At 69.5% G+C, this 48791-nt stretch carries 51 protein-coding genes, 1 tRNA gene and 2 pseudogenes (1 of these 54 cut by a window edge); 40 read left to right on the top strand and 14 right to left on the bottom strand.

Going from position 1 to position 48791, the window contains the following annotated elements:
- The first annotated feature begins 175 nt into the window (after nucleotides 1-175).
- The gene (locus NGJ44_RS07425; RefSeq protein WP_251863563.1) at nucleotides 176-1213 is read left to right on the top strand and encodes a 2-isopropylmalate synthase; all 1038 of its coding nucleotides are present in this window, start codon (nucleotides 176-178) and stop codon (nucleotides 1211-1213) included.
- Here the strand turns inward: NGJ44_RS07425 and NGJ44_RS07420 are convergent.
- Nucleotides 1161-2051 (bottom strand): LysR family transcriptional regulator, encoded by an 891-nt coding sequence (locus NGJ44_RS07420; RefSeq protein ID WP_251863562.1) that lies wholly within the window; start codon nucleotides 2049-2051, stop codon nucleotides 1161-1163. The genes NGJ44_RS07425 and NGJ44_RS07420 overlap by 53 nt on opposite strands.
- Before the next feature lie 137 nt (nucleotides 2052-2188).
- On the opposite strand from NGJ44_RS07420, the gene NGJ44_RS07415 reads away from it, so the two are divergent.
- Entirely contained in the window at nucleotides 2189-2740 is a 552-nt protein-coding gene (locus NGJ44_RS07415; RefSeq protein ID WP_251863561.1) for a GNAT family N-acetyltransferase, read from the top strand.
- Nucleotides 2737-3930 carry an MFS transporter gene (locus tag NGJ44_RS07410; RefSeq protein ID WP_251863560.1) on the top strand — a complete coding sequence of 398 codons (1194 nt, stop codon included), beginning with the start codon at nucleotides 2737-2739 and terminating at the stop codon, nucleotides 3928-3930. The genes NGJ44_RS07415 and NGJ44_RS07410 overlap by 4 nt, the downstream gene beginning before the upstream one ends.
- Nucleotides 3931-3937: 7 nt before the next feature.
- On the opposite strand, the gene queC is transcribed toward NGJ44_RS07410, so the two are convergent.
- A complete protein-coding gene (gene queC / locus NGJ44_RS07405) occupies nucleotides 3938-4654 on the bottom strand; it encodes a 7-cyano-7-deazaguanine synthase QueC (RefSeq protein ID WP_251863559.1) in 717 nt (238 codons plus the stop codon).
- A gap of 179 nt (nucleotides 4655-4833) precedes the next feature.
- On the opposite strand from queC, the gene ppc reads away from it, so the two are divergent.
- From ppc to NGJ44_RS07385, 4 genes are all read left to right on the top strand, one after another.
- Complete coding sequence (gene ppc, locus NGJ44_RS07400; protein ID WP_251863558.1) at nucleotides 4834-7716, top strand: phosphoenolpyruvate carboxylase; 2883 nt, start codon at nucleotides 4834-4836, stop codon at nucleotides 7714-7716.
- Nucleotides 7717-8009: 293 nt separating this feature from the next.
- Nucleotides 8010-8939 (top strand): 3-hydroxyacyl-CoA dehydrogenase family protein, encoded by a 930-nt coding sequence (locus NGJ44_RS07395; RefSeq protein ID WP_251863557.1) that lies wholly within the window; start codon nucleotides 8010-8012, stop codon nucleotides 8937-8939.
- Between the two features lie 192 nt (nucleotides 8940-9131).
- Entirely contained in the window at nucleotides 9132-10472 is a 1341-nt protein-coding gene (locus tag NGJ44_RS07390) for a short-chain fatty acid transporter (protein WP_053243848.1), read from the top strand.
- Nucleotides 10473-10581: 109 nt separating this feature from the next.
- Nucleotides 10582-11310, top strand: a complete 729-nt coding sequence (locus NGJ44_RS07385; protein WP_251863556.1) for an SDR family NAD(P)-dependent oxidoreductase — start codon at nucleotides 10582-10584, stop codon at nucleotides 11308-11310.
- Between the two features lie 44 nt (nucleotides 11311-11354).
- Here NGJ44_RS07385 and NGJ44_RS07380 read toward each other — a convergent pair whose 3' ends face one another.
- Nucleotides 11355-12134 (bottom strand): IclR family transcriptional regulator, encoded by a 780-nt coding sequence (locus NGJ44_RS07380; RefSeq protein WP_053243849.1) that lies wholly within the window; start codon nucleotides 12132-12134, stop codon nucleotides 11355-11357.
- 195 nt (nucleotides 12135-12329) lie between these two features.
- Here NGJ44_RS07380 and NGJ44_RS07375 point away from each other — a divergent pair, with 195 nt between their 5' ends.
- The 6 genes from NGJ44_RS07375 to NGJ44_RS07350 are packed head-to-tail and all read left to right on the top strand — an operon-like array spanning nucleotide 12330 to nucleotide 16179.
- The gene (locus tag NGJ44_RS07375) at nucleotides 12330-13019 is read left to right on the top strand and encodes a 3-oxoacid CoA-transferase subunit A (protein ID WP_251863555.1); all 690 of its coding nucleotides are present in this window, start codon (nucleotides 12330-12332) and stop codon (nucleotides 13017-13019) included.
- Nucleotides 13016-13660, top strand: coding sequence for a 3-oxoacid CoA-transferase subunit B (locus NGJ44_RS07370; protein ID WP_053243850.1), 645 nt, complete (start codon nucleotides 13016-13018; stop codon nucleotides 13658-13660). The genes NGJ44_RS07375 and NGJ44_RS07370 overlap by 4 nt, the downstream gene beginning before the upstream one ends.
- Before the next feature lie 58 nt (nucleotides 13661-13718).
- Entirely contained in the window at nucleotides 13719-13994 is a 276-nt protein-coding gene (catC, locus tag NGJ44_RS07365; RefSeq protein WP_053243851.1) for a muconolactone Delta-isomerase, read from the top strand.
- A gap of 17 nt (nucleotides 13995-14011) precedes the next feature.
- On the top strand, nucleotides 14012-14308 hold the full coding sequence (locus NGJ44_RS07360) for a YciI family protein (protein ID WP_251863554.1): 297 nt from the start codon (nucleotides 14012-14014) through the stop codon (nucleotides 14306-14308).
- Nucleotides 14309-14354: 46 nt separating this feature from the next.
- Nucleotides 14355-15134, top strand: a complete 780-nt coding sequence (gene pcaD, locus NGJ44_RS07355) for a 3-oxoadipate enol-lactonase (RefSeq protein ID WP_053243853.1) — start codon at nucleotides 14355-14357, stop codon at nucleotides 15132-15134.
- Nucleotides 15135-15138: 4 nt separating this feature from the next.
- Nucleotides 15139-16179: a cyclase family protein gene (locus NGJ44_RS07350; RefSeq protein WP_053243854.1), complete on the top strand. Its 1041-nt coding sequence runs from the start codon at nucleotides 15139-15141 to the stop codon at nucleotides 16177-16179.
- 57 nt (nucleotides 16180-16236) lie between these two features.
- Here NGJ44_RS07350 and NGJ44_RS07345 read toward each other — a convergent pair whose 3' ends face one another.
- Nucleotides 16237-16560 carry a PsiF family protein gene (locus NGJ44_RS07345; RefSeq protein ID WP_251863553.1) on the bottom strand — a complete coding sequence of 108 codons (324 nt, stop codon included), beginning with the start codon at nucleotides 16558-16560 and terminating at the stop codon, nucleotides 16237-16239.
- Nucleotides 16561-16819: 259 nt separating this feature from the next.
- On the opposite strand from NGJ44_RS07345, the gene NGJ44_RS07340 reads away from it, so the two are divergent.
- Together NGJ44_RS07340 and NGJ44_RS07335 are read left to right on the top strand one after the other, a co-directional pair.
- Nucleotides 16820-17158 (top strand): FxLYD domain-containing protein, encoded by a 339-nt coding sequence (locus tag NGJ44_RS07340; RefSeq protein ID WP_251863552.1) that lies wholly within the window; start codon nucleotides 16820-16822, stop codon nucleotides 17156-17158.
- A gap of 184 nt (nucleotides 17159-17342) precedes the next feature.
- Nucleotides 17343-17993 carry a carbonic anhydrase gene (locus NGJ44_RS07335; protein ID WP_053243856.1) on the top strand — a complete coding sequence of 217 codons (651 nt, stop codon included), beginning with the start codon at nucleotides 17343-17345 and terminating at the stop codon, nucleotides 17991-17993.
- Between the two features lie 13 nt (nucleotides 17994-18006).
- Here NGJ44_RS07335 and NGJ44_RS07330 read toward each other — a convergent pair whose 3' ends face one another.
- Nucleotides 18007-18714 carry a GntR family transcriptional regulator gene (locus tag NGJ44_RS07330; RefSeq protein ID WP_235488761.1) on the bottom strand — a complete coding sequence of 236 codons (708 nt, stop codon included), beginning with the start codon at nucleotides 18712-18714 and terminating at the stop codon, nucleotides 18007-18009.
- Nucleotides 18715-18876: 162 nt separating this feature from the next.
- Here NGJ44_RS07330 and NGJ44_RS07325 point away from each other — a divergent pair, with 162 nt between their 5' ends.
- The 11 genes from NGJ44_RS07325 to NGJ44_RS07275 all read left to right on the top strand — a co-directional run bounded on the left by NGJ44_RS07325 (nucleotide 18877) and on the right by NGJ44_RS07275 (nucleotide 28936).
- Nucleotides 18877-19662, top strand: a complete 786-nt coding sequence (locus tag NGJ44_RS07325) for an SDR family NAD(P)-dependent oxidoreductase (protein WP_251863551.1) — start codon at nucleotides 18877-18879, stop codon at nucleotides 19660-19662.
- A gap of 67 nt (nucleotides 19663-19729) precedes the next feature.
- The gene (locus NGJ44_RS07320; RefSeq protein WP_053243857.1) at nucleotides 19730-20935 is read left to right on the top strand and encodes an ABC transporter substrate-binding protein; all 1206 of its coding nucleotides are present in this window, start codon (nucleotides 19730-19732) and stop codon (nucleotides 20933-20935) included.
- Between the two features lie 35 nt (nucleotides 20936-20970).
- Nucleotides 20971-21873, top strand: coding sequence for a branched-chain amino acid ABC transporter permease (locus NGJ44_RS07315; protein ID WP_053243858.1), 903 nt, complete (start codon nucleotides 20971-20973; stop codon nucleotides 21871-21873).
- A complete protein-coding gene (locus NGJ44_RS07310; RefSeq protein WP_053243859.1) occupies nucleotides 21870-22844 on the top strand; it encodes a branched-chain amino acid ABC transporter permease in 975 nt (324 codons plus the stop codon). The genes NGJ44_RS07315 and NGJ44_RS07310 overlap by 4 nt, the downstream gene beginning before the upstream one ends.
- Entirely contained in the window at nucleotides 22841-23665 is an 825-nt protein-coding gene (locus NGJ44_RS07305; protein ID WP_251863550.1) for an ABC transporter ATP-binding protein, read from the top strand. The genes NGJ44_RS07310 and NGJ44_RS07305 overlap by 4 nt, the downstream gene beginning before the upstream one ends.
- On the top strand, nucleotides 23658-24377 hold the full coding sequence (locus NGJ44_RS07300) for an ABC transporter ATP-binding protein (protein WP_251863549.1): 720 nt from the start codon (nucleotides 23658-23660) through the stop codon (nucleotides 24375-24377). Before NGJ44_RS07305 ends, NGJ44_RS07300 begins: the two co-directional genes overlap by 8 nt.
- A 15-nt stretch (nucleotides 24378-24392) precedes the next feature.
- A complete protein-coding gene (locus NGJ44_RS07295) occupies nucleotides 24393-25148 on the top strand; it encodes an SDR family NAD(P)-dependent oxidoreductase (protein WP_251863548.1) in 756 nt (251 codons plus the stop codon).
- Between the two features lie 43 nt (nucleotides 25149-25191).
- Nucleotides 25192-25920 carry an SDR family NAD(P)-dependent oxidoreductase gene (locus NGJ44_RS07290; RefSeq protein ID WP_251863547.1) on the top strand — a complete coding sequence of 243 codons (729 nt, stop codon included), beginning with the start codon at nucleotides 25192-25194 and terminating at the stop codon, nucleotides 25918-25920.
- On the top strand, nucleotides 25917-27650 hold the full coding sequence (locus tag NGJ44_RS07285) for an FAD-dependent oxidoreductase (RefSeq protein WP_353506949.1): 1734 nt from the start codon (nucleotides 25917-25919) through the stop codon (nucleotides 27648-27650). The genes NGJ44_RS07290 and NGJ44_RS07285 overlap by 4 nt, the downstream gene beginning before the upstream one ends.
- Nucleotides 27651-27665: 15 nt before the next feature.
- Nucleotides 27666-28271: a glutathione S-transferase gene (locus tag NGJ44_RS07280; RefSeq protein WP_251863546.1), complete on the top strand. Its 606-nt coding sequence runs from the start codon at nucleotides 27666-27668 to the stop codon at nucleotides 28269-28271.
- Between the two features lie 107 nt (nucleotides 28272-28378).
- Nucleotides 28379-28936 (top strand): hypothetical protein, encoded by a 558-nt coding sequence (locus NGJ44_RS07275; RefSeq protein WP_251863545.1) that lies wholly within the window; start codon nucleotides 28379-28381, stop codon nucleotides 28934-28936.
- Between the two features lie 64 nt (nucleotides 28937-29000).
- Here the strand turns inward: NGJ44_RS07275 and NGJ44_RS07270 are convergent, their stop codons facing one another.
- Nucleotides 29001-30335, bottom strand: coding sequence for a DUF3100 domain-containing protein (locus NGJ44_RS07270; protein WP_053246616.1), 1335 nt, complete (start codon nucleotides 30333-30335; stop codon nucleotides 29001-29003).
- Nucleotides 30336-30596: 261 nt separating this feature from the next.
- Between NGJ44_RS07270 and NGJ44_RS07265 the strand changes: the two genes are divergently transcribed.
- The 4 genes and pseudogenes from NGJ44_RS07265 to NGJ44_RS07250 all read left to right on the top strand — a co-directional run.
- The gene (locus NGJ44_RS07265) at nucleotides 30597-31511 is read left to right on the top strand and encodes a LysR family transcriptional regulator (RefSeq protein WP_251863544.1); all 915 of its coding nucleotides are present in this window, start codon (nucleotides 30597-30599) and stop codon (nucleotides 31509-31511) included.
- 145 nt (nucleotides 31512-31656) lie between these two features.
- Nucleotides 31657-33411 (top strand): nitrite/sulfite reductase, encoded by a 1755-nt coding sequence (locus tag NGJ44_RS07260; RefSeq protein WP_053246614.1) that lies wholly within the window; start codon nucleotides 31657-31659, stop codon nucleotides 33409-33411.
- The gene (locus tag NGJ44_RS07255) at nucleotides 33404-33934 is read left to right on the top strand and encodes a DUF934 domain-containing protein (protein ID WP_053246613.1); all 531 of its coding nucleotides are present in this window, start codon (nucleotides 33404-33406) and stop codon (nucleotides 33932-33934) included. Before NGJ44_RS07260 ends, NGJ44_RS07255 begins: the two co-directional genes overlap by 8 nt.
- Before the next feature lie 240 nt (nucleotides 33935-34174).
- Nucleotides 34175-34395 (top strand): annotated as a pseudogene (locus NGJ44_RS07250) (citryl-CoA lyase); the annotation flags it as partial.
- A gap of 85 nt (nucleotides 34396-34480) precedes the next feature.
- Here the strand turns inward: NGJ44_RS07250 and NGJ44_RS07245 are convergent.
- Nucleotides 34481-35272: a MetQ/NlpA family ABC transporter substrate-binding protein gene (locus tag NGJ44_RS07245; protein WP_251863543.1), complete on the bottom strand. Its 792-nt coding sequence runs from the start codon at nucleotides 35270-35272 to the stop codon at nucleotides 34481-34483.
- A gap of 169 nt (nucleotides 35273-35441) precedes the next feature.
- On the opposite strand from NGJ44_RS07245, the gene NGJ44_RS07240 reads away from it, so the two are divergent.
- Nucleotides 35442-36515, top strand: coding sequence for a DUF6817 domain-containing protein (locus tag NGJ44_RS07240; protein ID WP_251863542.1), 1074 nt, complete (start codon nucleotides 35442-35444; stop codon nucleotides 36513-36515).
- A 43-nt stretch (nucleotides 36516-36558) separates the two neighbouring features.
- On the opposite strand, the gene NGJ44_RS07235 is transcribed toward NGJ44_RS07240, so the two are convergent.
- The 5 genes from NGJ44_RS07235 to hemA all read right to left on the bottom strand — a co-directional run bounded on the left by NGJ44_RS07235 (nucleotide 36559) and on the right by hemA (nucleotide 40851).
- Nucleotides 36559-37122, bottom strand: a complete 564-nt coding sequence (locus NGJ44_RS07235; protein WP_251863541.1) for a UbiX family flavin prenyltransferase — start codon at nucleotides 37120-37122, stop codon at nucleotides 36559-36561.
- 7 nt (nucleotides 37123-37129) lie between these two features.
- The gene (gene grxD / locus NGJ44_RS07230; RefSeq protein WP_251863540.1) at nucleotides 37130-37456 is read right to left on the bottom strand and encodes a Grx4 family monothiol glutaredoxin; all 327 of its coding nucleotides are present in this window, start codon (nucleotides 37454-37456) and stop codon (nucleotides 37130-37132) included.
- A 66-nt stretch (nucleotides 37457-37522) separates the two neighbouring features.
- Nucleotides 37523-38377 carry a peptide chain release factor N(5)-glutamine methyltransferase gene (prmC, locus tag NGJ44_RS07225; protein WP_251863539.1) on the bottom strand — a complete coding sequence of 285 codons (855 nt, stop codon included), beginning with the start codon at nucleotides 38375-38377 and terminating at the stop codon, nucleotides 37523-37525.
- Between the two features lie 26 nt (nucleotides 38378-38403).
- Nucleotides 38404-39486 carry a peptide chain release factor 1 gene (prfA, locus tag NGJ44_RS07220; protein WP_251863538.1) on the bottom strand — a complete coding sequence of 361 codons (1083 nt, stop codon included), beginning with the start codon at nucleotides 39484-39486 and terminating at the stop codon, nucleotides 38404-38406.
- A gap of 90 nt (nucleotides 39487-39576) precedes the next feature.
- The gene (hemA, locus tag NGJ44_RS07215; protein ID WP_053246414.1) at nucleotides 39577-40851 is read right to left on the bottom strand and encodes a glutamyl-tRNA reductase; all 1275 of its coding nucleotides are present in this window, start codon (nucleotides 40849-40851) and stop codon (nucleotides 39577-39579) included.
- A gap of 345 nt (nucleotides 40852-41196) precedes the next feature.
- Here hemA and NGJ44_RS07210 point away from each other — a divergent pair.
- Nucleotides 41197-41272, top strand: a tRNA-Phe gene (locus NGJ44_RS07210).
- Nucleotides 41273-41449: 177 nt separating this feature from the next.
- Here NGJ44_RS07210 and NGJ44_RS07205 read toward each other — a convergent pair.
- Nucleotides 41450-41734, bottom strand: a complete 285-nt coding sequence (locus NGJ44_RS07205) for a helix-turn-helix domain-containing protein (protein ID WP_251863537.1) — start codon at nucleotides 41732-41734, stop codon at nucleotides 41450-41452.
- Between NGJ44_RS07205 and NGJ44_RS07200 the strand changes: the two are divergent.
- From NGJ44_RS07200 to NGJ44_RS07180, 5 genes and pseudogenes are all read left to right on the top strand, one after another.
- Nucleotides 41727-42478, top strand: a pseudogene (locus tag NGJ44_RS07200) (TonB-dependent receptor plug domain-containing protein); the annotation flags it as partial. The gene NGJ44_RS07205 and the pseudogene NGJ44_RS07200 overlap by 8 nt on opposite strands.
- A 165-nt stretch (nucleotides 42479-42643) precedes the next feature.
- Nucleotides 42644-42856: a DUF1059 domain-containing protein gene (locus NGJ44_RS07195; RefSeq protein WP_053246416.1), complete on the top strand. Its 213-nt coding sequence runs from the start codon at nucleotides 42644-42646 to the stop codon at nucleotides 42854-42856.
- Between the two features lie 244 nt (nucleotides 42857-43100).
- Nucleotides 43101-43706 (top strand): hypothetical protein, encoded by a 606-nt coding sequence (locus NGJ44_RS07190; RefSeq protein ID WP_053246411.1) that lies wholly within the window; start codon nucleotides 43101-43103, stop codon nucleotides 43704-43706.
- On the top strand, nucleotides 43703-44290 hold the full coding sequence (locus tag NGJ44_RS07185) for a hypothetical protein (protein ID WP_251863536.1): 588 nt from the start codon (nucleotides 43703-43705) through the stop codon (nucleotides 44288-44290). Before NGJ44_RS07190 ends, NGJ44_RS07185 begins: the two co-directional genes overlap by 4 nt.
- A complete protein-coding gene (locus NGJ44_RS07180; protein ID WP_251863535.1) occupies nucleotides 44287-44997 on the top strand; it encodes a hypothetical protein in 711 nt (236 codons plus the stop codon). Before NGJ44_RS07185 ends, NGJ44_RS07180 begins: the two co-directional genes overlap by 4 nt.
- Nucleotides 44998-45016: 19 nt before the next feature.
- Here the strand turns inward: NGJ44_RS07180 and NGJ44_RS07175 are convergent, their stop codons facing one another.
- Nucleotides 45017-46309 carry a hypothetical protein gene (locus NGJ44_RS07175; protein ID WP_251863534.1) on the bottom strand — a complete coding sequence of 431 codons (1293 nt, stop codon included), beginning with the start codon at nucleotides 46307-46309 and terminating at the stop codon, nucleotides 45017-45019.
- A gap of 248 nt (nucleotides 46310-46557) precedes the next feature.
- Here NGJ44_RS07175 and ykgO point away from each other — a divergent pair, with 248 nt between their 5' ends.
- The 3 genes in view from ykgO to NGJ44_RS07160 are tightly spaced (each overlapping or abutting the next) and all read left to right on the top strand, a layout consistent with a single transcriptional unit that may run on beyond the window.
- Nucleotides 46558-46704 carry a type B 50S ribosomal protein L36 gene (gene ykgO / locus NGJ44_RS07170; RefSeq protein ID WP_251863533.1) on the top strand — a complete coding sequence of 49 codons (147 nt, stop codon included), beginning with the start codon at nucleotides 46558-46560 and terminating at the stop codon, nucleotides 46702-46704.
- Entirely contained in the window at nucleotides 46701-47888 is a 1188-nt protein-coding gene (locus NGJ44_RS07165) for an NAD(P)/FAD-dependent oxidoreductase (RefSeq protein ID WP_251863532.1), read from the top strand. Before ykgO ends, NGJ44_RS07165 begins: the two co-directional genes overlap by 4 nt.
- Nucleotides 47864-48791 carry the 5' portion of an arsenic resistance protein gene (locus NGJ44_RS07160; RefSeq protein ID WP_251863531.1) on the top strand. The gene runs 110 nt beyond the window's last position, so the window shows 928 of its 1038 coding nt (coding positions 1-928); the start codon lies at nucleotides 47864-47866; the stop codon falls past the right edge of the window. The genes NGJ44_RS07165 and NGJ44_RS07160 overlap by 25 nt, the downstream gene beginning before the upstream one ends.

The following is a 48791-nucleotide window of genomic DNA, read 5'->3' as shown; positions in this document are numbered from 1 at the left end:
GGGCATGGCCGCGCCCCGCGCGGCGGGCCGGGCCTGCGGCCCGCGCCGACTAGCGCCCGGCTGCCGGGCCGCGCGCTCCGTGGCCGCCCGGCAGCCCAGGGCCGCATAGCACGCCCTGCCGCCACCTTCCCGACGATTCATCCGCCGGCCCCGCGCCGCGCGGCAGGAGCCTTTCATGCTGCAACATCCCGAACGCAAGTACCGCCCCATCATTCCCTTCGCCCGCGACTACGCCGAACGGCGCTGGCCCGCGCGCCGCCACGACACGGCGCCGGTGTGGATGAGCACCGACATGCGCGACGGCAACCAGGCGCTCATCGAACCCATGGACGCCGCGCGCAAGCTGCGCTGCTTCGAGCAACTGGTGGCCCTGGGCCTGAAGGAAATCGAAGTGGCGTTTCCCTCGGCTTCCGACACGGACTTCAACTTCACCCGCAAGCTGATCGAGGAAGACCGCGTCCCCCAGGACGTGACCATCGAGGTGCTTACCCAGTCGCGGCCCGATCTCATCGCGCGCACCTTCGAGGCGCTGCGCGGCGCGCGGCGCGCCATCGTGCACCTGTACAACCCCATCGCCCCGCAATGGCGGCGCATTGTGTTCGGCATGACCCGGGCCGAGATCAAGGAAATCGCGCTGGCCGGCACGCGCCAGATCCGCGAGCTGGCCGAGGCCGATCCGGGCACGGAATGGATCTACGAATACTCGCCCGAAACCTTCAGCCTGGCCGAGCCCGAATTCGCCCTGGAGGTGTGCGATGCCGTCAGCGCCATCTGGGAGCCCACGCCGCAACGCAAGATGATCGTCAACCTGCCGTCCACGGTGGAGTGCTGCACGGCCAACGTGTATGCGGACCAGATCGAGTGGATGCACCGCCGCCTGGCCCGGCGCGACAGCATCGTGCTCAGCGTGCATCCGCACAATGACCGGGGCACGGCGGTGGCGTCGGCCGAGCTGGCCGTGCTGGCCGGCGCCGAGCGCGTGGAAGGCTGCCTGTTCGGCAACGGCGAGCGCACCGGCAACGTGGACCTGGTGACGCTGGCGCTGAACCTGGAGCGCATGGGCGTGGCCAGCGGGCTGGATTTCTCCGACATGGCCGCCGTGCGCGCCTGCGTGGAAGCGTGCAACCGGCTGCCGGTGGATGTGTTCCACCCCTATGCGTTCACCTGGCCAGCGCCAGCAGCCCTTCCTGCAGGTGGCGCAAGCCGCGGCTGAGAGGTTTGTCGCGCCGCACGACCAGCGCCAGCTCGCGCGCCAGCCTGGGCGCGAGCGGCCGCACGGCCAGGGACTCGCGGCGGCCGGCCCCGCTGACCGCCAAGCGGGGCAGCACGGCGCAGCCCAGCCCGGCCGCCACGATCTCCTTCATGGCCTCGGTACTGCCCAGTTCCATGCTGGGGCGGCAGGCCACGCCGGCCGCCTCGAACCAGCCGTCGACCAGGGTGCGCGTGCGCGCGCCGGGCTCGAACAGCACCAAAGGCCGGCCGGCCAGCGACCGGGGCGTCGCCGGCTCCGGCGCCAGGCCCGCTTCGCCCGCCGGGAAAATGGCGACGAACTCGTCTTCCATGAGCGGCGTGACCTGGAACATGCGGCCCGGCGCGGGCAGGGTCACCAGCCCGATGTCGAGCTGGTTGTTTTCCAGCGCGCGCAGCACGTCGGCCGTATTGCCCGTGCTGGCGACCACGTCCAGCGCGGGAAACCGCCGCCGCAGCGCCGCCAGCGGGGAGGGCAGCAGATAAGCGCAGGCCGTGGCCCCGCAGCCCAGCCGCAGCCGCCCCGACACCTGCGACGCATGCGCGTTCACGGCCTGTTCGGCCCGCGCCAGCGCCGCGTCGATGACGCGGATGTGCGTCAGCAGTTCGGCGCCGGCCGCCGTGGGACCGGCGCGCCGCCCCACCCGTTCGACCAGTTTCAGGCCATAGCGGCGCTCCAACTGCCGCACCTGCAGGCTCACGGCCGGCTGCGTGAGGCCGTTGCGCTCGGCGGCCGCCGAGAAACTGCCCAGTTCGATCACCTGCGCGAAGACGCGCAGATGGTCCAGATTCAAGCCTCGCATGCCGTGCTCCGGCCCGCCCGGCGCGGCGGGCGGAATATCAAAGTTTTCGTTATGAAAATGATAATAAACCAAAGCTTCTTTAATACCCGGAGTTGCGCGACACTTGCTCGTTCCTGTCCCTTTCCCGCGCAGCATCCATGTCCGCCTCCGCCCCCGCTCCCACCGTCCTCATCCGCGACAGCGTCGATGCCGACCTGCCCGCCATCAAGGCCATATACGCCTACCACGTGGAGCACGGCACGGCCTCGTTCGAGCTCGAGCCGCCCTCCATCCAGGAAATGCGCCAGCGCCGCGCCGGCGTGCTGGAAAAAGACATGCCCTATCTGGTGGCGGAAATCGGCGGCGAAGTGGTGGGCTATGCCTACGTCACGCCCTACCGCCCCCGCCCCGCCTACCGCCACACGGTCGAAGACTCGGTCTACGTCAAGGCGGGCCGCGCGGGCCTGGGCATCGGCGGCAAGCTGCTGTCGGCCCTGATCGAACGCTGCACCGCCGCTGGCTGGCGGCAGATGCTGGCCGTGGTGGGCGACAGCCGCAACGCCGCCTCGCTCGCCCTGCACGCGAGCCGGGGCTTCCATCCGGCGGGCACGCTGCGCTCCGTGGGCCACAAGCACGGCCAATGGCGCGACACGGTGCTGATGCAGCGCGCGCTGGGCGAGGGAGACGCCACTCCCCCGCAGCGCCCATGATCTCCCCGCGCGCCGTCGCCTGTCTGGGCCTGGCGCAGCTGATCGGCTGGGGCGTCACCTTCTACCTGATCGGCGCGCTGGGGCCGTCCATGGCGGCGGACCTGGGTTGGGAACCCGCGCTGGTGTATGGCGGCTTCTCGGCCGCGATCGTGGTCATGGCGGCGAGTTCGCCGCTGGCCGGACGGGCAGTGGACCGCTGGGGCGGGCGCCGCGTCATGCCGGCCGGCGCGGCGCTGTCGGCGGCCGGCTGCGCCGCGCTGGCCGCCGCGCACCACCCCGCGCCCTATTTCGCCGCCTGGGCGCTGCTGGGCGTGGGTATGCGGCTGTGCCTGTACGACGCGGCCTTTGCCTCGCTGGCGCGCGCCGTCGGACCGCAGGCGCGCCGGCCCATGGCGCAGATCACGCTGTTCGGCGGACTGGCCTCCACCCTCATGTGGCCAGCGGGCCATGCCCTGGCGGCCTGGCTGGGCTGGCGCGGCGCGGCCCTGGCCTATGCCGGCCTGGCCCTGCTCACGCTGCCGCTGTACCTGGCGCTGCCGCGCCGCCGCTATGCCCAGGCGCCCGCCGCGGGCGGCGACGGGCTGGGGCTGGCGCGCGATCCCGGCGCGCAGCGGGTGGCGGGCGTGCTCTACGCCGCGCTCGCCATGCTGACCACCTTCCTGGCCGCGGGCAACGCCGCGCATCTCATCGCCATTCTGCAAGGGCTGGGGCTGGGCGCGGCGGCGGCGGTGAGCATCGCCGCCCTGTGGGGCGTCGGCCAGTTCGCCGCCCGCCTGGCCGACGTGGCGCTGGGCGGCCGGCTGCATCCGCTCGCGCTGAACCTGGCCGTCTGCGCCGCGCTGCCCGCCTGTTTCGCGCTGGCGCTGACGGCGGACGGACGGCCGGCGGCCGCGGGCGCCTATGCGCTGCTCTATGGGGCCTGCAACGGCCTGCTGACCATCGCGCGCGGCACCCTGCCGCTGGCCCTGTTCGGCTTTCGCGGCTACGGCGCGCGGGCGGGCCGGCTGCTGATTCCCAGTTTCCTGCTGACGGCGGCCGCGCCGGTCGCCTATGCCGAGCTGATCCGCCTGGGCGGAGCCCACGCGGCGCTGCGCGTGTCCGCCGGGCTGGCCGCGGCCATGCTGGCGGCCGCCTGGCTGCTGTGGCGCCGGTTCGCGCCCGCGCACGCCAGCCGCCAGGCGGCGCGGTAGGCGGCGGTCAGCCGCCGGTCTTGCCGGCCTGCCACTTTTCCCAGCCGGCCAGGCGCAGCTTGCAGGCCGGGCACGCGCCGCAGCCGTACCCCCAGGCATGGCGCGCGCCGCGCTCGCCCAGGTAGCAGGTGTGGCTGTCCTCGACCACGATTTCCACCAGCGCCTGGCCGCCCAGCGTCTTGGCCAGCGCCCAGGTCTCGGCCTTGTCTATCCACATCAGCGGGGTTTCGATGGTGACGCGCGCGCCCAGGCCGAGGCCCAGCGCCACCTGCTGCGCCTTGATCGTGTCGTCGCGGCAGTCGGGGTAGCCGGAGAAATCGGTTTCGCACATGCCGCCCACCAGCACGTCGAGCTGGCGGCGGTAGCCCAGCGCGGCGGCCAGGGTCAGGAACAGCAGGTTGCGTCCGGGCACGAAGGTGTTGGGCAGGCCGTTGGCCTGCATCTCGATTTCGCGCTCGCTGGTCATGGCCGTGTCGCCCACCTGGCCCAGCACCTTGAGGTCGAGCAGGTGGTCTTCGCCCAGGCGCGCGGCCCATTGCGGAAAGCGCGCCCGCAGCGAGGCCAGCACCTGCCGGCGCGCATCGAGCTCGATGCGGTGGCGCTGGCCGTAGTCGAAGGCCACGGTTTCCACATGGGCATAGCGCTCCAGCGCCCAGGCCAGGCAGGTGGTGGAGTCCTGGCCGCCCGAGAACAACACGAGCGCGCGGCGTTGATGGTTTTGCATAAAGGGGGGTTACGGAAATGCGAAGGCGGCAAGCGCCGATATCGGCAATGTAACGCAGCGGCGGGCGTTTTCCGCGCGCAAGCCCTGCGTACAATCGTCGGGTCGTTTTTCCGTTTGCCGCACCCGAAGCCAATACCGCACCCCTTCCTGCCATTTCTTTCCCGACGGATTCCCGCCCGATGAAAGCCCTACGCCCGCAGTCCGCTTCCGACGAACCCTTGCGTCACGACATCCGGCTGCTGGGCCGGCTGCTGGGCGAAGTCATCGCGGAATGCGAAGGCAAGCGCGTGTTCGACACCATCGAAACCCTGCGCCGCACCGCCGTGAAGTTCCGCCGCGAGGGCCGGCAGGCCGACGGCAAGCTCCTGGAGAAGCGCGTGCAGCGCCTGCGCGGCAGCGATCCCAATTCCGTGGCGCGCGCCTTCAGCTATTTCCTGCACCTGTCGAATATCGCCGAAGACCGCGACCAGAACCGCAGCCAGCGCGCGCGGGCGCTGGCCGACGACGCGCCGGCGCGCGGCAGCCTGCGCGAAGCCGTCCAGACCCTGGCCGGCCAGGGCGTGAGCCTGGCGCGCGTGCGCCGCCTGCTGGCCGAAGCCTGCGTGATGCCGGTGCTCACCGCCCACCCCACCGAGGTGCAGCGCAAGAGCACGCTGGACGTGCACCGCGAGATCGCCGCCGCGCTGGCGCAGCGCGGCGGGCCGCTCACGCCGTCCGAACTGGCCGAGCTGGACGCCGCCCTGCTGGGCCGGGTGGCCACGCTGTGGCAGACGCGCATGCTGCGCTACACGCGGCTCACCGTGGCAGACGAAATCGAGAACGCGCTCTCGTACTACCGCAGCACGTTCCTGCAGGTCATCCCGCGCCTGTATGCCGACCTCTCGCGCCTGGTCAACCGCGAACAGCCCGCCCGCCCCTTCGCCGCGCCGCCGGCGCCGCTGGAGCCCTTTCTGCGCATGGGAAGCTGGATCGGCGGAGACCGCGACGGCAATCCCAATGTGGACGCCGGCACGCTGGAGCGCGCGCTGCTGCGCCAGGCCACGGTGCTGTTCGAACACTATCTGCAGGAGGTGCATGCCCTGGGCGCGGAGCTGTCCGTCACCACCCTGCTCATCGGCGCCGACCCGGCCCTGCTCGCGCTGGCCGAGGGCAGCGGCGACGACTCGCCCCACCGCAGCGACGAGCCCTACCGCCGCGCGCTGGTCGGCGTGTACGCGAGGCTTGCCGCCACGGCGAAGCGGCTGACCGGACAGGACCTGGCACGGCGCAGCACGGTCGAGGCCCGGCCTTACGACGCGCCCGGCGAGTTCGCCGCCGACCTGGCCGTGATCGCGGCCTCGCTGGCGGCCCACCATGGCGCGCCCATTGCCCGGCTGCGGCTGGCCGGCCTGCAGCAATCGGTGGCGGTGTTCGGCTTTCATCTCGCCACCGTGGACCTGCGCCAGAGCTCCGACGTGCACGAGCGCGCGCTGGCCGAGCTGTTCGCGCGCGCCGGCGCGCAACGCGACGGCGCGCCGCTGGACTACCTGGCGCTGCCCGAGGACGAGCGCGTGGCGCTGCTGCGGGCCGAGCTGGCGCAGGCCCGGCCCCTGGCCTCGCCCTGGATCGCCTACAGCGAGGAAACCACCCGCGAGCTGGCCGTGCTGCGCGCGGCCGCCGAAGGACGCGCCCGCTACGGCAGGCAGGCGGTGCGCCAGACCATTGTTTCGCACACCGAGACGCTGAGCGACCTGCTCGAAGTCATGGTGCTGCAGAAAGAGGCCGGGCTCATCGCGCCGGCCGGCCAGGAGATTCCGCCCGAAGACGGGCTGATGGTGGTGCCGCTCTTCGAAACCATACCCGACCTGCAGCGCGGCCCGGAGATCATGGCCGCCTGGCTGGACCTGCCCGAAATCCGCGAGCGCATCCTGCGCGCCCAGGGCGGCACGCAGGAAGTCATGCTGGGCTATTCCGACAGCAACAAGGACGGCGGCTACCTCACCTCGAACTGGTCGCTGTACCAGGCCGAACGCGCGCTGGTGCCGGTCTTCTCGGCGCGCGGCGTGCGGCTGCGGCTTTTCCACGGCCGCGGCGGATCGGTGGGCCGCGGCGGCGGCTCCAGCTTCGACGCCATCCTGGCCCAGCCGCCGGGCACGGTGGCCGGGCAGATCCGCCTCACGGAACAGGGCGAGGTCATCCAGAGCAAGTACAAGGACGCCGAGGTGGGCCGCTGGCACCTGGAGCTGCTGGTGGCCGCCACGCTGGAATCCAGCCTCGCCCCGCGCGCCGAGGCCGACAGCGCGGAAGACGCCCACATGGCGCGCCACGGCGACGCCATGGCCTATATGTCGGAAGTGGCCCAGCGCACGTACCGCGGGCTGGTCTACGACACGCCGGGCTTCGCCGACTATTTCTTCGCCGCCACGCCCATCAGCGAAATCGCCGGCCTGAACATCGGCTCGCGTCCCGCCTCGCGCAAGAAGGGGCAGCGCATCGAAGACCTGCGCGCCATTCCGTGGGGATTTTCCTGGGCCCAGTGCCGGCTCATGCTCACGGGCTGGTACGGCATGGGCTCGGCCATCGAAGCCTATCTGGAAGAAGGTGCGGCCGGCTCAGGTGCGGCCGGCTCAGGTGCGGCCGGCGTGCCCCGTTCGCGCCGCGCCCGCCTGGACCAGTTGCGCGAAATGGCCCGCGACTGGCCCGGCTTCCGCACCCTGCTCTCCAACATGGAAATGGTGCTGGCCAAGTCCGACCTCGCCATCGCGGCGCGCTATGCGCAGCTGGTGCCGCGCCGCGCCCTGCGCGAGCGCGTCTTCGGCGCCATCAGCGCCGAGCATGCGCGCACGCTGGCGATGCTCAAGCTGCTGACGCGGCGCGAACTGCTGGCCGACAACCCCTCGCTGCAAGCCTCGCTGCGCGAGCGCTTCGCGTATATCGATCCGCTCAATTACCTGCAGATCGAGCTCATCCGCCGCCACCGCGCCACGCTGCGCCGGCCCGACGCCGCGCCCGACGAACGCGTGCAGCGCGCCATCCACCTCACCATCAACGGCATCGCCGCCGGCCTGCGCAACTCGGGCTGAACGCGGCAGGGCGACCCGTTTCCGGCACGGCCGCCGCCCCGGTTCCACCGGGGCTTGGCCCGCCCACCACCGTCCACGCAGCGGACAGGCTTCCGGGCGATTTGTCCACCCCTGGCCACTTTTAGTACTATCCCTGACATAAATTCTATATACGCACAAACGTTCGCATATAGAACAAATAATTTTCTGGCCCCGCGCACAGAAGGCACGCACGGAAGAGACGCCTGCAACAGATGCCCGGTTTCCCGTTCCGCCCGTCGCCGCATGCCGTGGCCTGGCTCTAGCGAACCGTCATGGAAACTCCCCTCAAGAATCTGGCCGTCGTCGGCGCGGGCGCAATGGGCAGCGGCATCGCCGCCCTGTTCGCCTCGAAGGGACTGCAGGTCGTCCTGATCGACCCGGTGGAAGGCGCCCTGCTGCGCGCCCTGGCCGTCATCGAACGGCAGCTCACGGTCTACGCGCCGGACGGCATCCGGCAGGCGCTCGCGCGCATCCGCACCTCGCCCGACCTGCAGGCCGCCGCCGGCAGCGAACTGGTGATCGAAGCGGTGCCCGAGAAGCTGGAGCTCAAGCGCGACATCTTTTCCCGGCTGGACGCCATCTGCGGCCCGCGGACCCTCTTCGCCACCAACACCTCCGGCCTGTCCATCAACGCCATCGCCAGCGCGGTTTCGCGTCGCGACCGCTTCGTGGGCACGCACTTCTTCACGCCGGCCGACGTGATTCCTCTGGTGGAAGTGGTGCGCAACGACGACACCTCGCCCGAAACCGTGGACCGCGTCATGGCGGCGCTGCGTTTCGCCGGCAAGCGCCCGGTGCTGGTGCGCCGGGACATCCCCGGCTTCATCGCCAACCGCATCCAGCACGCCCTGGCGCGCGAGGCGATCTCGCTGCTGGAGAAGGGCGTGGCCAGCGCCGAGGACATCGACGAAGTGGTCAAGTGGAGCCTCGGCATCCGGCTGGCGCTGTCCGGCCCGCTGGAGCAACGCGACATGAACGGCATCGACGTGCACTACGCCATCGCCAGCTACCTCTACAAAGACCTGGAAAACCGCCAGGAGCCCTCGGCGCTGTTGAAGCAGAAGGTCGAAAGCGGCCAGATCGGCGCCAAAAGCGGCCAGGGCTTCTACACCTGGAGCCCCGAGCGCCGCGAGCGGGTGCTGCGCGAGAAAAGCGCGGCGCTGGCCGAACTGGCCGAGTGGCTGCAGCGCAAGGCCGGCTGAACGCGGCCGCGCCCCAGGCACAGACCGCGAGCATTCATTTCCTACAAAGGCGCGGGGCACCGCCACCGCGCCGCCCGGCCAGGCCATCCGGCCCGGCCCCGTCCACGCAAAGAAACCGACCGTCCGCCGCGCGGCCCCGCCGCGCCCGGACCCAGAGAGAAACACGCCTTACCGGAGTTTGTTGGAGGCAACATGAATAGACTGGCTTCATTTTTCACGGAGCTGATGCGCAAGTATCTGCCCGATCCCTTTGTGTTCGCGATCGGGCTGACGCTGCTGACCGTGCTGCTGGCCATGGGCATCGAGGGCCAGAGCCTTTCGGCCATTACCACCGCCTGGGGCAAGGGCTTCTGGAGCCTGCTGGCCTTCACCACGCAGATGGCGGTGATCCTGGCCATGGGCTACGTACTGGCCACCGCGCCGCTTACCGACCGCCTGCTGGACCGCATCGTGAGCCACGTGCACCGTCCGCGCACGGCCATCATCGTGGCCACGCTGGTCGGCGGCATCGGCAGCTACCTGAACTGGGGCTTCGGGCTGGTGATCGGCGGCATCGTCGCCAAGAAGCTCGCGCTCAAGGTCAAAGGCGTGCACTACCCGCTGATCATCGCCGCGGCCTACAGCGGCTTCACCATGTACGGCCTGGGCCTGTCGGCCAGCATCCCGGTGCTGATCGCCACGCCCAATCACCCCACCGCCGCCCAGATGGGCATCGTGCCGCTGACGGAGACGATCTTCTCGGCGCCCATGCTGCTGACCAGTCTGGTCATCATCGTGACGCTGCCGCTGCTCAACGCCTGGCTGCATCCCAGGCAGGGCGAGAAAGTGGTGGAAGTGGACCCCGCCATCGACCGCGACGCGGCCGCCGCCAACGCCGGCGAGGACCTGCTCGAGAAGAACACCATTGCCTCGCGGCTGAACAACAGCCGCATCCTGAGCCTGCTGATCGGCCTGATGGGCGTGGGCTACGTCGTGCTGCACTTCTCCAATGGCGGCGCGCTGGATCTGAACCTCATCAATTTCATCATCCTGTTCCTGGGCATCCTGCTGCTGGGCACGCCGGCCGCCTACGTGGCCAAGCTCACCGAAGGCATCAAGACCATCTCCGGCATCATCCTGCAGTACCCGTTCTACGCCGGCATCATGGCCATCATGGCCGCCTCGGGCCTGGTGACCACCATCTCCAAGGTCTTCGTGGACGTGGCCACGCCCGCCACGCTGCCCTTCTGGGGCCTGGTGAGCTCCTTCGTCATCAACTTCTTCGCGCCCTCGGCCGGCGGCCACTGGGTGATCCAGGGTCCGTTCATGATCGACGCCGCCAAGGAAATCGGCAGCGCCATCAACCAGACCTCCATGGCCGTCATGCTGGGCAACGCCTGGAACGATCTCGTGCAGCCCTTCTGGATCCTGCCCGCGCTGGCGCTTTCCAAGCTGAAGCTGCGCGACGTGATGGGCTATACCGTCATCATGATGCTGTGGGTGGGGCTGATCCACATCACGGCGGTGCTGGCCTGGGGGTATGCCACGCATTGAGGGGCCCGCCCCCGAAGCGCCTTCGGCGGCGCCCTGCCCGGGGGAGGGCGCCGGAAGGCGGAAGGGCCGCGTTCTCTTGGGTGTTTGAATTCTGGGAAAGGAAAGCGACATGAGCAAACCTGCTGCGTATCTGGTGACGGGCGGAAGCGCCGGGATCGGGGCGGCGATTGTGCGGATGCTGCTCGATGCGGGGCATCGGGTGGTGAATATCGACTACAAGCTGCCGGAGAATCCGCCGGAAGGTCTGGTGTCGTACCAGGCGGACCTGACGGACGAGGCGCGCACGAAGGAAGTGGCGCGGGAAGTGACCGGGGCCTACAACATCGTGGGCCTGGTGAACAACGCGGGCGCTACGCGCCCGGGCACGGCCGACACAGCCACGCTGGCCGACCTGGACTACGTGGTCAACCTGCATCTGCGCACGGCGCTGATCCTGGTGCAGGCGGTGCTGCCGGCGATGCGCGAGGCGGGTTTCGGCCGCATCGTGAACATGTCTTCGCGCGCGGCGCTGGGCAAGCCGGACCGCGTGGTCTATTCGGCCACCAAGGCCGGGCTGGTGGGGCTGACGCGCACGCTGGCCATGGAGCTGGGCGGCGACGGCATCACCGTCAACGCCATCGGCCCCGGCCCCATCGCCACCGAGCTGTTCACCAAGAGCAACCCGGCCGGCGCCCCGCAGACCGAGCGCATCATCAAGAGCATCGTGGTCAAGCGCCTGGGCACGCCCGAAGACGTGGCGCGCGCCGCCATGTTCTTCCTGTCGCCCGACAACGGCTTCGTGACCGGCCAGATGCTGTATGTGTGCGGCGGCACGACCCTGGGCGTGGCCCCCATCTGAGGCCCGCGGCCATGACTGCCCGCCCGAACGCCTCCGCGCGCCGCCTAGCGGCGCAGCAGCGCGTGGTTGACCTGGTCGGCCGCGCGGCGCAGCGGCGGCAGAAAGGCCCGCAGCATTTCCTCGCGCGTGTAGCGGTTGGAATGGCCGCTGACGTTCATGGCCGCGATCACGCGGCCGCTGCGGTCGACGATGGGCACGGCCACCGATTGCAGGCCGGGCTCCAGCTCCTGCGCCACGCAGGCGTAGCCGTCGGCCCGCACCTGCGCCAGGATGCGCTTGAGCTGCGCGGCGTCGGTCACGGTGTCGGGCGTCAGCTTTTCGATGGCGCTTTGCGCCAGCACGCGGTCGAGCTCGGCTTCGGGAAGGCCGGCCAGCAGCACGCGGCCCATGGACGTGACCCAGGCCGGCAGGCGGCTGCCCACGGCCAGGTTGATGGTCATGACCTTGTGCGTGGACAGGCGCAGGATGTAGACGATGTCGGCGCCGTCCAGCACGGACACCGAGCACGATTCGCGCGTCTGCTCGGCCACCTCTTCCATGTACGGCAGCGCCAGGTTCCACAGCGGCGTGCCCGACAGGTAGGCGTAGCCCAGCTCCAGGATGCGCGGGGTGAGCGCGAACTTGCGGTCCGCGACCGTGACGTAGCCCAGGTGCGCCAGCGTCAGCAGGATGCGGCGCGCGCCGGCGCGCGTGAGCCCGGCGACGGCCGCCACTTCGGACAGCGTCATCTCGGAGCGGCCGGGGCCGAAGGCGCGTATCACGGACAGGCCGCGCGCGAACGATTGCACGTAGCTGTCGCTGGGTTGCAGGGAAGGCTCGGTCATCCGGAATGTGCGCAAAACAGAGGAAACACGCCCGTCTATCGCGGGCTGGGGACTGCAGGCGGGCAACCGCCAAACCGTGGACGATCGGGGAAGCCGGCGATTGACGCTCCCTGCTCGCCATGAAACGATGTTCTTCAGAAGAACGGAAGTTCTAAAGAAGAACAAATTATGACACGCCACCTATGAGCGAACACCATGATTTCTAAGCTTGTTGCAAGTGCGGCCGCCGCCCTGGCCGACGTGCCCGACGGCGCCACCGTCATGATCGGCGGGTTCGGCACCGCGGGCCAGCCCATGGAGCTGATCGACGCCCTGCTCGAACAGGGCGCCAAGGATCTCACCATTATCAACAACAACGCCGGCAACGGCACCACCGGCCTGGCCGCCCTGCTGGGCGCCAACCGCGTGCGCAAGATCATCTGCTCTTTCCCGCGCCAGGTGGATTCGCAGATTTTCGACGGCCTGTACCGCAGCGGCAAGATCGAGCTCGAACTGGTGCCGCAGGGCAACCTGGCCGAGCGCATCCGCGCCGCCGGCGCCGGCATCGGCGCGTTCTACACGCCCACCGGCTACGGCACGCCGCTGGCCGAGGGCAAAGAAGTGCGCGAAATCAACGGCCGCCACTACGTGCTGGAGTATCCCCTGCACGCCGACTACGCGCTGATCAAGGCGGAGCGCGGCGACCGCTGGGGCAACCTGGTCTACCGCAAGACGGCCCGCAACTTCGGCCCCATCATGGCCAGCGCCGCGCGCGTGGCCGTGGCGCAGGTGCGCGAGGTGGTGGAACTGGGCGAGCTGGATCCCGAAAACGTGGTCACGCCCGGCATTTTCGTGCAACGCGTGGTGCAGATCGGCGCCACCCCGGCCGCCAAGGAGCAGCAATGAGCAACAAACTGACCCGCGACGAAATCGCCGCCCGCGTCGCCCAGGACATTCCCGAAGGCGCCTACGTGAACCTGGGCATCGGCCTGCCCACGCTGGTGGCCAACCACCTGCCGGCCGGCCGCGAAGTCATCCTGCACACCGAGAACGGCATGCTGGGCATGGGCCCCGCCCCCGCCAAGGGGCAGGAAGACTATGACCTCATCAACGCCGGCAAGCAGCCCGTGACCGAACTGCCGGGCTGCTCGTTCTTCCACCACGCCGACTCCTTCGCCATGATGCGCGGCGGCCATCTGGACATCTGCGTGCTGGGCGCCTTCCAGGTTTCGCAGCACGGCGATCTGGCCAACTGGCACACCGGCGCGCCCGACGCCATCCCGGCCGTGGGCGGCGCCATGGACCTGGCCATCGGCGCGAAATCGGTGTTCGTGATGATGGAGCTGCTCACCCGCGACGGCCAGAGCAAGCTGGTCCAGACCTGCTCCTATCCCCTCACCGGCGTGCGCTGCGTCTCGCGCGTGTACACCGACGTGGCGGTGTTCGACATCCGCGCCGACGGCGTCACCGTCATCGACATGTTCGGCGACATGACCGCCGACGAGCTGCTTCGCCTGACCGGCCTGCCGCTCAAATTCTCCAACTGACCGCACCATCCCTCGCCCCGCCCGCCGCGGGGCGCTTCTTTCACAGGAGACGACCCTCATGCTGTTCATGGTCCAAATGCAAGTGAATCTTCCGCCCGACATGCCCGCCGAGCGGGCCGACAAGCTCAAGGCCGACGAAAAGGCCCTGGCGCAGAAACTGCAGCGCGACGGCAAGTGGAAGAACCTCTGGCGCGTGGCCGGCCGCTACGCCAACGTGAGCATCTTCGACGTGGAAAGCAACGACGAGCTGCATACGCTGCTGTCCTCGCTGCCGCTCTTCCCCTACATGGATATCCAGGTCACCGCGCTGGCGCGCCACCCCTCCGCCCTCTGACCGCACAGGAGCCCCGCATGCCGTACATCATCGAAACCTTCGACAAGCCCGGCCACCAGGACGTCCGCCAGCGGCACCGCGCGGAGCACCTGGCGTTCCTGGAAGCCAACAAGCAGTTGTTGCTGGCTTGCGGGGCCAAGCTGCACGACGACGGCAAGGACGCCGGCGGCGGCCTGTACGTCGTGGACCTCGACACGCGCGAGGCGGCGCAGCAGTTCATCGACGCCGACCCGTTCTCCAAGGCCGGGCTCTTCGAGCGCGTCAGCATCACGCGCTGGCGCAAGGCCTACGTGGACGGCGCCTGCTATCTGTAATCCCGGGGCGGCCGGCTGGCCGCCCCATCCGCATCAGGAATTCCCCATGTCTTACGCCGATCTCAGCCAGGCCAGGCTGTATTACGTTATCGATGGCCCCGCCGACGCGCCGGCGCTCGTGCTCTCCAATTCGCTGGGCACCTGCGCCGACATGTGGGCGCGCCAGGTTCCCGAACTGAGCAAGCATTTCCGCGTGCTGCGCTACGACACGCGCGGCCACGGCAAGTCTTCGGCGCCCGCCGGCGAATACACCTTCGCCCAGCTCGGCAACGACGTGGCGGAACTGCTCGCACACCTGGGCATCGCGCGCGCGCACTTCTGCGGCCTGTCCATGGGCGGCCCCACCGGCATGTGGCTGGCCCTGGAGCGCCCCGAGCTGATCGACAGGCTCGTCCTGTGCAACACCGCCGCCCGCATCGGCACGGCCGAAGGCTGGAGCGCGCGCATCGCCGCCGTCGGCGAGCAGACGCTCGAGAAAATGGCGCCCACGCTGGTGGAGCGCTGGCTCACCGACGGCTACCGCGCCGCCGAGCCGGGCCTGACCCAAGTCCTGGTCGACATGCTGCGCCGCACGCCCGACGCCGGCTACCAGGGCAACTGCGCCGCTCTGCGCGACGCCGACCTGCGCGACCGCGTGAGCGGCATCCAGGCGCCCACTCTGGTCATCTCCGGCACCCACGACCTGGCCGCCACGCCCGCCCAGGGCCGCGAACTGGCCGAGGCCATTCCCGGCGCCCGCTACGTGGAGCTGGACGTCTCCCACATTTCCAATTGGGAACAGCCCGAGGCGTTCACCCGCGAAGTGCTGGGCTTCCTGACGGAGTAACGCCATGCAGCGCTGGAAACACCGCCCCGAGGGCTCCAACTGGGGCGACTTCGGCCCCGACGACCAGCTCGGCCGGCTCAACCTCATTACCGAGGAGCAGGTGCTCAAGGGCGCCCGCGAGATCCGCGCCGGCAAGACTTTCTGCCTGTCGCTGCCCCTGGACCTGCCGGGCGGCAACGTGCTCAACCCGCGCCGCCATCCGCCGCAGCTCAGTCCGACGCGGCTGCAGGACACGCCCTATCTGAACTTCCCCCTGCGCAACGTCAACCCCGATGCGGTGGACGTGCTCAGCGACGACCAGGTGCTGCTGTCCATGCAGTACTCGACCCAATGGGACGCGCTGGCCCACGTGGGCGCCCTGTTCGACGCCGACGGCGACGGCCGCGCCGAGCTGCGCTACTACAACGGCTATCAGGCCGGCGTGGATATCGTGGGGCCGGCCGACGCCGAACACGCCGGCTGCGGCTGCGGCAGCGGCGGCGCGTCGGCCGCGCTGAAGCTGGGGGTGGAAAACCTGGCGCAAAAAGGCATGCAGGGCCGCGCCGTGCTGGTGGACCTGCTGCGCCATTACGGCGAGGGCCGCACGCTGGTGGGCAAGGCCGAACTCGCCCGCGCCATGGAAGCGGACGGCATCGAGGTGGAGCCCGGCGACATGCTGGTGCTGCGCACCGGCTACGCCGAGGCCGTGGTCGCCATGAACGGCAAGCCCGACGCCGAGACGCTGCACCATTACGGCGCCGCCCTGGACGGCACCGACGAGGCCCTGCTGCAGTGGATCACCGACAGCGGCATCGCCGCGATCTGCGCCGACAACTATGCGGTCGAGGCGTACCCCGCCCGCGAGAAGACCGGCCAGCGCCCCATGCTGCCGCTGCACCACCACTGCCTGTTCAAGCTCGGCCTGCCGCTGGCCGAGCTCTGGTACCTGAAGGACCTGGCCGAATGGCTGCACGCCAACGGCCGCCATCGCTTCATGCTGACCGCGCCGCCGCTGCGCCTGCCGCACGCGATCGGGTCGCCGGTGACGCCCATCGCCACCGTCTGACGGCGCGCCCTCGTCCGTCTGCGCGCAGACGGACGAGGGCGCACGCGGGCCGGACGTTCAGCCCTTCAGGCAGGTGCTCATGAAAGTCTTGCGCTTGTCGCCCGTGAGCTTTTGCTCGCCAGCCTTGGCGTTGCAGTCCTTCATTTTCTGCTGCTGGGGCGTGAGGGACTTGGCGGGCGCCTCGCCCTTCAGGCAACTGCTCATGAAAGTCTTGCGGTCGTCGCCCTTCTTGCCCTCGGCCGCCTTGTTGCACTCCGTCATGCGCTGCTGCTGCGCGGTGGGCGCCTTGGCGGGTTGGGCGGCCGTCTGCGCCAGCGCTGCGCCGCCGAATCCCACGGAAAGCGCGAAAGCCAGAGCCAGCTTGCGATTGCAGGAAAGCATGGGGTTTCTCCCTTGAACGCGCCCGCCCGCGCCGCACGGCCGGGCATAGGCTGGATCGATGCGCCGGCCTCTTGCCGGCGTAACGATCATCTGACAATCGGCAACGCCGCGCAAGCGGCGAAAGGCCAGGAATTGCAAGGACTTGCAGCCGGCTGCATTCAGCTCGCAGACAGTTGCGTGCCGGCCCGTTGCGGCCGGGCGCGGATTCGGGTGAGATAGGCGGCAACGCGGCCGCCGCGCCGCCCTCCGGGAGATCCCCATGAGAACCGCCATGGTCGTCCTGGCGCTGCTGGCCGCGCTCGCCGGCCCTCTCCACGCGCAAAGCCTGGCCTACGGCGTCACGCTGGGCAACCTGCAGGCCGTGCGCGACGCCTCCCGCAACGAATCCGTCATCACGGCGGTGCTGGCCAACCAGAGCGGCCGCGACATCCGCAACGTGCGGGTGACGCTGGTGCTGTACGACGCCGCCGGCCGCGAGGTCGGCCGCGTGCACGAAGACCGACTCGGGCCGATGGCCGACGGCGAAATCAAGCAGCTCAAGGCCGTGACGCCACTGGAATTCTCCCGCGTCACCGCCCTGGACGTGCAGGCCGATTGAGGCCCCGCGGGCGGGCCAAAACCCTGACGCATGCAGGGTTTAGCGGGGGGTGCGGCAGGGCAAGTGTGGGAAAATTCTGATCAGTCGACGCGATCAACCGGGGGCTTCCGCAGAAGCCCCTTGTTGTATCCGCCGTCCGCACGGCCCGCCATCCGAGACGGGCCCCGATATAGGAAGGCACATCATGTTCCCCAAAAGACTCTCAGAAGGCTATCAATCGTTCCTGGAAGGCCGCTTTCCTTCCGAACGCAGCCGCTACGAAAAACTCGCCGAGTCCGGCCAGAGCCCCGAAATCCTCATCATCGGCTGCTGCGATTCGCGCGTGTCGCCCGAGGTGATCTTCGACGCGGGCCCGGGCGAGATGTTCGTGGTGCGCAACGTGGCCAACCTGGTTCCGCCCTGCGACCCGGATTCCGAGTCCTCCTATCACGGCACCAGCGCGGCCATCGAGTTCGCGGTCAATGCGCTGAACGTCAAGCACATCGTCGTGCTGGGCCACGCCTCCTGTGGCGGCATCCGCGCCTTCTACGACGACGCCAAGCCCCTCACCAAGATCGACTTCATCGGCAAGTGGATGTCGCAGATCGCGCCCGTGGCCGAGCGCCTGGGCCCCGGCACCGGCGACCGCAACGCCAACATCAAGCGCCTGGAGCTCGCCGTCATCGAGCACAGCCTGCAAAACCTCATGACCTTCCCCGCCATCCGCCGCCGCGTGGAGAAAGGCGAGCTGGAACTGCACGGCACCTACTTCGGCGTCGCCACCGGCGTGCTGTTCCTGCGCGATCCCAAGACCGGCGAATTCCACCCCTGCCTGGAAACCGGCGCCCCCGCCTGAGGCGGACAGGCCGTCAGGGCCTGGCCTGCTGCGCGGCTCCCCGCGCCAGCCGTTCATAGTTGTTCTTGAGGATGATGCCGGCGTAGTACACGTGCTCGCGCATCAGATCCTCCGCGCGCGCGCCATCGCGCGCGACGATGGCGTCCACGATGCGGTGGTGGTCGTCGTGCGAACGCAGGATGATGCCGTGGTCGTCCCACAGGATGATGCGGTCCGAGGCATACGGAATGGCCTGCGCCTGCGCGGCGAAACGCTGCACCCAGGGATTGCCGGCCGCTTCCAGGATGCGGTTGTGCAGCGTGATGTTCACCCGCTGGTACGGCAGGTGGTCTTCCGGCAGCAGCACGCCCTTGCCCAGGATGCGGTCGCCCTCGTCCAGGCAGTTGCGCAGCACCGCCACCGTATCGTGCGTCAGGCCCCGCAGCGCGGCCTGGCGGCAGGCCAGCCCTTCCAGCACGGCCCTCACCTCGTATGCCGCCACGATCTCGCCCAGGTCGTAGGCCCGCACCGTGTAGCCGCGCTTGGGCAGGTGGTCGAGCAGCCCTTCATTGCCCAGCGTGGCCAGCGCCGCCCTCACGGGGGTGCGCGACACGCCCAGCATCTCCGCCAGCGGGATCTCTTCCAGCCGCGAGCCGGGGCTGAATTTCCCGTGCAGCACCCAGTCGCGCAAAGTGTCGGTAACGTGTTGCGATAGCGTGTCCATGGGCATCATTGTATACATGATGAATCCATGAGCAACGAAACCGGAACTGTCACTCCGGAAAAAGGCTGATAAATCCACTTGTCGCGGGTAAACCCGGATATCTCCTCATCATCCATGTATACATAATCGTCGAAAAATAGCGATGCCCGACCGAAAAACGCGGGCAGCGGAGGAGACGAGATGGTCAATGTATCCAAGGATGCGGCCGGGACGCGGCTGGCCCTGGTCACGGGCGGCGGGGGCGGCATCGGCGCCGCCGTTTGCCGGGAGCTGGCGCAGTCCGGCTACCGCGTCGTGGTTTCCGACCTGGACGCGCACCGCGCGGCCGCCGTGGCGGCCGGGCTGGGCGCGCCGCATGCCGCCCACGCCTTCGACGTAAGCGACGAAGCGGCCGTGGAGAACGCCTTCGACGACATCGAGCGCCGCCACGGGCCGGTTGCCGTCCTGGTCAGCGCGGCCGGCCTGCTGCTGTTCCAGGCCGACGGCGAACGCCCGCTCATCAAGAACACCACGCTCGACATCTGGGAGCGCAGCTTCGCCGTGAACGCGCGCGGCGTGTTCCTGTGCGGCCGGGCCTACCTGCGCCGCCGCGAGGCGCGGCCCCTGGCCCACGGCCGCGTCGTCACCTTCACGTCCGTGGCCGCCCAGCTGGGCGGCTACCGCTCCAGCGCTTCCTATATCGCGGCCAAGTCGGCCGTGCTGGGCCTGACCAAGGCCATGGCGCGCGAGTCCGCGCACCTCGGCATCACGGTCAACGGGGTCGCGCCCGGCCTCATCGACACCGACATGCTGCGCAGCACCGTCACCAGCAGCGGCGCGCTGGAGGCCGCGGCGCGGGCCATCCCCCTGGGCCGCATCGGCGCGGCGCAGGACGTGGCGGCGGCGGTGCGCTTCCTGGCTTCCGAAGAGGCCGGGTACATCACCGGCAGCATCATCGACGTCAACGGCGGCTACCGCATGCAGTAACGGCGCGGCCCTTCATACGAGACAAGCGCCACGGACGAGGGCGCACATCCATCACGGGAGACAGACCATGAAGCATTTCCGCCGCCATGCGGCCGCCGTGCTTTGCGCCCTGGCGTTCGGCGCCCAGGCGCAGAACGAGCCGGGCATCACCGGCAAGACCATCAGGATCGGCCTGTTCGCGCCGCTTTCGGGCAGCGGCATGGCCTACGGGTTCGACGTGCTGAACGCCGCCAGAATGTGGTACGACAAGGTCAACCGCGAAGGCGGCGTCAACGGGCGCCGCATCGAGCTGGTCATCGAAGACGACCGCTGCAACGCCAACGACCTGGTGGCCGCCGTGAAGAAGCTCGCCGAACAGGACAAGGTGTTCCTGCTCAACGGCGGTTCGTGCTCGGCCGCGGTGGTGGCCGCGCGCGAATACGTGGAACGCGAGAAAGTGCCGCTCGTCATGCTCAACGCCTCCGGCGACGGCGCGCTGTACCCGCCGTCCCCATACATCTACGGCGCATTCTCGATCTCGCAGCACGCCGTGGGCGGCTCCATGGTGCAGTTCGCCGCCGAACGCCTCAAGGCGAAGAAAATCGGCTACATCAACCACGACGACGCCTACGGCGGCTGGAACCTGGAGGCGGCGCGCGCCCAGGCCGCCCACCTTGGCGGCGTGGACCTGCAGGTGCAGTCGGTGAACCCCAACATCACCGACGTCACCGCCCCCATGCTCAAGATACGCGCCGCCAACCCCGACGTGCTGCTGCTCACGACCTACGCGCGCCCCGCCGCGCTCATCATCAAGAAGGCGCACGAACTGGGCTGGAGCAAGCCCATCGTGCTGGCCGTCAACGGCACGGCCGACCTCAAGCAGCTCGTGGAAAACGTGGGCGCCAAGGACGCCTTCAAGAACGTGTACATCCAGGACGTGCTGGCCGACCTGCCGGGCAGCCCCAAGCTGCGCTGGGTGTACGACATGTATCGCGAGGCGTATCCGGACCTCGCCGCCAAGCCCGGCCATCCGCAGACCTACATGCCCTACGGCATCCCGCCGGCCATGGCGGTGGTCAACGCGCTCAGGGCCGCCGGCCCCGAGCCCACCCGCGCGAAGGTGCTCCAGGCCCTGGAATCCATGAAATTCGACTCGGGCGTCATGGCCGGCCCCATCGAGTTCGGCCCCCGGGACCGGGCCGCGCAGGAAGCCGCCATCTACATCAAATTCGACGGCACGAACATGACCCTGGTGCCCGGCGCGTTCAAGAGCGTCTGGCAATACAAGCAATAGCGCCGCCGCGCGCAACGGGCCGGCCGGAGAACATCATGAGCCTTGCCGAAATCTGGTTGTTCCTGCAGCAGGGGGTGCTGTCGGGCATGGTGACGGGCAGCGTGTATGCGCTGCTGGCGATCGCCGTGGTCATCATCTTCAAGACCACCGACGTGCCCAACTTCGCCCAGGGGGAGATCTTCATGCTGGGCGGCTACGTCGCGCTCTTTCTCACGCTGGTGCTGGGATGGCCCTATCTTGCCGTCATCCCCGTCACGCTGGCGCTGGTGGCCGCCGTGTCGGGCCTGTTCCAGCGCATCGTCATGGAGCGCGTCCTCGCCTCGCGCGGCGTGGGCGTGCAGCTCGTCATCGCCACCCTGGGCCTGGCCTACGCGCTAAAGGGGCTGGTGCGCCAGACCGGGCTGGGCGACACCCCGCGCTCGCTGCCGCCCCTGGCCCCGACCGACGCCGTCGTCATCGGCGACGCCGTTCTCACCCGCCTGGACCTGGTGATCTTCGCGGTGGCCGTGGGCGCGATGCTGCTGCTGTGGCTCATGTTCGCCCATACCCGCGTGGGCAAGGCCATGCGCGCGGTGGGCATGAATCCCAAGGCGGCCCGCCTGGCGGGCGTGAACCTGGCGCGGATCCGCGCCCTGGTGTGGAGCCTGTCGGGACTGATCTCGGCCGTGGCCGCGCTGCTCATCACGCCCAAGATCCTGATCACGCCGGACATCGGCCATATCGCGATTCTCGCGTATGCCGCGGCCATCGTGGGCGGCATCAGCAGCCTGCCGGGCGCGGTGGCGGGCGGCTTCGTGATCGGCGTGGCCGAGAACCTGGTGGGCCTGTTCATTTCGACCAACGCCATCGTGGTGGCGCCGTTCGTGGCCATCATGGTGGTGCTGCTGTTGCGCCCGCAGGGGCTGCTGGGCGGCAGGCTGCAGGTGAAGAAAGTATGACCAAGCCCATCGACCGCATCCTGCTGGCGTTCCTGGCGGCGGGGCTGGCCGCGCTGCCTTTCGTGGGCACCGGCTACGTCATCTACGTGGCGAACCTGCTGCTGGTATTCGTGGTGCTGGCGCTGGGGCTGCACGTGGTCATCGGCGAAACCGGGCAGTTCGCCCTCTCGCACGCCGCGTTCTACGGCGTGGGCATCTACACCGCCGGCCTCATCAACAACGCCTGGCATCCGCCTTTCTTCCTGTCCATTGCCGCCGGCGGCCTGCTGGCGGCCGCGCTGGGCTATGTCATCGGCGCGCTGTCGCTGCGCATGCGCGACATCTATCTCGCCCTGTCCACCTTCGCCTTCGGCGAGGCGATGCAGTGGGTGTTCCTGAACTGGCAGTCCGTCACCAACGGCTCCAACGGCTACCGGCTCTCGCCCGCCTCGCTCTTCGGCTACGAGCTGGTGTCCGACATCCGGGCCTATCCGTTCGTGGCGCTGATCGCCGCCCTGCTGCTCTGGGCCACGGTAGCCCTGTCGCGCTCGCAGTTCGGGTCGGCCTTGCGCGCCGTGCGCGAAAGCGAGGTCGCCGCGCAGGCCATGGGCATCGACGTCAACGCCGTCAAGCGCGCCGCGTTCACGCTGTCGGCCGCCTACGCCGGCATCGCCGGCGGCATGTACACCACTTTCGCGTCTTTCATCCACCCCGAGAGCCTGGGCTTCCAGACCACCATCCTCATTCTCACCATGGTCGTGGTCGGCGGCATCGGTTCGGTGCGCGGCGCGGTCGCCGGCGCGCTGATCTTCGGCCTGATCTCCGAACTGCTGCGCCAAGCGCTCTCGTTCCAGGAAATCATCTACGGCGTGATTCTCATGGGCTTCATGATGTTCGCGCCCAAAGGGCTGTTCGCGGACCGGGCCCGCGCCAAGCGTCCGGCAGCCGGGCCGGCCGCGGCTCCGGCGCGCCGGCAGAGGAGAATTGCATGAACCCGTCGGAGCATGCCAGGAGCGGATACGGGAACACGCCGCGCGAAAGCGCGGCGGCGGGCGGCCATCCCTATCTCGACGTGCGCGGACTCACCGTGCGCTTCGGCGGCCTGACCGCCATCGACGGCCTGTCGCTGCAAGTGCGGCGGGGCGCCATCCACGCGCTGATCGGCCCGAACGGCGCGGGCAAGTCCACGACCTTCAACTGCATTTCGCGCTATTACCAGCCCAGCGGCGGCAGCATCTGGTTCGACGGCGCCGACATCACACGCCGCAAGCCCCACGAGATGGCGGCGCTGGGCATTGCGCGCACCTTCCAGAACCTGGAGCTGTTCGGCGCGCTCACGGTGCGCGAAAACGCGCTGCTGGGCGCCTACGCGCACGGCGCGGCGGGGTGGCGGCGCGCGCTGCGCCCGGCGGGCGCCGAGCAGCGCGAGCGCGTTGAGCACCTGCTCGAGCGCGTGGGCCTGGCCGACCACCTGGACACGCCCGCCTGCAGCCTGGATTTCGGCCGCCAGAAGATGCTGGAGCTGGCGCGCGCGCTGGCCATCTCCCCGCGCCTGCTGCTGCTGGACGAGCCCGCGGCCGGCCTGCGCAATCGCGAAATCGAAGTGCTCGACCGGCTGCTCAAGGAGCTCTGCGCGAACGAAGGCATCACGGTGCTGCTGGTGGAACACGTCATGCAGCTGGTGATGTCCATTTCCGACCGCATTACCGTCATGTCCTTCGGCGAGAAGATCGCGGAAGGGTCGCCCGCCCAGGTGCGCCAAGACCCGCGCGTCATCGAGGCCTATCTGGGCAAGGGAGCCGCCGATGCCTGATGTCCTGCTTGAAATCGACGCCGTATCGGCCGCCTACGGCAACATCCAGGCCCTGCGGGACGTATCGCTCGCGGTGCCGGACGGCGCCATCGTGGCGCTGCTGGGCGCCAACGGCGCGGGCAAGTCCACCACCCTGAACGTCGTATCGCGCCTGGTGCCGCCCACGGCGGGCAGCGTGCGCCTGGCCGGCGAGCCCATCCACCGCCTGCCGGCCGACGCGGTCGTCGGCCGCGGCATCGTGCAGGTGCCGGAGGGGCGCGAAATCTTCCGCGACATGAGCGTGCGCGAAAACCTGGAAATGGGCGCCTACCTGCGCGCCGACCGCGCGGCCGCCCGCGCGGACCTGGACAGCGTATGCGACCTTTTTCCGCGGCTGCGCGAACGCCTGGAACAGAAGGCCGCCACGCTGTCCGGCGGCGAACAGCAGATGCTGGCCACGGCGCGCGCCATGATGGCGCGCCCGCGCATGATCCTGCTCGACGAGCCGTCGATGGGGCTGTCCCCCATCGTCGTCGAGCAGATCTTCGACATCGTGCTGCGGCTGAACCGGGAACAAGGCATCACCATCCTGCTGGTGGAGCAGAACGTGAAGCTCGCGCTGTCCGTATCGAGTTACGCCTACATCCTGGAAAACGGCGAAATCGCCCTGGAGGGAGACTCCGGGGCGCTGGCCCGGGACGAAGGCGTGCGACGCGCCTATCTGGGCGCCTGACTTCGGGAACATGCCATGACTTTGCACCTGCAGGACAAGCTCGTACTGGTGACCGGCGCGGGGCGCGGCCTGGGCGCCGCCATCGCCCGCGGATTCGCGCGCCAGGGCGCGCGTGTCATCGTGGCCGACCTGGACGCCGCGCTGGCCGCGGCCTCGGCCAGCGCCATCCGCGACGAAGGCGGCCAGGCCTGGGACACCCGCCTGGACGTCACCGACGCCGCCGCCGCGCGCGCGCTGGCGGCCGACACCAGGCAGCGCCACGGCGCGCTTGCCGTCCTGGTCAACAACGCCGGCATTTCCGCGCGCGCGCCTTTCGACGATCCGCGGACGCCCGAGATCTGGAACCGCGTAATGGCCGTGAACCTCCAGGGCGCGTTCAACGTGACCCATGCCTATGTCGAGCAGCTCAAGACCTCGCGCGGCGCCATCGTCAACCTGTGCTCCATCGTCGCCTACGGCTGCGGCATTTCCACGGCCGGCTATGTGGTGTCCAAGGGCGGCATGCGGTCGTTCACCGAGGTGCTGGCGCGCGACCTCGGGCGACACGGCGTGCGCGTCAATGCGGTGGCGCCCGGCCTGATGGAAACCGATATGACGGCGGGCCAGCGCGCCCAGGCGCACGGCACCGACTGGTATATGGACCGCGCGCCGCTGGGGCGCGCCGGACGGGCCGAGGAAATCGCGGGGCCGGTGCTGTTCCTGGCCTCGGACCTGGCCAGTTACGTGAACGGCGCGGTGCTGCCGGTGGACGGCGGCTACCTCGCCGTCTAGGGCGTGCCGCCCCCAAGAACCTCTACACAGGGAAGGAGAAGCCATGAATCCGGCCACGGCTTTGGTAACGGGCGGAGCGAGCGGCATGGGGCTGGCGATCGCCGCCCGCCTGGCGCGCGACGGGTTCCGCGTGGTCATCGCGGACCGCAACGGGCCCCTGGCCCGGCAGGAGGCCGAACGGCTGCGCGCCCAGGGTCTGGACGTCGCCGAACGCGTGGCGGACCTTGCCGACGAAGCCGCCGCCCGCGCGCTCGTGCGCGAACAGCCGCCGCTGGCGGCGCTGATCAACAACGCGGGGATCTTCGACGAGCGCGCCTTTTTCGACGTAGCCAGCGACGACTACCGGCGCATGTACGAGGTGAACCTGCTGGCGGCGGCCACGCTCACGCAGGAAGCGGCCCGAACCATGCGGCCCGGCGCCAAGATCGTCAATGTCGCCTCCCGCGCCTGCCTGGGCGCGCGCAACCATCCGCACTATGTGGCCTCCAAGGCGGCGCTGGTGGGCTATACGCGCGCCGCCGCCATGGAGCTCGCGCCGCGCGGCATTCTCGTCAACGCCGTGGCGCCCGGCCTCATCGACACGCCCTTGCTGCGCAACCTCACGCCGCAACGGCTCGCCGCCCAGCTCGCGCTGCAGCCCACCGGGCGGGCCGGCAGCGTGGAAGACGTCGCCAACGCGGTGTCCTTCCTGGCCGCCCCCCACATGGATTTCATTGCGGGGCAAGTGCTGTTCTTGGACGGCGGCAAGTCGCTGGGCGGGTCCGGCATATGAACGCCATGGACGCGATGCACTGGGATCACGAAACGGACGTCGTCGTCGCCGGCTCCGGCGCGGGCGGCATGACGGCGGCGCTGACCGCGCACGAGGCCGGCCTGGACGTCCTGCTCGTGGAAAAGACCGACCGGATCGGCGGCTCCACCGCGATTTCCGGCGGCGCGCTGTGGATACCGCTCAATTCGCAGACCGAGGCAGCCGGCCACCCCGATTCGTTCGAGCAGGTCTGGCGCTACCTGGAACAGACGGTGGGCGCGGCCTCGTCCGACGCGATGAAGCGCGCCTACCTCGACGCCGCGCCCCGCATGCTGGACGATCTTGCCGCGCGCGGCCTGCTGCACGCCGCCGCGCGCACCGCCTCGCCCGACTACTACCCCGACCTGCCGGGCGCCGCGCTGGGGGGCCGCTCGCTCGATCCCGTGGAGTTCGACGGGCGCAAGCTGGGCCGGCACTTCGGCGTCCTGCGCGATCCGCTCAGGGAATTCACGGTGGCGGGCGGCATGATGGTCAACGTCACGGACGTGCGCCACCTGCTGGCCGCCGCCCGCTCGCTGGAATCCTTGCGGCATGCGCTGAAGCTGCTGCTGCGGCATGCCGGCGACCGGCTGCGCGGCTACCACCGCGGCACACGCCTGCTGCTGGGCAACGCGCTGGCCGCGCAGTTGTTCCACGGCATCGTGACGCGCGGCATTCCGTACTGGCTGCGCGCGCCGGCCCGCGAACTGGTGCGCGACAGCGACGGCCGGGCGGCCGGCCTGGTCGTCGTGCGCGAGGGCAGGCCGCTGCGGATCCGCGCCCGCCGCGGCGTGGTCGTGGCCACGGGCGGATTTCCGTGGGACGCCGGCCGCCGGGCGCAGACCTACCCGCAGCCCACCGGCCCCTGGTCGATGGCGCCGCGCGACAATGCCGGCGACGGCATCCGCCTGGCCGAAGCCGCGGGCGCGGCGCTGGGCGAGGGCTACGCCAGCCCGGCGTTCTGGGCCCCGGTATCGGTGCTGGAACGGCCGGACGGCTCGCGGCTGAACTACCCTCACCTGGTGTGGGACCGCGCCAAGCCCGGCCTCATCGCCGTCAACGACGCCGGCGAGCGCTTCGTGAACGAGTCGGCGTCCTATCATGAGTTCGTGCTCGCCATGCACCGCGGCCGGCCGCCCGCCATCCCGGCCTTCCTGCTGTGCGATCAGCGCTTCATCGACACCTGGGGCCTGGGGCTGGCGCTGCCGGGCGGCCGGCCGCGCCGCCATCTCATCGAGGCGGGCTACCTGCTGCGCGGCGCCACCCTGCAAGACTTGGCCGCCACGATGGGCGTGCCCGGCGAGGCCCTGCGCAACACCGTGGCGCGCTACAACGTCCATGCCGCCCGGGGCGCGGATCCCGATTTCGGCAAGGGCGGCAACGCCTACAACCGCTACCTGGGCGACCCGGAGCACCGGCCCAACCCCTGCCTGGCGCCGCTGGGCGCCGGCCCCTACTATGCCGTAAAGGTCTATGCCGGCGACATCGGCACCGCGCTGGGCGTGCAGGCCAACGAAAACGCCCAGGCCCTGGACGCCTCGGGCCGCCCCATCCCCGGCCTGTACGTGGCCGGCAACGACATGCAGTCCGTCATGGGCGGCGCCTATCCCGGCCCCGGCATCACGCTCGGCCCCGCCCTGACCTTCGGATGGCTGGCGGGACGCCATCTGGCCCGATCCGAAAACGTGCGCGAAACTCTCCAAACCTCCTGACCGCCCTACCCGACCATGAAAATCCATTTCTCGCCCGCCTCCCCCTTTGTACGCAAGTGCATGGCGGCCGCCCACGAACTGGGCCTGGCCGACCGCATCGAGCGGCTGCCGAGCGCCGCCGGCCCCGTGGACCGCGACGCCTCGATCATCGTCAGCAACCCCCTGGGCCAGGTGCCCACGTTCTTCACGGACGACGGACAGGTGCTGTACGACAGCCGGGTCATCTGCGAATACCTGGACGACCTGGCCCAGGGGTCGCTCTTTCCGCGCGGGCAGACACGCTGGCGCACGCTGACCGAGCACGCCCTGGCCGACGGCATGCTGGGCGCGGCGCTGCTGGCGCGCTACGAAACCGCGCTGCGGCCCGAAGCCCTGCGCTGGGACGCCTGGTACGAAGGGCAGATGGGCAAGGTGCGCGACGGGCTGCGCCAGCTCGAAACGCGCGCGGCCGACCTGCACGGCCGGGTCGACATCGGCACGCTTGCCGTCGGCTGCGCCCTGGGCTACCTGGATTTCCGCTACCCCGCGTTCGACTGGCGCGGCGGCCATCCGGCACTGGCGCGCTGGTTCGAGACGTTCAATCAGCGGCCTTCCATGCAGGCCACGCTGCCCCACGCCTGAACGGCGGCGGCACGGCGGGCGGAAAGCGGCGGACCGAGCGGGGGGCTTAACGCGGCCCGGCCCGCCTGCTACCCTGACAGGCAGGCGCAACGCACAGGGAGCACAGCATGGTCTTGACCGCGCTTTCCCCCATCCCCCGCATCGCCCCCGCCGTCCTGCCCCGGCTGGCCGCGGCCCAAGACGCCCGCGCCGCGGCAGAGGCCGGCGCGCCGTCCGCGCAACGCGGCGCCGGGCGCATCCGCCATCCGGCCCGCGCACAGCCGGCCTGGCGCGCCGAGCGCGCCGGCGCGGCCGACGGCCCGGGGGCTGCCGCGCACGCCGGGGCTCCGCTCGCGTCCGCCTCCGCCCGGGCCGCGATTCCGCTGGCCCCCGCGCTCGACGCGCTGCGCGACGATTATGCCGATACGCGCCTGCGCCGGGCGGTGGAAGAAGCCGCGCAGGCGCAGCGCGCCCACGCCGCCAACGACCTCGGCACGCTGGAAGGGCTGGCGCCGCTGCAGCCCTACCGGGTCGCCATGGCCAATCCGCCGGTGCTGCAAATGGCAACGGCCGCCCTGAAGGCGGCCGGCGCGGACGTGGCGGCGGTGGCGAATGTCGGCGCGCTCGAGAACGTAACCGACGAGGCGCGCCATCGCGCGCCCGCGAACTCTCGTCTTCGCCCCTGAACGCCCGGCGGTCTCCACCGGGGGATCGCGCGCGCCGCGCGCATCCGCGGCGCGCGTCGCTTGGTCAGTGGAAGAACTCCGCGATCATCGTCGCGCCCAGGAAGGTGCCCGCGTTGGCGGCCAGCGACACCACCACGATTTTCCAGCCCAGCTTGCGGAAAGCCGGCAGGTCTTTGAGGATGGACAAGCCCGCCATGGCCAGGATGACCGTCGTAAAAGGCAGGAAGTTCACCTTGTTGACCAGCGCGATGACCTGGTCGGAATACGGCAGCACACCCGGGCAGCCGGCCGTCATGGCCAGCACGGAGAGCACGAACACCGCGGGCAGCCTGGGCGCCAGGCGCAGCAGCAGGTCGGTGATGACCACCAGCAGCACGATGATGGCCATGCCGGGCAGCGCATCCAGGACCGGCACCTTGTAGCCGAGCTGGTTGCCCACCAGCGTGAAGAGGCCGCACACCACGTAGGCCGTGAGGCGGTCGCCGAAGCCCAGTTTCACCGCATGCGCCGCCGCCCCGGCGCCGGCATCCGCGGCGGCGGCCGACTGCGCCTTGCCGCGCGAAAAGCGGCCCAGCACCGGCTCCAGCCGGCCATAGAGCCAGATCGTGGTGGGCAGCGAAATGAAAAGCGTGAAGTACACGCCCACCACGGTCGTGAGCAGATTGGCGGCAGCGGCCAGGGCCGCGACCTGGTGCGCCATGTCGGGCGTCTGCTGCGAAGCAATGGCCCCCACGCCCGCCGCCATCATGCTGCCCGAGCCCACGCCGGCGCCCATGGCGAGCGAACGCGGGTCGAAAATGCCCAGGCTGGTGATGAAACCGGCCAGCAGGGCCACGAACAGCGCGCCGATGACCGTGCCCGTGATGTACTCGGCCATGACGCCGCGGCCTTCGGGCGAATTCATGCCGAAGCGTTCGCCGATGATGGCCAGGCTGGGCTCGCGGCCCACCGAGAAAGTGGCGCCGATGGCCTCGCGCTTGATGCCCAGCAGCAGCGCCAGCGGCAGGCCGATGGCCATGGTGCCGAAGAAATGGCCGAACTCCTGGAACACCAGCGCCCAGCCGGCCTCGCGGACCTGGGGCAGCGCCCCCCCGACCATCAGACCCAGCTTGGCGAGGAACGGCAGCAGCGCGTATGGCAGGTAGCCGCTGATGCGCGCCTGCATGGCGGTATCCACGCCCATGCCGGCGGGCAGGCGCTGGCCGAAGGCCGCCACCACCGCGCCGACGAAAATCGCCCACAGCATGGGCTGCAGCACAATCTTGCCCGGCCCCACGGTAAACGAAACGCTGCCGATGGCCTCGGCAATCGCCACCACCAGCAAAATGGCGGCAAGCATGCGCAGGCGGCTGGATAGCGGCATGGAAGGCGCGGCCAGGCCCAGGCTGGCGTGAGACATCGGATTCCCCTGTATGCGTGAATGAAATGAATGGCGCGCGGGGGCCGGCGGCGGCCCCGGGCGGGCAACGGGCGGGCGGCATGGAGCATGCGCGGCCCGGCGCCGGTACGCGACGCGCCGGCTGCGCAATTTTCGCCCAGGGGCCCGCCGCGCAACCATGACAGCCAGATGGCATTAGCGTTGCGTAAAATGCAACAGAAGAACACTTTACCGGCAAATTCTGCATGTTCAGCCCGCCGGAGCCCCGCACCGGAGATTCCCATGGACGAAACGCTCGACGCCCGCCGCACCCACTATTTCATGCAGGTCATGAGCCGGGGCTCGGTGCGCGGGGCGGCCGAGGCGCTGGACATGGACCCGTCCGCCGTCAGCCGGGCCATCGTCGCCCTGGAGCGGGACTGCGGCATCGCCCTGTTCGAGCGGCGCGGGCGGGGCGTGGCGCCCACCGAGGCCGGCCATATCCTGGCGCGCTACGTGAAGCGCCAGCAAGATATCCAGGAGAGCTTCTTCTCCGAGATCGACAGCCTGCGCAAGGCCGAACGGGGCCATATCGACCTGGCGCTGGGCGAGGGCTTCGTGGAGCTCATGTTCGACCGCGTGCTGCCCGGCTACTGGCGCAGCCACCCCGAAGTCACGCTGGACATCGACGTGGCCCGCACCACCGACATCGTGCAGCGCCTCCTGGACGACCGCGCTTACATCGGCCTGGTGTTCCAGCCGCCCAGCGATGCGCGCCTGCGCACGCACTACAGCCGGCCCGAGCCCATCCGCGCCATCGTGCGCCAGGACCACCCGCTCACCCGCCTGGGCCGTCCGCTGCGGCTGGCCGACCTCGCCGTCTATCCGGGCGCCGCCATGCAGGAGGGTTTCGGGGTGCGCCAGCACGTGCAGGCGGCGGAGATCAGCGAGCAGGTGCGGCTGCCCAACGTGCTCACCACTTCGTCGTTCAAGGCGCTGTGGCAGTTCGCCGCCGCCGGCATCGGCTACGCGCTCACCCCGCCCATCGCCGTGGCCGTGGACCTGCAGGCGCGGCAGCTGGCCAGCCTGCCGCTGGCCAATCCCATTCTCAACCAGGGCAGCCTGCAGGTGCTCAGCCGAGCCGGCCGTCATGTGTCCCCGGCCGCGCGAGAACTGCTGGACCACATTGTGCGCGGCATCGGCGGGGCCGGCGCATGACCTTATTACGAGAATGACTTAGACGCCCACGCGCCCTCGCTGTTACGGTTATGAATCCCGCCTGCCCGCCCGGGCGCCGCACGGCGGACTTGCGCGTTGCGCCCCAGCCGGGCCGCGCGCCGACCAGACATCAAGGGCAGTAGACATGTACGTGTATGACCCCGTCGACCAGCAGCTCGTCGAGGAGCGCGTGGCGCAGTTCAGAGACCAGACGCGCCGCTTTCTCGACGGGCAGCTCAGCGAGGACGAATTCCGCACCCTGCGCCTGCAGAACGGACTGTATATCCAGCGCCATGCGCCCATGCTGCGCATCGCCATACCCTACGGCATGCTGGCCTCGCGCCAGCTGCGCACGCTGGCGCACATCGCGCGCAAATGGGACCGCGGCTACGGCCACTTCAGCACGCGCCAGAACATGCAGTTCAACTGGCCGCGCCTCGAAGACGTGCCCGACATCCTGGCCGAGCTGGCCACGGTGCAGATGCATTCCATCCAGACCAGCGGCAACTGCATCCGCAACACGACGACCGACCACTTCGCCGGCGTGGCGCCCGACGAGCTGGTCAACCCGCTGGTGTGGTGCGAGATCATCCGCCAATGGTCCACGCTGCACCCCGAATTCGCCTTCCTGCCGCGCAAGTTCAAGATCGCCGTCAGCGGCGCGGTGCAAGACCGCGCCGCCGTGGGCGTGCACGACATCGGCCTGCAGGCCGTGGAGCGCGACGGCGAAGTGGGCTTTCGCGTCTGGGTGGGCGGCGGCCTGGGCCGCACGCCTATTACCGGCAAGCTCATCAAGCCCTTCGTGGCCTGGGCCGACCTGCTCACCTACCTGCAGGCCGTGCTGCGCGTCTACAACCTGCACGGCCGGCGCGACAACAAGTTCAAGGCCCGCATCAAGATCCTGGTCAAGGAACTGACGCCCGAGGTCTTCGCCGAGCAGGTCGAAGAGCAGTGGCAGCTCACGCGCGGCGGCCCCGACACCCTCACGCAGGCCTTCGTGGACGAGATCGCCGGCCGCTTCACCTGGCCGCAGTACGACCCGGCCGCCGCGCAGCAAGCCGCGCAGGCCGAGACGGAGCAGGCGGCGCTCGCCGCGGCCGACAAGCGCTACGCGCGCTGGCTGCGCACCAACGTGCACGCCCACCGGCAGCCCGGCTACGCCGCCGTCACGCTGTCGCTCAAGCCCACCGGCTCGCCGCCCGGCGACATCACGGCCGACCAGATGGACGCCGTGGCCGCACTGGCCGACGAATACGGCTTCGGCGAAATGCGCGTCTCCCACGAGCAGAACCTGATCCTGCCCGACGTGCGCCGCGCGCGGCTGCCCGAACTCTGGCGCAAGCTCGAGGCCCTCAATCTCGCCACGCCCAACATCGGGCTGCTCACCAACATCATCGCCTGTCCCGGCGGCGACTTCTGCGCGCTGGCCAACGCGGTTTCGATTCCGGTGGCCGAAGCCATCCAGCGCCGGTTCGACGACCTGGACTACCTGTTCGAGATCGGCGAACTGGACCTCAACATCTCGGGCTGCATCAACTCCTGCGGCCACCACCACGTCGGCCACATCGGCATCCTGGGCGTGGACAAGGCCGGCGAGGAGTGGTACCAGGTCACCCTGGGCGGCCGCCAGAGCGGCGCGGCGCACCCGCTGCCCGACCTCGAATCCCTGAACGGCGGCGGCGCGGCGATAGGCCGCATCATCGGCCCCTCCTTCGCGCGCGACCAGGTGCCCGACGTGGTCGAGCGCCTGATCCGCACCTACCTCGCGCTGCGCGACAGCGAAGAAGAACGCTTCATCGACGTGGTGGACCGCGTCGGCATCGATCCCTTCAAGCGCGACGTATACGCCGACCCGGCCGTGGCCCGGCCCGCACAGCCCCAGGAGGCCGTCCATGCCTGAAGTCTATGCCCACGACGCCCCCGGCCCGCACCTGATCCGCGGCGGTGCGCTGCAGCAGGACACGGCCCGGCGCTTCACGCCCGAGCCCGAAGTGCCCGCCGAAGGACAGCTGCCCGACGACCAGCCCGGCTGGATCGTGCCGCTCAAGACCTGGAAGTCCTCGCGCGCGGCGCTGCGCCGGCACCGGCATCCGGTGGCCATCCTGCTGGAGCCCGATGCCGACCTGCGCGAGCTGGCCGACGACGACGGCAAGCTCGATCCGCAGGGCATCGCCTTCATCGCCATCGACTTTCCCGTCTACACGGACGGCCGCGGCTACTCGCTTGCGCAACTGCTGCGCAAGCGCTATGGCTGGAAAGGCGAGCTGCGCGCCGTGGGCGACGTCATGATCGACACCATCCACTACCAGGCGCGCGTGGGTTTCGACAGTTTCCTGGTCAAGCCGGGGCACGATCCGCACAAGGCGCTCAACGCCTTCAAGACCTTCACGGTGCACTACCAGAAGAGCTACCCCGCTCCCTGAGCCCCGGGCGGGCCGGTCGGCGTCCCTCGCCCGCCGCCCGGCTGGGCCCGATGCCGGCGCGAGCCGCCGGCGTATCAGCCCGGCGATGGCGCGCTGGCGCGCCGCCTGCATGCGGCCGATCAGGCTGGACACGCTGACCCGTCAGCCGCGGATAGCCGGTGGCGTCGCGGCCCGCCCCGCTCGTGCGTGGGCAAGGCGCTGAAAAACGCCGTGCGCGGCGCCGCGCTGAAGGGGGACGACATGAGCACCCGCGAACGCCCCGAAACCCGCCTTTGCGGCCACCACCTGGCCGGCATCAGCTACCGGGACAAAGACCTCGTGAGCGAGCGGATCGGCAAGAAAACCTTTACCGAAGTCATGATCCTGCAGATCCCGGGACGCGAGGCGCGGCCCGTGGATCCGCGCATCGCGGACACGGTGCTCATCAGATGGAACCCGGCCTCACGCCCGGCGCCATCGCCGCGGCATTCCCGGCGTCGGACGAGGCGTCCTGCGCGACGGACAGGGAACGGCGGGCTGACGGGCAAGTACGCCCGACGCGCAGGATCACCAGGACGTGGAGTACGCGCCCGGAAACTGCCTGGCGACAAAGGCCTTCACCTCGTCGGACTGGTACGCCTTGATGAAGCGCGCGATGCGCGGATCGTTCTTGTTGTCTTCGCGGGCGGCGATGACCACCGGCGCGAAGGGCGCGTCCTTGCTTTCCAGCGCGAGCGCGTCCTTGGCGGGCGACAGGCCGGCGGGAATGGCGTAGGCCGAATTCACCGCCGCCGCGTCCACGTCCTTGAGCGAGTGCGGCAGCTGGGCGGCCTCGATCTCGACGAACTTCAGCTTCTTGGGGTTCTCGGCCACGTCGAACAGCGACGCGTTGACGGTCACGCCCGGCTTGAGCGTGATGAGCTTGGCGGCCTGCAGCACCAGCAAGGCGCGCGCGCCGTTGGTGGGATCGTTGGGAATGGCCACCTTGGCGCCCTGGGGCAGCTCGTCCAGCGACTTCACGCGCCTGGAGTAGATGCCCATCTGCTGCACCACGGCGGTGGCCACGGGCACCAGGTGGTAGCCGCGCGCCTGGTTCTGCGCGTCCAGGAAAGGCTTGTGCTGGTAAATGTTGAGATCCAGCTCCTTGGCGTCCAGCGCCGCGTTGGGCTGGATGAAATCGCTGAACTCCACCAGCTTCACCTTCAGGCCGTCGCGCGCGGCCACTTCGCGCGCCACCTCGCCGATCTGCGCGTGCGGCCCCACCGTCACCCCCACCTTGAGTTCGGCATCCTGCGCGTGGGCGGCGGCGGCAAAGCCCAGGAAAGCGGCGGAAAGGACCAGGAAGCGGCGTAGACGCATGCTGTACTCGCAAAGAGAAAGTCGAGCAGCGATTCTAGTGACCGCCCATCAAAACCAGAAGCGATGAATTTTCATATTGATATGCGGATTTGCATATATAGCGGCGCGCCATGACAGCCCGCCGCGATCGCGACACAATAGCGCCTGATTTTCACCACGCCATCCCGCCATGACAGCCAGCCCCGAACTCCATCCGCACGCGCGCGCCCTGCTCTCCGACCACTACGCCGCCGTGGACGCCGATCTGCCCGCTCTGCTGGACCTGCTCTTTGCCCGCAGCGCGGGCGAAGACTGGCACAAGGCCGGCACGTTCAAACACCACCTGCTGGGCGTCTACCGCACCCTGGCGCTGTGGAACCAGCCGCGCGAAGTGCGGCTGCTGGGGCTCTTCCACAGCGTGTACGGCAACGAATACGTGGACCTCACCCTGTTCGACCGCGAGCGCGAACGCAGCGCGCTGCGCGCATGCCTGGGCGACGAGGCGGAAGAATGGGTCAGCCTGTTCTGCGCCATGCCGCGCACCCGCTTCGTGCAGGCCGTGCTCGCCGGCCAGGGCGCCGGCCCGCAGGGCATGCGGCTGGAAGCCGCGGACGGTCAGGTCTTCACGCTCACGCCGCGCCAGGTGGCGGCCTTCATCGTGGTCTCGGCCGCCGACATCGGCGAACAATGGCACAGCTGGCAGGACGAGATCTTCGCCGGCTATCCGCAGCAGCAACGGCGCGAGCTGCGGCCGCACTGGGCCGCCTCGATCTGGCCCGGCCCGCTCAAGCCGCCGGCCAACATCCTGTCCATGCTCTCGCGCCTGCTGGCGCCCCTGTCGGCCATGCCCGCCGATACCGGCATCCCGGTTCCGCCCGCCTTCGACGCCTGCCGCGCCACGCTCGGCCCGCGCGATGAAGCCGCCGCCTCGGCGCTCTACTGGCAGGTCATCACGCGCATGCACCCGCTCACCGAAATGGACAGCGCGCGCCACATGCTGGAAGCCGCCGTGGCGCACAACCCCTGGGTGGGCGAGCCCCGGCTGCTGCTGGCCCAGCTCGCGCTCACGGCCGGCGACTTCGAAGCCGCCGAAGCCCACGCGGCCGCGGGGCTGGCCGCGCTGCAGGCCTGGGGCACGGCCTGGGACAAGCGCATCGAATGGGCGGGCTGGATGGCGTGGGCGCGCATCGAGCTGCAGAACGCGCGTGCCCGGCGGTGGCCGGAAAACCTGGGCGGCCTGAACGGCCTGGGGCTGGTGGAGTAGGCCCGAATGGCAAGACGCCCGCGATGTCGCGGGCGCCGCCTTTTTATTTCATGCCTTCCCAGTGCGGACCGGGCACGTGGATGTCGAAGAGCTCCAGCACGCGTGCCACGGTGTGGTCCACCATTTCCTCGATACTGGCGGGCCGATGGTAAAACGCCGGCAGCGGCGGAAACACGATGCCGCCCATTTCGGTAATGGCCGTCATGTTGCGCAGGTGCGCCAGGTTGAACGGCGTTTCACGCACCATGAGCACCAGCCGGCGGCGCTCCTTGAGCGTCACGTCGGCCGCGCGCGTGATGAGATTGTCGGAAAGCCCGTGCGCCACCGCCGCCAGCGTGCGCATGGAGCAGGGCACGATCACCATGCCCGCGGTCTGGAACGCGCCGCTGGCCAGCGTGGCGCCCACGTCGCGCACGCTGTGCACGTGGTCGGCCAGGGCGTGAACCTCCTGGCGGCCGATGCCGAGCTCGTGCTTGATGTTCAGCACGCCCGACGCCGACACCACCAGATGCGATTCCACGTCGTCCACCCCGCGCAGCGCCTGCAGCATGCGCACCGCGTACAGGGCGCCGGTGGCGCCGGTGATGCCGACGACCAGCCGCTTCATTGCGGCCTCAGGCCGTGGCGCCGGACTGGTCCAGCAGCGTCTTCAGCTCGCCGGACTCGTTCATCTCGTTCATGATGTCCGAGCCGCCGATGAATTCGCCGGAAATGTAGAGCTGCGGAATGGTGGGCCAGTTGGAGTATTCCTTGATGCCCTGGCGGACTTCCTCGTCTTCCAGCACGTTGACGGTGACGAGCTTCTTCACGCCACAGCTCTTCAGGATCTGGATGGCGCGGCCGGAAAAACCGCATTGCGGGAATTGGGCGGTGCCCTTCATGAACAGCACCACGGGGTGCTGGGTCACGGTTTCGCGGATGAATTCTTGAACGTCGCTCATGGTGGTCTCTTGGACGGGCCTAACGGAATACGCCCATTATAGGGATTGCGGCGGATGCGCCCCCCATTACCCCGCCGCCGCGCCGGGAAAAGCCCGCGCCAGCGCACCGGCCCGGACGCCGCCGGAAATCCGCTCGATGCCGGCCAGGTCGCGGCGGCTCTCCACCCGCTCGAAACCGGCCCGCGCCAGCAGACCGCGCACCGCCGCCGCCTGGTCCCAGCCGTGCTCCATCCAGAGCGCGCCGCCCGGCCGCAGAAACGCCGGCGCGCCCGCCACAATGCGCGCCAGATCGGACAGGCCGTCCGCGCCGTCGGTCAGCGCGCCGCGCGGCTCGAAACGCACGTCGCCCTGCGCGAGATGCGGGTCGCCGCTGGCGACGTAGGGCGGGTTCGACACGATGAGGTCGAACCCCTCGCCGGCCGGCACCGCGGCGTACCAGCTTCCCGCCGCGAAACGCACCGAGGCCGCCAGTTCCCAGGCATTGCCCGCCGCCACCTTCAGCGCCGCCTCGCTCACGTCGGTAGCCGTGACGCGCGCATCGGGACGCGCCAGCGCAATCGAAATCGCAATCGCGCCGCTGCCCGTGCCCAGGTCCAGCACCGCGGGCGCCGACAGGCCGGCAATCGCCGCCAGCGCCGTCTCCACCAGCACCTCCGTATCGGGCCGGGGAATCAGCACGTCGGGCGACACCCGGAAGCGGTGCCCCATGAACTCGCGGTGTCCCAGCAGATACGCCATGGGCTCGCCCGCCAGCCGGCGCGCGGCCAGCGCCTCATAGGCCCGGGCCGCCGCCGGGTCGAGCGGATCGGCGTCGTGCGCCAGCAGCCAGGCGCGCGGCTTACGCAGCACGTGCTCCAGCAGCATGCGCACCTCCAGCCGGGGCAGGCGGGCGTCGGCCAGCAGGTCCTTGATTTGCGCCATGGGCATGACCTCGGATGCGCCGGGCCTCAAGCCTCGTCGCCCAGCGCGGCAAGCTGCTCGGCCTGGTGCTCGGCAATCAGCGCGCCCGTGAGCTCGTCCAGGTCGCCTTCCATGATCTGCTGCAGCTTGTACAGCGTCAGGTTGATGCGGTGATCGGTGACGCGGCCCTGCGGATAGTTGTAGGTGCGGATGCGCTCGGAGCGGTCGCCCGAGCCGATCAGGCTCTTGCGCTCGGCCGCCTCCTTGCTCTGGCGCTCGCGCATCTCCTTGTCTTTCAGGCGCGCGGCCAGCACCTGCATGGCTTTGTCCTTGTTGCGGTGCTGCGAGCGATCGTCCTGGCACTCCACCACCAGTCCGGTGGGCAAGTGCGTGATGCGCACCGCCGAATCGGTCTTGTTGATGTGCTGGCCGCCCGCCCCGCTGGCGCGGAACGTGTCGATGCGCAAGTCGTTCGGATTGATGACGATGTCCGACATCTCGTCGGCCTCCGGCATGATGGCCACCGTGCAGGCCGAGGTATGGATGCGGCCCTGCGCCTCGGTGGCCGGCACGCGCTGCACGCGGTGCGCGCCCGACTCGAACTTCAGCCGCCCGTACACGCCGTCGCCGTCGATGCGTGCGATCACTTCCTTGTAGCCGCCCAGCTCCGACGGGCTTTCCGACATCAGCTCCACGCGCCAGCCGCGCTGCTCCGCATAGCGCGTATACATGCGCAGCAGATCGCCGGAAAACAGCGCGCTTTCGTCGCCGCCCGTGCCCGCGCGGATTTCCAGGAACACACTGCGGCCGTCGTTGGGGTCGCGCGGCAGCAGCAGCACCTGCAGCTCCGCTTCCAGCGTTTCCAGGCGCGCGCGCCCGGTCTTGAGCTCCTCCTCCGCCATGGCCTTCATTTCCGGGTCCGACAGCATCTCCTGCGCGGCGGCCAGGTCGTCCTCGGTCCGTGTGAACGCCTTGAACGCTTCCACCACCGGCTCCAGCTCGGAGCGCTCGCGCGACAGCTTGCGGAAACGGTCCATGTCGGCGGCGGTTTCCGGTTCGGCCAACAGGGCGTCGACCTCGATCAAGCGGTGGCACAAGTGCTCCAGCCGGCTGCGCATGGAAGATTTCATGGAATCGGGAACAGAGAAAAAGAAGGTAAGCGGAAAGCGGGCGCCCAAAACGCGAACGCCCGCCGGGAGGCGGGACGCGGGACAGGATCGCTAACGGCGGGAATCGCGGCCGGGGAACAGGCGCGGCATCCAGGCAAGCAGCTGCTTGCGGTCCTCGCCTTCGCTGCGGTTGAGCGCCGCCAGCGGGCCGTGCAGGTACTTCTGGGTCAGGCCGTGCGCAAGCTGCTCCAGCACGGCCTCGGGAGATTCGCCGCGCGCCAGCAGCCGGCGCGCGCGCTCGAGCTCGGCGGCGCGCACGTCTTCGGCGGCCTGGTGCAGACCCTGGATCACGGGCACCACCTCGCGCGACTGCATCCAGTGCATGAAACCCTGCACACGGGTCTCGATGATGGCCTCGGCCTGAACCACCGCCGCGCGGCGCGCGTCGGTGCCGGTCTGCACCAGGCGGCCCAGGTCATCCACGGAATAGAGATAGACGTCGTCCAGGCGGCCGACCTCGGGCTCGATGTCGCGCGGCACCGCCAGGTCGATCATCACCATGGGACGGTGGCGGCGCAGCCGCGTGGCCCGCTCCACCATCCCCAGCCCGAGGATGGGCAGCGAGCTCGCCGTACAGGACACGATGACGTCGAACTCCGACAGCCGCTCGGTAAGGTCCGACAACTTCATGGTGTTGGCCGAGAAGCGGTTGGCCAGCAGCTCGGCCCGCTCCACGGTGCGGTTGGCCACCACCATGCTGCGCGGCCGCTGCGCGGCGAAGTGCGTGGCGCACAGCTCGATCATCTCGCCCGCGCCGATGAACAGCGTGCGGGCCTGGCCCAGGTCGCCGAACACGCGCTCGGCCAGCCGCACGGCCGCCGCCGCCATCGACACCGAATGCGCGCCGATGGCCGTCTGCGAACGCACTTCCTTGGCCACGGAGAACGTGCGCTGGAACATCTGGTGCAGCAGCGTGCCCAGCGCGCCGGCCTCGCCGGCCGCGCGCACCGCGTCCTTCATCTGCCCCAGGATCTGCGGCTCGCCCAGCACCATGGAATCCAGCCCGCTCGCCACGCGGAACGCATGGCGCACGGCCTCGTCCTGCTGGTGGCGGTAAAGATGGGGATTCAGCGCGCCGGCATCCAGGTGATTGTGCTCGGCCAGCCACACCGGCAGCCGCTCGGCCACCTCGCCTTCGGCCGCGCAATAGATCTCGGTGCGATTACAGGTAGAGAGAATCGCCGCTTCGCGGACCGAGCCGCCGAACGCCGCGCGCAGGCCCTCCAGCGCCGGCTTGACCAGATTGACGGGCATGGACACGCGTTCGCGTACCGAAACCGGCGCGGACGTGTGATTCAGACCGAAGGCAAGAACGGCTACCGACATGGGCAGGATTTGTAACAAGTCGACTGCTTGCGATTATACTCCCACGGGTTATCCCCAGCGTAGCGCCCGGTCCCACCGCGACCCTGCGTCGCACCCTGCCGTTCCTTTCTTCCAACACGGGTGCGCCCCCGATTCCGGCTCCGGCCGGCGACGCGCTCTGCGCCACCAACACGCCCGGCCCCGCCATCCTGGGGCGATGCGCAATCCATGCGCAATCCGCTGCCAGCCCTGCGCAATCTTTGCCCAACTCCCCGCCTTTTTTCACATCCGCGCCAAAAAAGTCGCAGATTTCCGCCTGCCCGCGTGCACGGCCTCAAAATTTTGTGTATAGTTGCGGACTTCGTTGGCCTGGTAGCTCAGTCGGTAGAGCAGAGGATTGAAAATCCTTGTGTCGGTGGTTCGATTCCGCCCCAGGCCACCACGAATTCGATGCCCAGCTCTTTTAGCTGGGCATTTTCATTTGTGCGTCAAGGCGTCGATCCGGCAGCCTGCCATCCGGCCATGGTCATCGCGTGTCGATGCAGCCCAATAATGCCCTTGCGGGCTCGGGCGGAAAGGCTCGAATGCCCTTTCTTGCCGGGTCCGCCCTCGCCGGGCGTCACACACTCTCCCGCCGCTTCAAATAGCGTTGCGGCGTATCGCCCAGCGTTTCCCTGAACATCGAAATGAATGCGCTGGCGCTCCGGTAGCCGAGTTCACTGGCGACCGTCGACACCGACACGCCCTGGGCAAGGCGGGCGATGGTTTCCACCAGGCGCAATTGCTGCCGCCATTGCCCGAAACTCAAGCCCGTTTCTTCGCGGAACAGCCGGGTCAAGGTTCGCGTGCTTGCGCCTACGTGCTCGCTCCACTGGTCGATCGTGTCGTTGTTTTCCGGGTTCACCCCCACCCAGTTCGTCGACGGATTGCAGACCCCGAACACGTTGAACCTGGCGAGCTGGCGGGTCGATCCCTACATGATCGACAGCATTACCGTGCTGCGCGGCCCTACCTCCGCGCTGTACGGCGCGGGCGATCCGGGCTTCAACTATTACGACAAGAAGCAATGGTCGGTCGGCCATCAGCTCGAGCACCAGGCGGATTCGGTATGGACGCTGCGCCAAGACGCCACGCTCATGCGCCTGACGCTCGACAAAGCCTCGGTGTGGGGAGGCGGCTTCGACGGCGACAGCATGACCGGCATGACCCGCTATGCCGGCCTTTTCCAGATGGACTACAACCGCTTCAACCTGGACAACCAGGCGCAGGCGAAAATCAGGACCGGGCCAGTGGATCACACGGTGCTGCTCGGCTTCGAGTTCAACCGGCAGACCACCACGGACAGCGAGGTGCGTGCGCGCGGCATCGAACTGAACGCAACGGGCAAGCTGACGCCCAACCTGTCCCTCATCGCGGCGTATGCATTCCAGAACGTAAAAAACGTGAAAGCCGGGGACGAGACGCCCGGAAAATGGCCGGTCGATATCCCGCGCCCGCGCCAGATGGCCTCTATGACACCGGCGACTGGCGCTTTGCGCTGAGCGGAACGAACCTGTTCAATCGCCACGACATCAGCGGCTGCCAGGCGTATTCGGTCTGCATGTACGGCAACGAACGCACCGTCATGGCCACGGCAACCTATAGGTGGCGCCCGTCCGGCGGCATCGAAAATGCCCGCGCCGGGTCTGCGAGCGGGATCTATACTTGCCAGACCGCCCCCGCCGATGCGACGCGCCATCGTCCCGGGCGTTCCGCGCCGCGCGTCGGAACGTCTATTGCGCAGGCCCAGCAGGCCTGCGCGCGGGAGACACACATGACACGCAAATACATCGATTGCCGCGAGTATCCCAGCGAAATGAATTGCTCGGTGGCGCTGGCGGCGGATTCCGAAAGCGAGCTGCTGGAGGCGGCCGTACAGCACGCCACCACCGTGCACAAGCACGCGGATACGCCGGAATTGCGGGCGCAGCTGAAGTCGCTGTTCCATGATGGCACGCCGCCGGTTGAAACGCCGCGCCACGCCTGAGCCATTGCTGTGCGAGCGCCGGCCCGGCCAACCTGGTCTTCGATCGGGCTCTGTCTGGCCGGCCGGCGCTTGCGGCTTCATCCCGGCCGGAAACGCCTGCTTTCTCGCGCCGTCTTTCGCGCTTCCGGGGCCTTGCGCCCCGCCATACGTCTCGAAACATCCTCTAACCGCTCTTGCCAGCCCGCGCCGTTACGATGCTCCGTTGTCCGGCATTGCCCGTTCCATGCACCGACAGGGAGTGGAGATGCGCCCAGCATTCGGCAAGGTCAAGACCCGGCTGCTTGCCGGGATCGGTTCGATACTCGCGGCCTGCAGCGCTGCGGTCTATGGTCTATACGTCAAGGTGTCGCCGCCGCCTCCGCTGGCGCGCTATGAGGCGGGCAGCCCGATCGAGGCGGGCCAGTGGCAGGTGGTGCCGCGGCGCGCCTGGGTGAGCCGCGACAAGGTCTATGGCGTGTCGCCCGGGCCGGGCCAGCAGATGCTGGTGGTGGAGGTGGATCTCGGCAACCGCACGCGGGCGTCGAGCAGCGACTATGCGGACGTGCTGCGCCCGCATGCCGTGCCGGGCCTGGCGCCCGGCGCTCCCACGGTGGCGCAGACGCGCGACCCGCGGCTTTCGCCGCTGTTGCATCCGGGGCTGGCCGAGCGCGTGGCGTACATCTGGGTGATGGCCGATTCGGCCGCGCCGCCGGCGACGCTGACGGCGGACGTGGTGGCCAAGACGTATAAGCCCCGGGACAACTTGTACGGCGTACCCGGCTGGTACAACCCGGCCGTGGTCGGCCGCCTGGCGCTGCCGCTGGGCGCTTCCTTCGCGCCAGGCGGCGCGGACGCGGCGCGCGCCCCATGAAACGCCGTCTTGCCACGCTGGTGCTGCTGGCTGCGGCGGCCGCGGTGCTGCTTGCCATGCAACGCCATTCGCCGCGCTATGACGAGCTGACCGGCCCGATTCCCGTTTCGGGGCGCATGGGAGAGCCAGTGCGCACGCGGCTGTTCGACGCCAGGGTCGAGCGCGTGGCGTTCGCGCGGCAGGTGGTGTACCGGCGCTTCGGCAGTCCGGTCATGCGCAGTACCTCGGGGCTATGGGCCATTGTGACCGTGGAACTCGCTGCGCGCGCGAAGTCGGTGGCGGTCGGCCAGGCGGCCTGGGAAGGGCCGACGGGTCTGCTCTATCAGCAGACGGACCGGCTGGATTTCTCGCCCGGCCAGCCGCCGCACGCGCTGGACCCCGGCCTGCCCAGGCAGGGGCGCTTCGTATTCGAGATACGGCCAGACCAGGCGGGCGGCGCCACGCTGCGGCTGTCGGAACGCTTCTCGCCGCGTCTGGATTCCGAAGCCCGCATCGCATTGGACACCCTGCCACGAAACCCCGACGGCTCCCTCGCCATCGCCGACACCCTGGACTTGAGCGCCGCTTCCGGAGGCCGGCCATGAGCATCGCCCGGCCGCCCGAAGATGCTCATGCCGAAGCCCGCCAGGGCGCAGGCCGCTCACCGGACGTCGCCCGGCCGCCCGAAGATGCCCATGCCGAAGCCCGCCAGGGCGCAAGCCCGCCGGAACGTGCGCTGCGCGATGATCCGCCCTCCGCCGGGGAGCGGCTGTGGCGGCGGCGCAGCCTGGCGTTGCTGGCGGTGCTGCTGCCGCTGACGATTGCCGTCACCGCGTACGACAGCGTGCGGCAATGGTGGACGGGCCGCGACCTGTTCGCCCGCGAAGCCGCAGGCGACGCGCCGGCCGGGTTCGGCGGCCTGCGCTGGCAGTTGACGGGGTTGCGCATGGCGCCGGCCCCGGCCGGCGGGCGCATTCCGGCCGATGCCATGGCCGTGGTGGCGCAGTTCAGCGTGCAGGCGACGGGCGCGCAGCCGGCCCGCGCGCCGCTGGAATGCGTGGTTTCGCTGGAAGACGGGGAGGGCCGCCGCTGGACGCCCACGCTGGCGCTGCCGTTGCCGCGCGCGAGCGAACGGGAGTGCAACGCGGCGATCCGCGCGGCGGCAAAGGAAGGCGGCACACAGCGCGTCCAGCATGCCTTTCTGGTGCCGCGTGAAGTGGCCGCCACGCTGCGGCCCGCGATAAGCCTCGCGTCGCAGCGGCCGTACTATCTGCGCTTCGCGCGGCGCCCGGAGCTGGTGCAGGCGCAATAAAAACAAAGGCGTCTGCGCGTCAGGCGGGCTCGCTGCGGGGCGCGTCGGGCGCAACAGCCGCAGAAGCCGCTGCCGGCCGCGCGAATGCGGTTTCCAGGATGGCCGCCAGGAAGCAGATGCGCAGCGGCTCGATCAGAATGCCGGTGGAGGAATCGCGGAACGGACTGCCGAACAGCAGGCTCAGGCCATGGGCCAGCACCTGCCAGGTATCGAGATCATGCGGTCCGATGAGGCGGCTGGCGGCCAGCCACAGCCAGGCGCTGCCCCATTCGATCAGACGGTATCCCAGGATCAGCGTCACCAGTAGCACCACCCCGGCGTTCAGCGTGAGCCGCACGCCGTTGGCGATCGGCAGGTAGCGCGAGCGGTAGCCGCCGATGAAGTGGGCGACGAAGTCGCGCAGGAATTTCGGGATGGCGCGGTAGCGCTCGCCGAAGCGCTCGACGCGGCGGTGGATGCGCAGCAGCTGCTGTTCGTCCCGCACATCGTAGCCGTAGACGAGCGCGGCCATCGCCAGCCAGACCACGGGCAGCAGCGCGTAGAAAAACAGATTCGCCAGCAGGACGCCCGGCGTGTCCGCCGCCGCCTCGGCCGGCGCCATGCCGGCCGCCCACGCGGACGAAACCGGCTCGGCCAGCGCTTCCAGCAAGCCGCGCAGGCTCTGCCAGATGCCGAGCTGGGCGATCCATTGCCAGGCCTGGTCTTTCCAGCGGCTGATGACATACAGGCCGACCAGGATCCAGTTGGTTTCGCACACCACGACCACGATCTGCCACACCGGGCGGCCGGTGGCCTGGCGCAGCCGCGTGGCCGCCTTGCGCACCAGCCACGACACCGCCACCGACACCAGCAGCCAGCGCGAATCCAGCGCATCCAGGATGAGGCCGTGCGTGCCGAAGGGATCGAGGTCCAGCGCCAGGCGCGAATACTGGCGCACGGTGTCGCCCAGGAATCCCCAGGCGGCGTAATAGGCGAAGAAAGGCAGCAGCGCGATCGTGACGGCGGACATCAGCCCCCGGAATCCCGGCTTTTCGGCACCGCTTCCGCCTCGCGCCGCCGCCTGCGCCGCCCGCAGGGCCGGCAAGCCGGGCAGCAGCACCTGGAACAGGGTCACGGTAATCACGAGCTGGGCCAGCGCGACCAGCGTGAGCACGGCAAGCCCGGCCAGGTGGTTGAGAAAGCCGACGCGCACCGCCGCCTGCAGCAGCAGGCCGTGGACGAGCACGCCGGCCAGCACCAGGGCCGCGAGTTGCGGCCAGAAGCGTCGCCACAGGCGAAACGTCAGAACGAACGGCGCAGCGATTCCCGGCATCCCGGCCTCCCGTCGCAGGAAGGGTCATGCTAGCAAGCCGGGCGGCACGGCTTTGTATCGTTTTCCTTCGGGATGTCAGGCCGGACCGCCACGGCGCGCGTGACGGGCGGCCGCGGGCTGACGTATTATTGTTATGTTATAACGTATTGAAATTGCCAAGCCATTTGCGGCTTAGGCCCAACCTCCCGCCTCCCGTTCTCCATGCCCGCCGCCTCCTGTTGATTCTCTCTTCTTCGCAAGGAACCCCCATGAAAGTGCTTGCCTCGCTGAAGGACGCGAAGACGCGCCATCGCGATTGCCAGGTCGTGCGCCGCCGCGGCCGGATCTACGTCATCTGCAAATCCAACCCGCGCTTCAAGGCGCGCCAGGGCGGCATCAAGCGCGGCAAGGCATGAGCGCTGCCCGGCCATTCCACGACGCGGACCGCGCGGGCCGCCACGGCCCGCGCGGTCCGGTGACGCGCCGCCTCGATGTGGCGGTCGTGGGCGCGGGCGCGGCCGGCATCGGCATGGCGCTGGCCTTGCGGAAGGTGCCGGGGCTGCGCTTCGGCGTGCTGGAAGCCGGCCGCGTGGGCGAGTCGTTCCGGCGCTGGCCGGCGCAGACGCGCTTCATCACGCCTTCTTTCCACAGCAATCCCTTCGGCCTGGCCGATCTCAACGCGGTCAACGAGCCCAGCTCGCCGGCGATCTACACCGGCGCCGAGCATCCCAGCGGCGCGCAATATGCCGATTACCTGGCTTTTCTGGCGCAGGAACACGATCTGCCGGTGGTCTGCGACTGCAAAGTCGAGTCCGTGGCCGCGCTGCCGGGCGGCGGCTTCATCCTGTCCACAGCGCAGGGCCGCCTGGAAGCCGGGTTCCTGATCTGGGCCACGGGCGAATACCAGTTTCCCGACCTGTCGCCCTTTCCCGGCGCGCGCGATTGCCTGCACTATGCCCAGGTCGCCGACTGGCAGGCGGTTCCGGGTCGCGGCCATGTCGTCATCGGCGGCTACGAAAGCGGAGTGGACGCCGCGGTGAACCTGGCGCGGCTGGGCCGCGCGGTGCGCCTGCTGGCGCGCAAGTCCACCTGGGATCCGCGGGGCCCCTACGACCCCAGCCTGTCGCTCTCGCCCTATAGCCGGCAGCGCCTTTACGAAGCGGTGGATTCCAGGCGCCTGGAAATCGTTTTCGGCGTGGACGTCATGGCCGTCACGCGCGCAAGCGCCGGGGGTTATCGCGTCCACGCAGGCGACGGACGCTTTTGGGACACGGCGCAGCCTCCCGTGCTGGGCACCGGCTTTATCGGCGGAGGCGGCGCGCGGCAGATCGCCGATCTCTGGGAATGGGACGACGCCGGCCGCGTCGTGCTGACCGAGGCCGACGAATCCACCCGCACCCCCGGCCTGTTCCTGGCCGGGCCGCAGGTGCGCCACGACCAGCGCATCTACTGCTTCATCTACAAGTTCCGCCAGCGCTTCGGCCTGATTGCCCAGGGCATCGCGCAATGCCTGGGACGCGACGCCAGCGCGCTGGCCGCCGGCGCGGGCGCGTGGGGCCCGTTCGGCAACAGCGAATGCTGCGAGGGCTGCGCATGCTGACCCCGGCCGCCGCCCCCGCGCCCTCGGCCCGCGTCTCGCTGCTGCTGGCCGGCGGCATGCTCGCGGGCGCGGCGCTGGGCCACGCCTCTCCCGCGGCCGGCGCCGCCCTGGGCGCGCGGGTCGACGCCACGCTGCTGGCGCTGGTGGGGCTGCTGTGCTTCGGCGTGCGTTTCGGCGCCATCGTGCGCGCCTGGGGCAGCCTGCGCGTCATCGGCCTGATCCTGGCCGCGAATTTCGTGCTCGTTCCGTTCATCGGCTACGCCGTCGCGTCCCTGCTGCTGCCGGCGCATCCGTGGCTCATGATCGGCCTCGCGATTTACTTCATGGCGCCCTGCACCGACTGGTTCCTGGGTTTCACCCGCCTGGCGGGCGGCAACGTCGCCCTGGGCGCAGCGCTCATTCCCATCAACATGGCGGCGCAGATCGCCCTGTATCCGGCCTACCTGCACCTGTTCGCCGGCCATGCGGCGCAAGTGGAGCCAGGCACGCTGGGCGATGCGCTCGCGCAGGGGTTCCTCGCGCCGCTCGCCGCCGCCGTGGCCGCGCATGGCGTGCTGCGGCAATGGCTGGGCGCCCCGCGGTTCGACAAGCTGCTGCATGCGCTGGACCGGGCCACGCCCTGGGTGATCGCGCTGCTGGTCATGGAAATTTTCGCGGCCCACGTCGCGGTCATGCTGGAGCACCGCGCCGTCTTCGCCTGGCTGCTGCTGGCGGTTTTCGTGTTTTTCGCGTGCACCTTCCTGCTGGGCGAGGGCCTGAGCCGCCTGGCCGGCCTGGCCTACCCGGACCACGCCCTGCTGACCATGAGCCTGGCGGCGCGCAACGCGCCGCTGATGCTGGCCGTGACCATGGCGGCGCTGCCGGGCCGGCCGCTGGTCTACGCGGCGCTGGTCATCGGCATGC

This window comes from Achromobacter sp. Marseille-Q4962, assembly GCF_943737005.1.
GTDB lineage: Bacteria > Pseudomonadota > Gammaproteobacteria > Burkholderiales > Burkholderiaceae_B > Achromobacter.
The sequence above is the reverse complement of the archived record's forward strand: the minus strand, read 5'-3'. Positions and strand labels throughout refer to the sequence as shown.

Excerpts from the sequence above, each read along its gene's own strand:
- NGJ44_RS07425 (WP_251863563.1), top strand. The coding sequence starts at position 176 with ATGCTGCAACATCCCGAACGCAAGTACCGCCCCATCATTCCCTTCGCC.
- NGJ44_RS07420 (WP_251863562.1), bottom strand. The coding sequence starts at position 2,051 with ATGCGAGGCTTGAATCTGGACCATCTGCGCGTCTTCGCGCAGGTGATC.
- NGJ44_RS07415 (WP_251863561.1), top strand. The coding sequence starts at position 2,189 with ATGTCCGCCTCCGCCCCCGCTCCCACCGTCCTCATCCGCGACAGCGTC.
- NGJ44_RS07410 (WP_251863560.1), top strand. The coding sequence starts at position 2,737 with ATGATCTCCCCGCGCGCCGTCGCCTGTCTGGGCCTGGCGCAGCTGATC.
- queC (WP_251863559.1), bottom strand. The coding sequence starts at position 4,654 with ATGCAAAACCATCAACGCCGCGCGCTCGTGTTGTTCTCGGGCGGCCAG.
- ppc (WP_251863558.1), top strand. The coding sequence starts at position 4,834 with ATGAAAGCCCTACGCCCGCAGTCCGCTTCCGACGAACCCTTGCGTCAC.
- NGJ44_RS07395 (WP_251863557.1), top strand. The coding sequence starts at position 8,010 with ATGGAAACTCCCCTCAAGAATCTGGCCGTCGTCGGCGCGGGCGCAATG.
- NGJ44_RS07390 (WP_053243848.1), top strand. The coding sequence starts at position 9,132 with ATGAATAGACTGGCTTCATTTTTCACGGAGCTGATGCGCAAGTATCTG.
- NGJ44_RS07385 (WP_251863556.1), top strand. The coding sequence starts at position 10,582 with ATGAGCAAACCTGCTGCGTATCTGGTGACGGGCGGAAGCGCCGGGATC.
- NGJ44_RS07380 (WP_053243849.1), bottom strand. The coding sequence starts at position 12,134 with ATGACCGAGCCTTCCCTGCAACCCAGCGACAGCTACGTGCAATCGTTC.
- NGJ44_RS07375 (WP_251863555.1), top strand. The coding sequence starts at position 12,330 with ATGATTTCTAAGCTTGTTGCAAGTGCGGCCGCCGCCCTGGCCGACGTG.
- NGJ44_RS07370 (WP_053243850.1), top strand. The coding sequence starts at position 13,016 with ATGAGCAACAAACTGACCCGCGACGAAATCGCCGCCCGCGTCGCCCAG.
- catC (WP_053243851.1), top strand. The coding sequence starts at position 13,719 with ATGCTGTTCATGGTCCAAATGCAAGTGAATCTTCCGCCCGACATGCCC.
- NGJ44_RS07360 (WP_251863554.1), top strand. The coding sequence starts at position 14,012 with ATGCCGTACATCATCGAAACCTTCGACAAGCCCGGCCACCAGGACGTC.
- pcaD (WP_053243853.1), top strand. The coding sequence starts at position 14,355 with ATGTCTTACGCCGATCTCAGCCAGGCCAGGCTGTATTACGTTATCGAT.
- NGJ44_RS07350 (WP_053243854.1), top strand. The coding sequence starts at position 15,139 with ATGCAGCGCTGGAAACACCGCCCCGAGGGCTCCAACTGGGGCGACTTC.
- NGJ44_RS07345 (WP_251863553.1), bottom strand. The coding sequence starts at position 16,560 with ATGCTTTCCTGCAATCGCAAGCTGGCTCTGGCTTTCGCGCTTTCCGTG.
- NGJ44_RS07340 (WP_251863552.1), top strand. The coding sequence starts at position 16,820 with ATGAGAACCGCCATGGTCGTCCTGGCGCTGCTGGCCGCGCTCGCCGGC.
- NGJ44_RS07335 (WP_053243856.1), top strand. The coding sequence starts at position 17,343 with ATGTTCCCCAAAAGACTCTCAGAAGGCTATCAATCGTTCCTGGAAGGC.
- NGJ44_RS07330 (WP_235488761.1), bottom strand. The coding sequence starts at position 18,714 with ATGTATACAATGATGCCCATGGACACGCTATCGCAACACGTTACCGAC.
- NGJ44_RS07325 (WP_251863551.1), top strand. The coding sequence starts at position 18,877 with ATGGTCAATGTATCCAAGGATGCGGCCGGGACGCGGCTGGCCCTGGTC.
- NGJ44_RS07320 (WP_053243857.1), top strand. The coding sequence starts at position 19,730 with ATGAAGCATTTCCGCCGCCATGCGGCCGCCGTGCTTTGCGCCCTGGCG.
- NGJ44_RS07315 (WP_053243858.1), top strand. The coding sequence starts at position 20,971 with ATGAGCCTTGCCGAAATCTGGTTGTTCCTGCAGCAGGGGGTGCTGTCG.
- NGJ44_RS07310 (WP_053243859.1), top strand. The coding sequence starts at position 21,870 with ATGACCAAGCCCATCGACCGCATCCTGCTGGCGTTCCTGGCGGCGGGG.
- NGJ44_RS07305 (WP_251863550.1), top strand. The coding sequence starts at position 22,841 with ATGAACCCGTCGGAGCATGCCAGGAGCGGATACGGGAACACGCCGCGC.
- NGJ44_RS07300 (WP_251863549.1), top strand. The coding sequence starts at position 23,658 with ATGCCTGATGTCCTGCTTGAAATCGACGCCGTATCGGCCGCCTACGGC.
- NGJ44_RS07295 (WP_251863548.1), top strand. The coding sequence starts at position 24,393 with ATGACTTTGCACCTGCAGGACAAGCTCGTACTGGTGACCGGCGCGGGG.
- NGJ44_RS07290 (WP_251863547.1), top strand. The coding sequence starts at position 25,192 with ATGAATCCGGCCACGGCTTTGGTAACGGGCGGAGCGAGCGGCATGGGG.
- NGJ44_RS07285 (WP_353506949.1), top strand. The coding sequence starts at position 25,917 with ATGAACGCCATGGACGCGATGCACTGGGATCACGAAACGGACGTCGTC.
- NGJ44_RS07280 (WP_251863546.1), top strand. The coding sequence starts at position 27,666 with ATGAAAATCCATTTCTCGCCCGCCTCCCCCTTTGTACGCAAGTGCATG.
- NGJ44_RS07275 (WP_251863545.1), top strand. The coding sequence starts at position 28,379 with ATGGTCTTGACCGCGCTTTCCCCCATCCCCCGCATCGCCCCCGCCGTC.
- NGJ44_RS07270 (WP_053246616.1), bottom strand. The coding sequence starts at position 30,335 with ATGTCTCACGCCAGCCTGGGCCTGGCCGCGCCTTCCATGCCGCTATCC.
- NGJ44_RS07265 (WP_251863544.1), top strand. The coding sequence starts at position 30,597 with ATGGACGAAACGCTCGACGCCCGCCGCACCCACTATTTCATGCAGGTC.
- NGJ44_RS07260 (WP_053246614.1), top strand. The coding sequence starts at position 31,657 with ATGTACGTGTATGACCCCGTCGACCAGCAGCTCGTCGAGGAGCGCGTG.
- NGJ44_RS07255 (WP_053246613.1), top strand. The coding sequence starts at position 33,404 with ATGCCTGAAGTCTATGCCCACGACGCCCCCGGCCCGCACCTGATCCGC.
- NGJ44_RS07245 (WP_251863543.1), bottom strand. The coding sequence starts at position 35,272 with ATGCGTCTACGCCGCTTCCTGGTCCTTTCCGCCGCTTTCCTGGGCTTT.
- NGJ44_RS07240 (WP_251863542.1), top strand. The coding sequence starts at position 35,442 with ATGACAGCCAGCCCCGAACTCCATCCGCACGCGCGCGCCCTGCTCTCC.
- NGJ44_RS07235 (WP_251863541.1), bottom strand. The coding sequence starts at position 37,122 with ATGAAGCGGCTGGTCGTCGGCATCACCGGCGCCACCGGCGCCCTGTAC.
- grxD (WP_251863540.1), bottom strand. The coding sequence starts at position 37,456 with ATGAGCGACGTTCAAGAATTCATCCGCGAAACCGTGACCCAGCACCCC.
- prmC (WP_251863539.1), bottom strand. The coding sequence starts at position 38,377 with ATGGCGCAAATCAAGGACCTGCTGGCCGACGCCCGCCTGCCCCGGCTG.
- prfA (WP_251863538.1), bottom strand. The coding sequence starts at position 39,486 with ATGAAATCTTCCATGCGCAGCCGGCTGGAGCACTTGTGCCACCGCTTG.
- hemA (WP_053246414.1), bottom strand. The coding sequence starts at position 40,851 with ATGTCGGTAGCCGTTCTTGCCTTCGGTCTGAATCACACGTCCGCGCCG.
- NGJ44_RS07195 (WP_053246416.1), top strand. The coding sequence starts at position 42,644 with ATGACACGCAAATACATCGATTGCCGCGAGTATCCCAGCGAAATGAAT.
- NGJ44_RS07190 (WP_053246411.1), top strand. The coding sequence starts at position 43,101 with ATGCGCCCAGCATTCGGCAAGGTCAAGACCCGGCTGCTTGCCGGGATC.
- NGJ44_RS07185 (WP_251863536.1), top strand. The coding sequence starts at position 43,703 with ATGAAACGCCGTCTTGCCACGCTGGTGCTGCTGGCTGCGGCGGCCGCG.
- NGJ44_RS07180 (WP_251863535.1), top strand. The coding sequence starts at position 44,287 with ATGAGCATCGCCCGGCCGCCCGAAGATGCTCATGCCGAAGCCCGCCAG.
- NGJ44_RS07175 (WP_251863534.1), bottom strand. The coding sequence starts at position 46,309 with ATGCCGGGAATCGCTGCGCCGTTCGTTCTGACGTTTCGCCTGTGGCGA.
- ykgO (WP_251863533.1), top strand. The coding sequence starts at position 46,558 with ATGAAAGTGCTTGCCTCGCTGAAGGACGCGAAGACGCGCCATCGCGAT.
- NGJ44_RS07165 (WP_251863532.1), top strand. The coding sequence starts at position 46,701 with ATGAGCGCTGCCCGGCCATTCCACGACGCGGACCGCGCGGGCCGCCAC.